Here is a 57671-nt window from a genome sequence, read left to right on the forward strand (position 1 = left end):
TCTCGTCATTACAAGAAGCAGGCAAACAGGACAGGCAGCAGAAAGTAACCTTAGCAGTGTCTATGGTTTCACAGATTACCATAAGATTCCAAGAGACAAGGGCGGCATGATTCTGTTCTTTGATGCGAAAGAAGATCTGCTCTTTGTAGGAAAGGCCCGAAAATTAAGACAGCGGGTTAAAAAGCATTTTGAAGACAATGTTTCTCCTATAAAAAATCATCGTGATGATGTCCATAAAATTGCGGTCATATACGTGGAAGACAGCATGGAGCGCGAAATTTATGAGACTTATATCATCAATGCCCTTCAGGCAAAATATAATATCGAGAAAGTATTTTACAAATAAAAAAAGGCCATCGCGGCCTTTTTTTATTTAATCAATTTCTTTTTTGTTTTTGCCTTTTATGAATCGGTATGTCAAATACGCAATGTAAAGCGGTATTGCAATATAAATCAAATCGGGAAACGGCCCGTAGGAGCCCTTGTAAATGACGTATAGGACACTTCCTAGAAAAATGGTAACAATCGTTCCGTATTTCGGCAGGGGAACTTCTTTAAAGCTGGGAATCCGGATTCTGCTTACCATAAGAAAGCAGAGTGCAGTGAACACAACTGTTGTAATGATATTGGGAATATGGTCACCAAAAAGGGTTAGTATGGCCATGATCCCGCCCGCTGCTGTTATCGGAACTCCAATAAAATAGTTTAAAGAGGATTTTGGAGGACTTATATTAAATCGGGCAAGCCGATATGCCCCAAATAAAGGAAAAAGACCTGAAACAGCTAATCCAAGGATTCCAAATTGAAAAAAGTATGTATAAAAGACCAAAAACGATGGTGCTACACCAAATGTAACAATATCTGCCAGAGAATCAAGTTCTTTTCCAAGTGTACTATCGGCTTTCAGCATTCTGGCCAGCCTGCCGTCCATACTGTCAAGCATCATGCCTATTAAAATTAAAATGGCTGCATTCTTAAATTCTCCATTGGCAGCCATGCCGATTGAAAGAAATCCGCAATATAAATTACCCAAAGTGACCATATTGGGGATTGTTTTAATAAAACGCACTAGTGACCATCACACTCCAAAAATTAAAAAAGGATTATTTAAATATATATTCCCTTTCATTATACCATTTAATCTCAACTGCATCCCTCCCTTTCGAAAATTCCAAGGCAAAAATCCATTGTGTTAGGTACTTGTCCTATACCAATTTTAAAACTCATCATTAAATATAGTAGGAGGTGATTCATTTGTTATCTTTTTATTCCCATGACCACTACTGCTCGGGTAAAGAAGAATATTCAAAAGCTCCGGGTAAGATTTATGTCACCAATGACTTCATTCCCCAATTTTTTGACCAGAACACATCCATTCCATCCACAGTCAATCTAAACAGCGCTAAAGGGAAATCCCATTTTCACTTTGACCCGGTGAACAATACGATTACAGTTAAGGAAAAAGGCTTTTATTTTCTTCAGTTCAGCGTACAAGTATTTGCTGCTGCAGGACAGGCGAATTTGCCGTTGAAATTTGAGCTTCAGCGGAATGGCGGAACTCTCATCAACTCCCAAACCTCTTTTAATAACAATAATTTTGACGTTGACTATGCAACATCCACTTTATTGCTGGAGGAGCTGGAGAAGGGAGATAAGATCCGTCTTGTACTATCCGGCCCTTCGCCTTTCCCTCAAGGAAGAGTGACTCGCCTGGATTTCGCCAGTGTCGCCATTTTTGAGGCATAAAAAATGAAGAGTCCCTAATCATCCTCATGATTAGGGATTCATTAATCATACGGTCATATTTTAATATTTCTCTTTGCAATATTGCTTAGAAATTCCTCATTGTGTTCTCCTAATTTTGGAGGCCCCCCCATTGCTGATTCTATTCCGCCATGCATTTTTACCAAAGGGTAATTTTGGGTAGTATTTAAAATCCCATTAAATAGCGGAAAGTCTTGCAATTCGCAGGTCTCCAATACAGGAGTCAGACAGCAATCTGCTCTTTGGCCAAATTCAGTCCACTCTTTTAATGACCTGCTTTTAAAGAATTCGGTTATCTCCAAAAAGACAGGATTATCAGCAGAGGCAGTGGAAAGATGATAATCAATCCAATCCTCTCTTCCCGCACTCTTACAGAAGTTTATCCAGAACTTCGGCTCGAGAGCAGCAAGTGCAGCAAACCGGCTATCCTTTGTTTCGTAAATAGAATAGGCAACGACTTCACCGTTCAATACCGAAAGTCCTTTAGGATATCCTGTCTTATTCTCAATCAGTAAATGGTTCCCCATGGTGGAAGCCATCACTTCCGCAATGGAAATGCAGTGATGCCCGCCTTGGCCGGACATTTTGCTGGAAAGCAGGGCAGCCAGTATTCTTTCACTGGCTGCCATTCCTCCCATGAAGTCCGCTATTGTGTTGGATGGGTGAACAGGACGGCCGCTGCGGTCCTTCAGCTGGGCAAGGACGCCGCTTACGGCCATATAATTCAGATCATGGCTTCCTAAATATTGATAGCCTTCATTCTCACCGTAGCCTGTAAGAGAGCAATAAACGATATTTGGTTTGTGCTTTTTCACAGCCTCATAATCCAGGCCCAGCTTTTTCATCACACCCGGCCGAAAACTTTCAAGCACCGCATCACTTTCTGATATCAGCATGAGGGCAGTATTTCTTCCTTCTTCGCTCTTCAGGTTAAGTGTAATGCTTTTTTTCCCGCGGTTATTGGCGGCAAACACTGCCCCTGTACCCTCTATTTTGATATCAAGATGCCTTCCGGGATCACCGGATTCCGGTTCCACTTTTATCACTTCTGCTCCAAGCTCTGCAAGCCTCTGGGAAGCAAACGGACCAGGGAGATAGTTGGAAAAATCAATTACTCTTATGCCTTTTAACATCTTGCATTCCCTTCTTCCGGCTATATTTTCCCATCAGCGAACAGATCCTCCAGCTGCTTTCTGAGCATGAACTTTTGAATCTTGCCGCTCGCATTTCTTGGCAGAGCTTCACAGAATACATATTTTCTCGGCCGCTTATAATTGGCGAGTTCATCACTATTCCTGCACAATTCATCGAGTTCTTCTTCAGATAGTGACGGATCTTTTTTGACAACGAAAGCTGTGACGGTTTCACCCCAGCGGTCATCAGGCTGGCCGATCACTGCCACATCCAGTACGCCATTATGTGTATATAAAAGATCTTCCACTTCACGGGGATAAATATTTTCTCCGCCGCTAATGATCATATCATCGACTCTGTCTTTGACATACAAATAGCCTTCATCATCCAGATATCCGATGTCCCCGGAGTGGTACCAGCCTCCATGCATGGCATGATCGGTTGCCTCATCCCGATTAAAATAACCACTCATCATGCACGGACCTTTTACGATGATTTCACCCGTTTCTCCCCGGGGCATCACATCATCTGGATCTGATGGACCATTCTCATTCGGCCTTACAATCCTGATCTCATGGTTTAAACAGGCCTGTCCTGCAGATCCTGCTTTCCGGATTTGATCGTCTTCCGATAAAAACGTAATCGCCGGCCCCATCTCGGTCATTCCATATGCCTGTACCAGGGAGATGCCTAATTTTTCACGGCATGCATAAACAAGAGCAGGAGCCATCGGTGCCGCTCCATACAGTCCCAGCTTCAGGCTTTCCAGACTATAATGGCTTAAGTTTTCCTGCAGCAGCATATTCCACATAGTAGGAGCTGCAAAAAATTTTGTGATTTTCTCTTCTGAGATTAACCGCAATACTTCCTTTGCATCAAAGTGATGGAGGATTGTATTGGCAGCACCCACATGCACTCTTGGCAAAAAGGCACAGTGAAGCTCTGCACAGTGGAACATAGGTGCAGTCACGAGTCCGTTGTCACTGCTTTCAAGCTTTGTCGCTCCAATAACAATCAGACTTTGTTCAGCCATATCCCTGTGTCTGTGGACTACACCTTTTGGCCTTCCCGTGGTGCAGCTAGTGTACATGATTGCGTACAGATCATTTTCATGTATCTCAATGTCTATTTCATCATGTGATGCTGAATCCACCTTTTCCCGGTAGGATGAAGCGAATGGAGGTGCATTGTCATCAATGTACCAGAATTCTGTATGCGGAAAACGCTTAGCAATGGGGGTAATGCCGGATTCCAGCATTTGTTCAAATAACACTACTTTTGGCTCTGCATCCCGCAGAATATAAGCAATTTCTTCTGACATCAGCCTAAAGTTGATCGGATTAAATACGGCGCCGATTTTTGCACAGGCAAAGAATGCTGTAGCAAGTTCCTCGGTGTTAAAAAGGCAGGTTGAAACCCTGTCACCCTTCCTGACGCCTGCATTTATTAACGCATTGGCCAATTTATTGATCTCAAAACTCCATTCTTTATAGGTAAAACGCAGATTTTTTCTGACATCATACAGAGCTACCTTATCCGGAAACTTTCCGGCCGTGAGATCAAAAATTCTTCCGATAGTAGTAGTCATTTTCATTCCTCCCCATTTTTCAATCTAATCGTTCAATAATAGTCGCATTCGCCATTCCAAGACCTTCACACATGGTCTGCAGTCCATAGCGCCCCCCTGTTCTTTCGAGTTCATGCATCATGGTGACCATCAGCCGTGCGCCGCTTCCGCCTAAAGGATGGCCGAGTGCAATGGCACCCCCATTTGGATTAAGCTTTGCCGGATCTGCTCCTGTTTCTTTCAGCCAGGCAAGCGGTACAGGAGCGAATGCTTCGTTCACTTCGAACACATCGATGTCCTCAATAGCCAATCCAGCTTTCTTTAACACTTTCTCTGTTGCCGGTATCGGTCCAGTGAGCATTAAAGCAGGATCCGAGCCCACTACTGTACGCGCCAGTATTCTGAACCTCGGTTTCAATCCAAGCTCCTCTGCCTTTTCACGTGACATAATTAGCAGTGCTGCTGCTCCATCACTAATTTGACTGGAATTTCCTGCATGAATCAATCCATTCTCTTTAAAAACAGTTTTTAAGCTTGCCAATGCTTCCAGAGAGGTTTCCTTTCTCGGTCCAGCGTCTTCTGTTACCGTCAAAAGCTGTCCATCAGACATTGTCACATCCAATGGTTCAATCTCTCTCTCAAATCGGCCTTCAGCCTGGGCATTTAAAGCCTTCTGATGGCTCTCAAATGAATAGCGGTCCAGTTCTTCTCTTGTAAAGCCATATTTTTCAGCAATGCGTTCAGCTGACAAGCCCTGGTGGATGATTTCATGTCTGTCTGTCAGTTTTTCACTGAACCCAGCCCCCTGATAGCTTGATCCGATAGGGACACGGGACATGCTTTCGACTCCGCCTGCGATCACAATCTCCATATCTCCGGCTAGAATCGCCTGAGCTGCAAAATGGACTGCCTGCTGGCTGGACCCGCATTGGCGATCAATGGTTGTTCCCGGTACTTCAATAGGAAACCCTGCTATCAATGCAGCGACCCTTGCAATATCCCCTGTTTGTTCTCCTATTTGCGAGACACAGCCAAGAATGACATCATCAATCATTTCAGGATTCAGTCCTGCTCGTTTCACAAGTGCCTTTAACGCTTCTGCAGCCAAATCATCCGCCCTGATGTCCTTTAGTAAGCCGTTTTTTCTTCCTACTGGTGTTCTGACCCCTTCGACAATGACAGCCTCACGCATGCTTTCTCCTCCTTATAAACCAATGTTCTTCGCAATAATGGTTTTCATGATTTCATTTGTACCTGCATAAATGCTGGCAACTGGTATATCCCTGTATCTCCTTGCAATCTCGTATTCTTCCATATAGCCATACCCGCCATGAAGCTGCATGCATTCAGCTGCAATCTTACGGGCATTTTCTGTCAGCTTCCATTTCGCCATGGAGACCTTTGTAACCACATCTATTCCTGCCATATGCTCTGTGATCAATTGATCAAGGAACACCCTTCCCATCTCAATATCTGTTGCCATTTCTGCTATTTTAAATTGAGTGTTCTGAAACTGGCTGACCGGTTTTCCGAATGCCTCGCGATTCTTTACATAATTTATTGTTAAATTAAGCATTTCCTCTGCAGCCACCTGGGCAGCAATTGCCACGACAAGCCTTTCCTGCTGCAGCTTTTCCATTAAATATAGAAAACCTTTTCCTTCTTCGCCGATCAGGTTTTCTTTCGGAATTCTGCAATCTTCAAAAATTAACTCTGCCGTATCCTGACAATGAAGACCGACCTTGTTTAATTTCCTCCCTCTTGAAAACCCCTCTGTTCCCCTCTCGACCGCAAGCAGGCTTACGCCTTTATGCCCTGGGACGGCATGGGGATCTGTTTTACAGGCTATGATGATTAAATCGGAATGAATTCCGTTGGTAATAAAGGTCTTTTCTCCATTCACTATGTAATGGCCCCCATCAAGCCTTGCTGTCGTTCTGATGCCTGCTAAGTCAGATCCGGCTCCAGGTTCAGTCATGGCTATCGCCGTAATGATTTCACCCGCTGCACACTTTGGCAGCCACTTTTCCTTTTGTTCATCGGTTCCATAAGCAGTAATGTATGGGACGACGATATCATTGTGGAGCCCAATTCCCACCATGCCGGACCCAACCCGTTCAAGTTCTTCATTAATTATGACTGAGAAGCCCCAATCCACATTACTTCCGCCATATTTTTCGTCTATATCAGGGCATAAAAAACCATGCTCCCCCATCTTGCGCCAAAATTCACGGGGAATGATTCTATCCTCTTCCCATTTTTCATAGTTCGGATAGGCTTCTTTCTCTATGAACTTACGCAGAGATTCTCTAAAAATTTCATGCTCTTCCTGCAGATATGACGCTGACATATTATGAACCTCCGAAACTAAATTTTTTTTCATAACACAAAGTAATAACCACCGCCTATGTAAAGGCTTACAATTATATTGTATAATAATTATCTATATTTTTTGAACATTTAAAATTCATTTTCTTAAAAAACCTTTCTTTTAAGGTCCAATTAGCTATTTCGGCTGCATGCGGATGCCTCCATCCAGCCTGATTGTTTCTCCATTTAGCATCGGATTTACTAAAATACTTTCAGCCAGCCTGGCATACTCCTCTGGATATCCCAGTCTTGAAGGAAAAGGCACCATTTTTCCCAATGAATCCCTTGCATCCTGAGGCAGTGATTCAAACATTGGAGTGTTAAACAGCCCGGGGGCAATTGTCATCACACGAATCCCATAACCCGCCAGCTCTCTGGCGATCGGCAGGGTCATGCCAACCACTCCGCCTTTGGATGCACTATATGCTGCCTGGCCAATTTGTCCTTCAAAAGCTGCGACTGAAGCCGTATTAATAATCACACCTCTTTCACCTTGATCATTCGGATCATTCTTTGCCATTTGTTCAGCAGCCAGACGAATGACATTAAAAGTCCCGACCAGATTTATGATTATGACCTTTTGGAACATGTCCAGAGAATGGACGCCTTTTCGGCCCAGCAGCTTTGCGGCAATTCCGATGCCGGCGCAGTTAACTGCAGTATTGATGCTGCCAAATTGTTCAGAAGCAAATGCCACTGCCTTCTGTACGTCTTCTTCTTTTGTTACATCCGTTTTCAAAAAAAGAACATTTTCTCCCAGTTCCGTGATAAGATGAGCGGCTCGGTCTTCCGCCAAATCGGCAATGAGGACTTTTCCGCCATATCCGGCTATTTTTCTCACTGTCGCCTCTCCAAGCCCCGAGGCACCGCCCGTGATTATGGCTTTGCATTCTTTCACTTCCATAATAGACCTCCTTTTATTAATCTGGTATTCTATAAAGTCATTTCCATTTAGAATGGTGGTTTTCCTGCTAGCTGGCTGATTATTTATCAATTCCTTGTAATTGCACAAAAAAAACAGCTCCTTTTCAGAAGCTGTCTTTCTATGCCAAATTTCGATCAGCAAGAATTTCTCTCAGATGCTGCCTGACCCGATATAATTTTGTTTTGACAGTGTTTTGGTTGAGATGGAGAATCTCCGCAATTTCTCTTTCCTTCAGGCCATGCTTTGTTTTAAGAAGGAAAACCCTTTTCTGTTCTTGGGAAAGGGTATCCACATAAGCGTATATCTGCTCCTGAAGCATATTGATCTCTGCTTCCTGCCCGGTATCGCTGTACCTGCTTTCCATGCAGTTCTCAAAATCAATGGAATCCTGTATCCTCTCATTAGTCCTTCTTTCTTTTCGCACAAAATCTATTGCAGTTCTGGTGGCAATTGATGATAACCATGATCCCAGCTTATCCTGATTTTCTATGCTGTCCATTTTTTTATACGCCTTGATCAGTGTTTCCTGTACAACATCCTGTGCAAGATAATGATCCCGGGTAATGCTATAAGCAATATGATAAAGCCGCTTATTGTAGAGTCTGCAGATTTCCCTCATATCCATTGAAGGTTTTATCACTGTAATCCCCCTCTCCTGTAAATTTCCCCTGTATTATTGAAGCCGCTCTTTTATAAAGTCCGGTACTGTTTTTTCAGTGTAGCTCTTAATATCCATTGTTCTTTGTTCATCAAAATAGAATGCAATTATATAGTCCCCTTCAATGTATCCATTTGAATTTCTCAAACTGCTTTCTATTTGTTCTTTATCTGTAATTTTGATTGAAGATTTACTGTCAGACATCTTTTCAAAAACTTCCTCATATGAGTACCCTGCCGCAAAGTTGATATCGATATCCTTCGCTTTTGCAGCCACCGCATATGAAATATCATTGCTATTCACTTTTGCATCATTCAGCAATGACTTTTTTTCCAGCCATTCCTCAAATCTTATATAAGAAGGATTCCAAGTCATATAAGCTTTTTGGCTGTCATTATAATAAATCTCAATATGCGCATATGGCTCGTCGATTCCCTGAAGCTCCTCATAGGAAGCAGTATCCACTTCCTCAGTCAATATCTCAACAGCTTCTTTTAGGTCTCCTTTGTCTGTAATGACTGCCCGCTTTGTAACTGGTCCTGATGGAGTAATCGTGATTTTCGAAGTTTCATCTGCTGATACCTGATAGATTTCATTTGTTGCCATTTTATATTCATCCGATTCATAAATGAGCTTAAGAAATGGCTTGTATTCCTTTTTATTAATCCTGTAATCGCGGACTAGCTTTTCGCCATTTTTCAGTTCATACACGATAAAAACTGAATCACGGCCAGGAATCTGCGCCAGTCTGTTTTCACCTTTGATAATCGTCTCATGAAATCTTCTGACCAAATCAATATTCTCGTATTCTTTCAGATATAATGGTTCCTCATGATCGTTATCACTATAAAGGTAATAACTCTCGCTGAAATGAACCCGTTCAATTTCATTGCTATGCGGTATCCTTTTTTCATACTGAGTCAAGTCGAATTGGAATAAGATCAATAAAGCCGCCATTATGGCTGTATATACCATTAATCCTTTTACATGAATGGTCACTCGCCATGATTTCTGGAGAACCATTTCGGCCGCCGCATATCCAATCAATGCTCCAAACACATATCCCGCCGTAATCCAGGTCATGCCGCCCTGCATCTCACCGAAATAACCGCCCCCAAGAAGCATCGTGCAAAACGTCACACAAAATTTAAATATGGGCTTTGTTATCGGAAAAACTAGCGCGTGGGAGACAGCCTCCATTCTTCTCCTTTTATATATCTGCAATCCAAGAAAATATAGAGACACAATAAGTATGAGATAAATGGCAGCCTCCACAATTGACGGTGTACGCATATTCATCTGAGTAAATGCAATCAAGGGAGAGAACTTTTCGAATTTGCTTTCCATATAATATTGGCCTGGATAGCCGAATAAATAGAATGGCAAATTAATAGAAACTAAAACGATCAGGCCAACAGGGAGCAAGAGAAAAATATACGTTAAGACACCCTGTACCGCTGATAATCCCGTCAGCATTCCCACAGAAACACCTGCAAGGTAAATCACAATATTAAATAAAAGCGTGATGCCCACCCAATTAATGATCTCCCACACTGAATAAAAATCCTGCAAATTCAATGGCTGGTAAAGAACTAGAACAATCAAAGCAATGAGTAAAACCGGCAAAATTAAGAGTATGATTCCTGTTAATGCATATTGATGGAAAATGGATTCCCTTTTAACCGGTAGACTGTGCATTAAATCGCTATATTGTTTTACCTGTGTATACCTGAATAAGAACACAGATAAGGCCACCGGTACTGATATACTAAAAATAAATTGGAGCTGGAAGTTGTATTGAAACAGATTGTCAATGTCTAGGAATTTCTGCTGTTCCTCTGAAGAATTCATTATGATATCAAGAGGAATGGCAAAGAACAGACCGAGAAAATACACAATGGAAACCCAGCCGACACTTCTGAAGATCGTTTTTAAAATTTCCCTTTTAATCAAGGATGTTTTGGACTGCATATCCAATATCCCCCATTTCGTAAATGAAAATCTCCTCTAATGTTAGGGGAAGCATATCGAAAATCACTGGTTTAAATTGTTCAACGTATGACGATATTTCCTTTGCATCTCCCTTTACAATGCAGATCATAATGCTGCCTCTTTTTTCTTTATGGAGTATTTTCAGCGGATCGAAAAGGGCTGGTACAGGCCCTTTAAAGGCAACTTGGATTTTATGTGTATCTGTTTTAAGGTCATCGAGATCTTTTTCCAGAATCATACGCCCATTATGCATAATGCCTATAAAATCACATAGATCTTCAACTTCGCGCAAATTATGAGAAGAAATAAGAATTGTCATTTCTCTTTCAGCAACCTCATCGATCAGCAGGCTTTTCACTTTTTTTCTCATGACAGGGTCAAGCCCGTCCATAGGCTCATCCAAAATTAACACTTCCGGCCTGGCAGACAAAGCAAGGATAAATGCAGCCTGCCTCTGAATGCCTTTTGAGAATCTATGGATCTTTTTATGTATATCGATTTCAAAAATGGCAGCCAGTTCTTCAAAGCGTTCTTCATCCCACCTGCTGTAAATATTTTTATAAAATTGCGCCATCTGTTTAACTGTATATTGAGGCAGAAAATAGGGATGATCCTGAATAAAAAAGATCTTATCTTTCATTTGCGGGTTTTCAAACACCGGCTGGCCGTCAATAGCAATGGACCCTTCGTCCTCTGCATAAATGCCTGCCAAAAGCTTTAAAAGTGTTGTTTTTCCGGCTCCATTGGAACCAAGCAAGCCGTATATGGACCCTTTATTCACTTCGATGCAGATATTTTCGACAGCATCCATCTCCTCTAAAGATTTTCGCACATTACGGATTTTGATCATCTTCTATCCCTCCCCCTATAGCTGCTTCTATTTCCTGTATGAGCTTGAATAATTCATTTTTTGTGATTCCAAGGTATATAGCTTCTGATAAAAGCTTTGAAAGTTCATTTTTCACTTTTTCTATTTTTTCGCTGTTCAGATTGGGTGTCGCTGCACTTACAAAACTGCCCTTCCCTTTTATTGAATAAATATAGCCCTGGGACTCAAGCTCCCTATATGCTTTCTGAATGGTATTAGGATTGATCGTCAGCTGCTGGGCCAGAGTTCGAACGGAAGGCAGCTGTTCATCTGCTGTTAAAACCTCTGTGATGATCAGCTCTTTAAGCCGCTCAACCAGCTGTTCATATATAGGTTTTCGGCTCCTTACATCCAATTCAAACATGCTTACCCTCCCACCTGTATGTAGTGTACTATGATTCCTAGTACAGTTAACACAGTTAGATTATATTACAAGTAATTGGAAAAGAGAAGGGGAAAATTAAAATTTTTATAAAAAGAAAAACTGGTTTAGCCAAAGGGCCAAACCAGTTAAAAGAATCCTTATTTAGCAGATTTCACATTCACCGGAGGCGGAGGCAAAATCATGTTGGAACGCCTGTTATTTGTTGCAATTATATAAACAGCTGCGACTGCGATGGCAACAGCAATGAAGGAGCCGATATTGAAAATCCCTTTTTGCGAATACCAGACAATCGAGTAACCGACAGACCCTGCCAAAAGAGCATAGTAGAAGAATGGGAATAACGTTTTGCGGATGACAGCGCCTTCTTTTCCGACAAGACCCACAACAGCTGATGCAGCAACGACGTTATGGACACAAATCATGTTTCCAGCTGCTCCTCCGACTGCCTGAAGGGCTACAATCCAGGTTGCATCCACCCCAATTTGTGAGCCGACATCATATTGGAATAAAGCAAACATCATATTACTGACTGTATTACTTCCTGCAATAAAAGCTCCAAGACCCCCGATGAAGGTGGCAAAGAACGGCCAGAATTCCCCCGCAAGAGCTGCTGCACCGTTCGCGAGTTCGATCGGCATCTGATTATAGCCTGCCTCTCCCCCGCCGGTATTGATGAAAACCTGTACCATCGGAACAGTAAAAATCAAAGCTGTTGAAGCAGCTACAGTGGTCTTTCCCGAATCTGCCCAGGCTTTTTTGTATGAGCTGGAATTCATTCCATGGATAAAATAAGTGATAACTGATACAAGAATAAAAATCGTACCCGGTAAATACAGCGGCTGGAAGCTAGAAGTAATGCCGGAATCAAAAATGTTTTCAAATTTGACCGTCCATGCCTGAAGCCACCCTAAAAATGGAAGCGATTTCAATCTCGACAATACTAAAAACAGACCGACTAATACATAAGGAGTCCAGGCACGCATCATTGTCATGCTGCCGCTTTTGTGAGCAACTGCTTTGATTTCAAGTTTCCCGGTCCACTCAGGATCCCACTTGGATTTCTCTTCGAAATCCCAAACCTGATCCTTTGGCGGCATAAGAAAGCCTTTTTTAGCTGCAAAAACAACAATTGCTAGGCCAGCTAATCCCCCGATCATTGATGGGAATTCAGGTCCAAGGACATTCGCGACAATAACATAAGGGATTGTCATGGCAAAAGCAGCAAAAAGTGCAAACTTCCAGATTTTTATCCCTTCCGTAAATGATTTATTTTTGCCGAAAAACCTTGTCATTAAAGCTACTACAAATAAAGGAATCAATGTGCCAGCAATCATGTGGAGAATAGCTACTTGTCCTGCGATTTGAGTTACCAATCCAAGCAGGTTATCGGTAAGGCTCGCATTACCCGATAAACCGGTCTGAACGCCGACAAGCATCGGTGTCCCTACAGCACCGAATGACACCGGTGTACTTTGAATGACCATCCCGGCAATAACTGCGGCCATAGCCGGAAAGCCAAGGCCCACTAATAGCGGGACTGCTACAGCGGCCGGAGTACCAAACCCGGACGCGCCTTCAATGAAGGAACCAAACAGCCAGGCTATGATAATTACTTGTATTCGGCGGTCAGGCGATATATCTGTGAATCCCTGACGAATGGTTTTTAAACCGCCGCTTTCCTGAAGGGTATTTAGAAGCAGAATAGCGCCGAAAATAATATAAAGAAGTGTTCCGGCAACAACCAGGCCATTGATGGAAGCAGCGGCAACTTTTGCACCCGACACCTTCCAGACAAATAACGCCAGGACAACTGCTACCAGGTATGAGATTGGCATCGCCTTACTTGCAGGCCATCTCAATCCGACAAGAAATACTGCAACTGCAATAATTGGCAATAAAGATAGTAAAGCTAACATTCCAGTACTCAAATTACATTTCCCCCTTTGTTTTGTAATAACGAACAATGATTGCACTTTGTTGCGGATAGCAAAACATGTTATATAACTATAATGGTTTTGTTATACAACATAGCATTAGGCTTATTTACATTATACAAAGATTTTTCATAATTTCAATAATATTTGGAAAATTAAATCTATGTATTTACACAAAAAAAATTGTATGTATATACAAAAAAATTAGCTCAATATATCTTTTTTTCAAGATATATCGAGCTAATTACTAATTGATTCGGCTTACATGCCCAAGACGTGCTGAAATTCCTTGCCCTGTCCTTACCATTATGGATTTTAATGCATTAAGCCGATCATCTGTCATCCTCATGGTAGGGCCTGAAATACTGACTGCAGCAATAACCTTGCCTAGGTGGTCAAAAATAGGAACGGCAACACAAGTAATTCCGTATTCATTTTCTTCCAGATCAAGAGCATATCCTTTTTGCCTTACCTGCCCCAATTCTTTCATGAATTCTTCTTTATCAGTTATGGTTTTATCTGTATGGACCGGCATCCCTTTTCTTTCAAGAATATCGGACACAATACTTGAAGGCAGGTGTGCCAGAATAGCCTTGCCGACAGATGTGCAATGCATGGGAGCGCGTTTCCCGACTTTCGAATGCATTCTTAATGTCTCATTGCCCTCAAGCTTCTCGATGTACACAACCTCTCCCTGATCGTAAACGACTAAATGAATGACTTCATTTGTTTCATTTTCAAGCTCCTGCAGAAAAGGCCTTGCTTCTGCACGCAAATCGATTGATTCAAGCAGCTTTGAACTGATCTCGAGGAACTTATACCCTAATTTATACTTGCCGGTTTCGATGTCCTGCTCTATATATCCGTATTGAACAAGGGTAGATAGAATACGATAAACAGAGCTTTTATTAATGTCTATCTGATTGGCAATTTCCGTAACGCCAAGACCGGTTTTTTTCAGGCTGATCAATGTAATAATATCCAATGCCCTGCTGACGGACTTGACCATATTTTCTCTTTCCAAAATTCTCACCTCAGGTGCAAAAACATAATTCAATCTCCTTGAATTATACCGTTTTTGCTCTTTCACGTGCCACTGCAAATGTATTTCGCAGTGTTCCAATCTCTTTGATTTCACATTCGATAACATCGCCTGATTTGACCATCTCAGCTCCAACCGGACTTCCTGTAAGGATTACGTCACCCGGCTTCAGTGTCATGACATTAGACAGGTATGAAATCATTTTCCGGATTGGGATAATCATGAGATCTGTGCTGCTGTTTTGCTTTTCTGAGCCGTTTAATTTTGCTTCAACTTTCACCTGAAACGGATCCAGTTCAGTCTCGATTACGGGCCCCAGCGGAGTAAAACTGTCAAAGGATTTGCCAATTGTCCAATGTCCATCATTATGGAAAAATTGCGGAGCAGTAACATCATTCCCCACTGTGTAGCCGAAAACATAATCGAGCACATCTGACTCTGCTACATTTTTTGCTTCTCTGCCAATGACTACAGCCAGTTCTGATTCAAATTTCACCTCTTCAATGCCTTCAGGAATGATAATATCCTCATCAGGCCCGATAACAGAAGATACTGGCTTGAAGAAGAATACTGGAATTTCAGGGAGTGTCTCAGGCAAATCCGATTTCTCGGACACATAGTTGGCCCCGATTCCAATGATCTGATTTGGAACCAGCGGAGCAAGCTGTTTAGCTTCATCCCGGGAAAAGCTCTGGCCGGTATATTCCCAATCGCCGAAAATATCACCTTTTATTTCTTTAAAAATTCCACCTTCTAATACTCCTGCATGTACTGATCCATTAACTTCAAATCTTGTAAATTTCATTTTTATTCCTCTCCCCTCAAATACTTTAAGTCTGCAGATCTTTAGAAAAACAGGGCACCTGCATGCCCTGTTCTGAAATTATTACTGTTTAACAGCATATTTGGACTTCGCTTCAAGACGGCGGCGGTGCAAAATTGGTTCTGTATATCCGTTTGGCTGATCATAGCCTTCGAAAACAAGGTCACATGCTGCCTGGAATGCAACCGATTGATCGAAATCAGCTGCCATTTGGCGGTATGCCGTATCCCCACTGTTTTGTTCATCTACCACCTTAGCCATTTTCTTAAGTGTCTCAAGCACTTGCTCCTTCGTACAGATGCCATGGTGAAGCCAATTTGCAACATGCTGGCTGGAAATCCTTAATGTCGCACGGTCTTCCATTAAACCAATATTATTGATATCAGGAACTTTGGAACAGCCGATGCCCTGTTCAACCCAGCGGACCACATATCCGAGAATTCCCTGTGCGTTGTTTTCCAGTTCTTCTTGAATCTCCTCTTGAGTCCATTGCGGATTTTCTGCAACCGGTATCTGCAGAATTTCATCACGAAGGTCTGAAACTTCCTCCAGCAGCTTGTTTTGCACCTTCTGAACTTCTACCTGATGGTAATGCAATGCATGAAGGGCAGCAGCAGTTGGAGACGGTACCCAGGCTGTATTGGCTCCAGCGTTAAGATGGCCGATCTTCTGCTCCATCATATCTGCCATCATATCAGGCATTGCCCACATGCCTTTTCCAATTTGGGCACGGCCCTGAAAGCCTGTTTCAAGGCCTGTATTGACATTTGATTTTTCATAGCCTTTTAGCCAGGCTGTTGCTTTCATATCATTCTTGCGGATCATCGGGCCAGCTTCCATGGAAGTGTGCATCTCATCCCCGGTACGGTCAAGGAATCCAGTGTTTATGAACACAATGCGCTCCTTTACTTCACGGATGCAGGCTGCAAGATTCAAGGATGTACGGCGCTCCTCATCCATTACACCAATTTTCAGTGTGTTCCGCTCCAGCCCAAGCAGATCTTCCGTCCGGTCAAACAGCTCGTTTGCAAAAGCAACCTCCTTGGAACCGTGCATTTTTGGCTTAACAATATAAATGGATCCTTCTGATGAGTTTTGGTATGGGCCGTTTCCAAGCAATGTATGCTTGCCAATCAGGGAGGTAATTACCGTATCGAGGATCCCTTCCTGCACTTCATTTCCGTCTGCATCCAAAATAGCGTTAATGGACATTAAATGTCCAACATTCCTTACAAACATCAACGAGCGTCCAGGTAATGAAAACTCCTTCCCTTCAGCAGATACATATGAACGGTCGGGATTTAATGTACGTGTCATTGATTTAGAGCCCTTAGTGAAGGCTGCTGAAAGATCACCCTTCATTAAACCGAGCCAGTTGCGGTATACAAGGACCTTGTCTTCAGCATCAACTGCTGTTACTGAATCCTCACAGTCCATAATTGTGGTAACTGCTGCTTCAAGTAAAACATCCTTCACTCCGGCATCATCCGTTTTTCCAATTGGGTGGCTTCTGTCAATTTGAATTTCAAAATAAAGGCCATTATTCTTTAAGAGCACCGCAGAAGGCTGATCCTGCTCTCCCTGGTATCCGGCAAACTTTGCTTCTTCTTTTAGGTTTGCTGTTTCGCCATTGCTCAGAACAACTGCCAGCTTCCCCTCTTCAACTTTGTACTGTACAGCGTCTTTATGCGAACCGCTTGAAAGAGGAACGGTTTGGTCAAGGAAATCCCTGGCAAACGCAATAACCTTTTCTCCCCTTACAGGATTATATCCGCCATCCCTATTTGCCCCATTTTCTTCACTGATTGCATCTGTGCCGTAAAGTGCATCGTACAAGCTTCCCCACCGGGCATTTGCAGCATTGATCGCATATCTCCCGTTATTAACTGGAACAACCAATTGCGGTCCGGCCTTCACAGCTACTTCTTCATCCACATTTTCTGTAGTAATTTTAAAATCCTCGGCTTTTGGCTCAAGATAGCCGATCTCTTCCAAAAATGACTTATAGCTATTAAAATCAAAATCCTTGTTTTCCCTGTGCCATGTATTCAGCTTATGCTGAATTTCATCACGCTTTGCAAGCAATGCTTTATTCTTAGGGGTCAGATCATTTATAAGCGCTTCCAAACCTGACCAGAATTGCTCCTGATCAACTAAGCTTCCCGGCAAAGCCTCGGAATTGATAAATTCATAGAGCTCACTTGCAACCTGCAGGCTTCCTCTTTTAATATAATTCTCCATTAATCATTTCCTCCTTCGATTGCTGCTTTTGATTTCCGCTGTTTCTTATTACGAAACAGCGTTTCTAACTTTCTCTTAAAAAAATAATAGCATGTTTTCAAAAGTAGTTTCAATAATTTTCACACAATTTTATTCTTCTCTGATTTAATGCCAGCCTTTCACAAGGTAAGGCTGGCAATTTTTTATGAAATTGCCTGTGCCTTCATCTCTTTTTTAACTTCGGCACACCTGCCCGGCGATGGGAACAGCTTTCCTGCATTCAGCAAATTATGAGGATTAAAGACTTCCCGGATATCTGTCTGGGCAGCTATTTCTTCTTCTGTGAAAACAAATCGCATCTCTTCCCGCTTTTCTATGCCGACACCATGTTCTCCAGTTATGGTACCTCCAACATCGGCACAGACTTTTAGGCACTGGCTCCCAGCTTCAAGAGCTTTCTCTGATTCTCCTGGTATCCGTGCGTCAAAAAGGACAAGAGGATGCAGGTTTCCATCTCCCGCATGAAAAATATTAGCAATTCTCAACCCCGATTCACTGCTAATCTGGTTGATCCTGCTCAAAACATCAGGCAGCTTGCTTCGAGGGATGACCCCATCCTGAACCAGATAATCAGGAGAAATGGCTCCCATGGCACCAAAGCCTGTCTTACGGTTCGCCCACCATCTTGCTCTTTCCTCTTCACTTCCGGCCGCACGGACTTCACGGACATTCCTCTTTCTGCAAACCTCAAGGATTTGGTCGATCTGTTCCTCAATTCCCGCTGCAATTCCATCCACTTCTATTAAAAGAACTGCCTCTATATCTTTTGGATGGCCTACCGGAAAAGCAGCAGCTTCCACCCCTTCAATAGCAGTCTTATCCATCATTTCAAGGGCTGCTGGCACAATACCCGCAGATATTATATCTGATACTGCCTGGCTTCCATCTTCAACCCGATCAAAGTAGGCAAGGACAGTCTGCTTTCCTTCAGGGTTTTTTAGTACCCTTACAGTTATTTTTGTCACAATTCCAAGGGTCCCTTCAGAACCTGTGATCAGACCCAGCAAATCATATCCGGGAGCATCGGGAATACCGTCTTTGCCAATTTCCACTATCTCGCCATTAGGCATGACCACTTCAAGTCCAAGAATATGGTTTGTAGTAACTCCGTATTTCAGACAATGGGCACCTCCGGCATTTTCTGCAACATTGCCGCCAATTGTACAGCAGTATTGGCTGGATGGATCTGGTGCGTAATAATAGCCTTTATCGGATATTGAGTTCGTGAGTTTCAGATTTACAAATCCAGGCTCCACTACAGCGCGGCGATTTTCAAGATCAACGCTAATAAGTTTTTTCATCCTTACCATACTGATTATTATTTCTCCATTAAGAGGTATGGCTCCGCCGCTCAGCCCCGTACCTGCCCCCCTGGCGAGAAAGGGGAGATTGTTTTCCGAGCAGTACTTGACAATTTCCGCCACTTCTTGTGTATTCTTTGGAAAAACGACTGCCTTGGGCAAGTGCTTATGGATCGTAAAGCCGTCACAGTCATAAGCAACAAGATCTTCCTTCTGGTAAAGAATGGAACGGGTACCGCCCACAATTTCAGCCAAATTTAAGATATGTTTGTCCTGTGATTTAATCCGATCTTTGGTTCTCACTCTTTTCCCTCCTTCACACCGTCTTCCTTTTGGTAAGCCCAGTCAAGAAGCTGGACAGTATGGACAATTTTCTGATTCCTGCCGTATTTTTGAACTCCCATTGCCATTTGCAGCATACAGCCGGGATTTCCCATTGAGATCATTTCCACATCATCTGGAACATTTTCCATTTTGCTTTCAAGTACCGCATTGGCCATTTCCGGATTGGTAATATTGTATATCCCTGCACTCCCGCAGCAACGGTCTGAATTTGGCATGTGGACCATGTCTACACCAGGAATATCAAGGAGAATATCGCGCGGCTGCTGGCGGATTCCCTGTCCATGCGCTAAATGGCAGGCATCATGGTAAGTTATTCTAGTGTTCATTTCAGCCTTTGGCTTTTCATAGCCTGTATCATGAAGAAATTTTGAAATATCCTCAACCTTTTCAGAGAACTCTTCCGCTTTTGCATGCAGTTCCGGGTCTTCCTTAAATAATTCTGCGTATTCCTTCATCATGCACCCGCACCCGGCTGCATTAACAATCACTTTATCAAAGTCTTTGAATGCTTCCATATTCTGCTTCGCCAGCTTCCTGCCCATATCACGGTCTCCCGCGTGAACATGCAGGGCACCGCAGCAAGTCTGGCTTTGGGGAATGACAACATCATTTCCATTTCGGGTCAGTACATTTATCGTCGATTCGTTAATATCACTGAACATAACATCCATAACACAGCCGGTCAGCATCGCAACTTCCTGCTTTGTCTCCCCTTTTGCTTTGATTACTTTTACGTCTTGATATTTCTTTTTTACAGGCTCTTTCACCTCAGGCATGATGGATTCCATATCGACAAGGTGCTTCGGCATGATATTGATTAATTTGGTTTTCCGGACCGCTTTTTGCATGCCGCTTTTTTGATAGAACTTCAGAAGGCCGCCTAGCGTATTTAAGCGATTCTGGTGAGGGAAAAGGTCATGAAGAAAAAACTTGCTGATGGCTCCTTTTACACCAGTCAATGGCATTGCTTGCCGAATCTGGCCGCGTGCTTCCTCAATCAAACCGCCAACATCGACATCAGCCGGGCATGCAGTTGTACAGGCGCGGCAATCCAGACATTGAAACACAGGGTCCATGAATTGCTCATTTACTTGAAGCTTCCCTTCAGCCACAGATTTAATTAAGTGAACACGCCCTCTTGGGGAATGCTGTTCCTGGCCAGTCTGTTCATATGTCGGGCAAGATTCCAGACACATGCCGCAATGGACACAGTCAGCCCATTTCTTTTCGTCGGGCGGATCGCTCCATAAATAATTTCCCAATCCTGATGTACATGGCGGTTCTTGCTTTAAATCGAGTTCCCGCACACTCATTTAAATCCCTCCTATAAATCTGTTTGGATTTAATGTTTTATTTGGATCCACCTTTGTTTTAATGCCTTGAAGCAAAAAGAAATAAGAAGGTTTATTCCCCCACACCTCCACTTTTTTCCTCAGCTTTAAAGGCAGATGTTTGACAATTGCATAGCCGCCTGCTTTTTCAGCAATTTGCCGTACCTGTGCAGCGGCATTGGCTACATCAGACTCTGCACCTCTTATGGTTACTTGACTCAATCCGTGGCCAAGACCTCCATGTGATTCAATTTCTACATTGAATTGATCCTGGAGCAGTTCCGTTTCATTTAACACGTTCACAGCTTCAAGATTTACAGTTCCGATTTTAATGGAGGCTTCTGTTTGAATTGGCAATTCCCCGTCTAACCCATTTGGGATGTGCCTGTAAAACCGGTGCCAAAACAAATCTGCTTTTTCCTTTGGACTTATTAACAATTTCGCATCATCAGGCAGCATATTACTCACGAATTCTTCCTGATAGCGGACAGAGCTTTCCACATCTTCAAAACTCATCGCTATAGTGTAGGCGTTTATTCCGGCAAGCTTAACAGAGAGTGCCGGATTCAGCAGTTCAAGTGAAACAGGTTCAATCATAGAATCCAAAACCTTCACTGCAAATGCTTTAATTCCCTCCAAATTTCCTTTTGGGAAAGAAACAAGAACCAAACTCTCGCATTTAGGTATAGGGCGAAGCTTTAATGTAATTTCAGAAATGACACCAAGTGTGCCCATCGCCCCAATAAATAGTTTATTCATATCATAGCCGGCCACATTTTTTACGACTCTTCCACCGGACCTTATTACTTTTCCATCCGGGTATACAGTCCTTAAACCAATGACTGCATCACGGGCTGAACCATATCCCAACCTTTTGGGTCCGCTTTCATTTACTGCAATGATGCCGCCTATTGTGGCATTTTCTTGCCAATATGGATCGAGAGATATTTTTTGATTATGCTGTGCCAGGTAATCCTGAAGGTCTTTAAAGCGAGTTCCGGCTTTTACTGTTAAAGTCATATCACCGGGCGTGTGTTCGACAATCCCTGTATATTTTTCAAGCGACAGAAGAATATCCGTTTTTTCGATTAAGCCACCGAACCCCCGTTTTGTGCCGCCCCCAATAATATTGATAGTTAAACCATTCGAATCAGCATGTTTAAGTACTGCTGCAATTTCCTCTTCTGTTTCCGGAAAAACAACCATATCTCCGGAATTGCCAAATGGGCTTGAATCTTCATTTTTACTAATCTGGTCTTCTCTTAAATTAGTTTTTAACTCATTTAACGATTCTGCTGCAATCAACCTATCCACCGCCCTTGTTTCGTAATAACAAACAATGTTTCTAGTAATAATCAAAAAAACATCATTGCTCCTGAAGGATACTCATCTGCAATAGCTTCTCAACCAATTCCAAATGGTCAACCATGTTTTGATGTGCCTGATCCGGCTGCTTATTTTTAATAGACAAATAGATTTCCAAATGCTGCTCCTCAATTTTTCTCGCAATATCAGCCCGTGTTTCAAGATAATGGTGAAAATCAATCATGGACTTTTTCAATGTTTCAGAAATGAACTGTACAAATTGGATAAGGATATCATTACCTGCTGCACGCGCAATCGCCATATGAAACTGGTAGTCCTCCTCCCATCCATGGATGGATTCATCGGAAATCAGCCTCTTCATCATTCCTAAATCCTCTTCCGACCTATTTGCTGCTGCCATTTCAGCAAGCCCTGTTTCCACCATTTTTCTTGCCTGGAACAACTCCTGGATGTCTTTAATGTCCGGATGCAAATGCGGATTGTTAAACAGCTTGGAAGAGTCAAACCGGGTTATATAAGTGCCTTCCCCCTGCTTAACATGTACAATTCCTTTTCCCTGCAAAGAGGTTAGGGCGTCCCTGACAGCTGACCGTCCGACACCAAATAACTCACACAACTCTCTTACTGAAGGGAGCTTATCCCCAGGTTTAAAGGATCCTTTGGCAATCATTTCTTCAATTTGCTCAGAAGCAATCTCAGAAATCTTGCGCGTTGAAATCTTTTTCACAATCATCCTCACGCCCCCTTCCTTTGCAGACATCACATATCTGATAAGTTATTTACTATTTAATCATGCTTAATTGTAATAATCAATAAAATATTTTGAATTTATTAAAAATTTGTTTGTTTTAATGGATGAGGTTGAATTTGAGCGCTGGAGGAACTTTGGAATCTGGTGGTGGAAATCTAGGCGAGTGTATCTGAACTTGAGTTAACTTCTGACTCAGGCAGGGGAAATCTGGAAGATTGAGTCAGAACTGGTGACCGCTTCGAACTCAGGATGGGCCTACTTCTGACTCAGATAGAGCAAATTACATAATTTGAGTCAGAACTTTGGCCCACTTCGAACACAGGAAGTGCATATCTCATAATTTGTGTCAGAACCTAGAGCAACTTCGGACACAGGAAGTGCATATCTCATAATTTATGTCAGAACCTAGAGCAACTTCGGACCCAGGAAGAGATAATCTAGTAAACTGAGTCCAAACTTGAGTCTACTTCAGACTCACGCTGTACAAATCCCATAATTTCTTTCCGAACCCGGTTCGTATTGCAAACAGCAAGACAAAATCCACTATATTAAGTTGAAACATCTTCAGTACTCATTCCGCTATAATCAAGAAAGAAATCAAAACAAAAAAACCTGACTTCCACGTCTTCACATGTAAGTCAGGATTCTTTCACTATTCTATAACGCGTACAACACGGCCGTTAAACTTAGTTTTCCAATAGCCGCTGGACATATTTGCAATCGCAACACCCGTAGAGCTTTGAGAACCAATAAATTTACCGCCGCCGAGATAAATGCCTACATGACCGTCCCTTTTGTAGGTATCAAAGAAAACAAGATCTCCCACTCTCATCTCGCTTGATGAAACCTGGCGTCCGGCAAATTTAAGAGAATCTGTGCTTGCCCCGACACTGATCCCTGCCTGGGAGAATGCCCAGTGAACAAAGCCTGAGCAATCGAATCTTCCATTGGCGATATCATAAGCATTTCTTCCGCCGCCAAACACATAAACAGAATTACCGATATATTTATTACCTGCTGTTGTAACAATGCTAATTGCGCTTCCGCCATTGACGCTTGGCTTTGGAGCAGAAGTGCTGGAGCCTTTTGTTTTCTGGGCAGCAGGCTTTTGCGTATTGGCAGCAGCTGTGCCTGATGGTGCTGATGTTACTGACTGGGCTGCCGGTGCTGCCGGTGCTGTCTGTGCCGCAATGCTTTGTTCGATTTGAGCAATCAAAGATGCATATTTGACATCTTCACTCTGCAGCTTTGCCTTTTTATCAGCAATAGAATTTTCCTTTTCTTTTAACTGCTTGATTAATGAGCTATTTTGCTGTTTTTGCTCTCCCATAGAAGCCTGCATGCCTTTTAATTCAGTCATCATGCTTGTTAATCCTGCTAGCTCTTCTTCCACTGCAGCCTTCTTTTCTTCAAAAGCTTTTTTATCCTGTTCCTGTTCTTCCAATAATTGTTTGTCCGCCTGAACAAATGTAGTTACTGCTCCGACACGGTCAACGAAATCACTGAAACTGGAAGCCCCAAGAAGAACATCCAGGTATGCAACTGTTCCGCCGCTTTCCTGAAAAGATTGTGCACGCTGTTTCAGGATAGCACTTCTCTTTTCAATTCTTTCCTCGATGACCGCCATTTCCGCCTTCAATTGATCTACTTCGGCTTTGGTGCTGGCAATATTAGTTTCCGTTTCTGCTATTAATTTATTATTATCTTCAATTGCTTTTTCAACTTTAGCAATTTTAGCATTTAACTCAGCAATTTCTTTTAGTACACTTACCAGTTCCTTATCAGCTTCGGCCAGTGTAGCCTGCAAGTTGGAACGCTGCTGCTGGATTTGGCTTTTCTGATTTTCGAGCTTATTAATTGATTCAGCATTTACACCCGGGATTGAAAAAGCACTTCCAAGCCCAAGAATAATTGTCGTATTTAAAACGAGGAGTCTTTTTTTCAAAGTCATTACCCTGCTTTCTAATATGTACTCGGTCTATTAAAATGCCGTATATAAAACTATTTATCTATGTATATTTTTTCAGGTTTAGTCTCTAGTAAATTTGTCTTTCCATGGAGGATTATACCATTCTAATTTGACAGACTTGTTAGAGTAATATTACAAAAATATTTCAAACGTGACATTAAACCCCTTTTTTCGCCATTCTTTTATGACATAATTCCCTATTTTACACAGTGAAGATATCCAACGAGAGTTGTGTGCAGGATACCAGAAAAATAAAAAAGACCGGAATCCAGAATTTATCTTCCAGATTTCAGTCTTTTTATTCCATAAACTTGCTTTGAATATCCTGATCGAATACAAATACTGACATTCCAAAATCCCGTTCTATGTCAATATCCACAAAAAGGTCTATAAGCCGCGCCTGCAAAAAATCCTCCATCTCTGCCGGCCGGTTTTTTTTGTACATTTCCTTGACCATCTCTGTTCTGGCAGCGCGAAGCATTTGCTTCCCTTCGTCTGCACTCGCTATAAACTTTTCCACAGGAGATAAATTACCTTCCATTTCACATATAGCCCAATTTTTGCAGAAAGTAGTCCTGACCTTGCTTGGTCCTTTGCCCATATGTTTTTTTCGGAAGGAACGCACTAAGTTACTGAATTCAGCTTCATATTTGTTCATATTCCAGCCCTCATATACACTTATTTCATGTATAATACAAATCTGTATACACTTTAATAAGTTAATCAATTAATACAATTATTGTCAAACTAAACAATCTAATTATCTTGTTTAACTGAAATTATATGCTAATATTTTGTTAGTCGAATGGTTTTAGGGGGAAAAATAATGGATATTCAAAGCAGCAGAAAAATTGTCAGATTTCAGAATGGAGTTCTGCAGGAAGCAGAAGATTCAATTGTTTCCGAACACCCTCTCACGATTCACTTAAATGGAGAAGAGTTCGCAACAATGGTCTGCAGCCCAGAGAATATTCGGGAATTAACAATCGGCTTTTTGGCTTCTGAAGGCTTTATCAGGAGATTAGAAGAAATCAAGGATATTCAAATAGATGAAAGCAAAGGATTTGCATATGTGGAGCTGCATACCCAAACTTCTACTGCAAGCCATGAATTCCACTCCAAGCGGTTTATTGGTTCATGCTGCGGGAAGAGCAGGCAATTTTATTTTCACAATGATGCCAGGACAGCCAGAACTTCTACATCAAAGCAGACATTGTCTCCCTGCCAGTGCATCTCTTTTATGAAAGAGCTTCAGGATGGCAGTCTGACATTCCAGAAAACCGGAGGAGTACATAATGCCGCCTTATTTTCTGCAGATGAAATGATTGTCAGCAGAACAGACATTGGCCGTCATAATGCTCTTGATAAAATTCTTGGGTATTGCATTGAAAACAGGATTCCTGTAAGGGATAAAGTCATTGCATTCAGCGGCAGAATCTCTTCGGAAGTCCTGCTAAAAGCCGCCAAAATTGGAGTTGGCATCATTCTATCAAAATCAGCACCGACTGATTTAGCCATCAAGCTGGCTGAAGACTTAAATATTACAGCAGTTGGCTTTATTCGCGGCGAGGGTTTCAATGTTTATTCTCATCCGGAAAGAATCGTTTCAGGGGCGGAAGATTAGAAAAGAGGGTGTCACAATAGCAGTGGACACCCTCTAATTATTCACTTAAGATTATTTAATTATACAATGGAACTGGAGGGTCAATTCCTAAAACAGGCTGCCCATCAACTGTTAACCAGATATAGTAATGATCTATTTCAGTTTTAAGAATCACTTCAATTTTTGCAATTAAATTTTCTTGCATTTCAAATGATAACCTAGCTGTTTCCTCTCCTAATGGGACATCTTTCAATCCCATAATATCAGCAATCTTTCTTGCATCTTCATATGAAACTTCGACATATTTATCATGCTCCGGTAAATATGCAGCTTCCGCGGTTTTAACCCCTAAAGCGGCAGTCAAAAATATTGCCATTAATATAAACCCTATCTTTTTCATTTTTTTCCCTCCATTAAAATTAAATTTGATCTATCAGCTCAAGGAAAACATCAAGTATTTCAGGATGATACATACTTCCTCGGTAATTCAATAATTCTTTTTTAGCTTCTTCCTTGCTCCTGCCCTTTTTATATACTCTATCAGACGTAATAGCATCATAAGAATCAATTATAGAAATTATTGAGGCTTCGATGGAAATTGCGCTGCCTTTCAACCCAAGAGGATATCCTTTTCCATCAAATCTTTCATGATGCTGCTCGACTACTTTGCCTGCATCGATCAAGATCGGGAGTCCAGTTTCCTCTAGTATTTGCCTTCCGAAAGTGGAATGTTTCTTCATTATCTCCCATTCCTCTGGAGTGAGTTTACTGGGTTTTTGCAATATTTCCAGTGGTATGCGCAACTTACCGACATCATGGAGAAAGGAAGCCAGATTTAAGTTTACTAGTTGCTTAGAATCTAACCCTAATGTTTTTCCAACGAGCATAGATAATTTATTAATTCTTTGACAGTGATCTCTCGTGTATCCATCTTTTTCTTCAATCGAGATTGATAACTCCATCATTTCCTTTGTTACCTTACTATAATGAAAAAACACTGGTCTTGAAGTGACATAAAGAAATTCTGTGGTATCTGCAGCTTCAAATACATGATGTTCTACTACTGGTGCCCTATAAAATGAATCACCCGTCTTTATTGTCTTGGTTTCATTTCCACTTCTAAGAATTAATTCTCCTGAAAGAACACATAAATACTCGAGCGCTTCCCATCCCTTTTGTGGCTCAATCCCCCACATTATATCTGGTTCAAGCCTATGATAAATAACCTCTGTCCCATCCCCCGAAGCAATCAGCGAGATTTGCAACCCTTTCATGTGGACTGTTTCAATGAAACTATTTTCATTTATGATGCCCACTTTATTACCCTCTTTCTAATACCTTCTCAAATGATGTATGTATTGGGTTTCACCTATTTATATATCTTATATTCCAATTCTAGTACATGATTTTCCATTTTTCCACAAAATTCTGCTATTTATTTGTTTTATATGATAATATTGGCAAAATTTAAGTCTATGTACCTATTTGTATTTTATTCCATAATAAAAGCCAGTGACCCAAATAGCGGTCACCGGCTTGCTATCATTCTCTTTTGTTGGGAGGAACATCTCTTTCGTTATTTTCCATTTTGTGCAGTTTCTGATCTTCGGGAAGCTGGGTGTTCCTTTCCATTTCGCTTGTATCTTCGCCCATTCCTTTTAAGAAGGTGATCAGGAGGGTAACTGCCCGATTGACTTCCGGATCTTTCAGTGCCCTGACAAGATCAAAGTAGCTTGTTTTTTCATCAGTATCTTTGTATTCCGCCACTCTTGCAATACCTGAATTCAATTTTAACAGCAAGGGTTCAAGCTGCTGGACATTAATGGTACCGAGGGTTCCAACCATAAGAAGCAGGTTTTTCATTGTATTTGTAGCTTCCGGTTTATCTAATGCTTTAACAAGGACATTCAAGACTTTATCTCCCTGTCCAAACAGGCCATTCAATAATGAGAGGACTCCCCGGTCATGCATATGTCCGACTGCTGTCAGAAGCTCAAGTATGGGTTCCTTATTTTCTATGAGGGCATTCTCCACTTCTTCCAGGTCTTTTTTTCGTTTATCCTCCGGTGTCAACTCAAAACGCTTGATGTTATTAATCGCTTTAGCCATGCTGCTTCCGCTCCTTTTTCACCAATTCTCCCGGGAAAATGTAATCTTTTCTTGCCCATTTTTTTTGGACATTTACACCTATTTGCGGCTGCGGATTGCCATAGCGGTGATTAATTCTAGGAAGTGGATTGATGCCTTCTTCACTCAGAATTTCAAGCTTTACCTTTGTTTCCTTATATGCCGGTGTATCAGTATCCTTGTCGGCATAGCTGCTTGTTAATAAATTTATGGCCGCTTCTCCTCTGTCATTCATAGGAAGATATACTTCCTTTCCTTTAACCCTGTCAGTAATATGGCATTTAACTTTAACATTGCCATATGGTGATGTAAGACGAACAAGGGTGCCATCCTTCAAGCCCCGATCTTTGGCCAGTTCAGGTGAAACCTCGAGGAAAACTTCCGGTGTTTTTGAGCTGATTCCTTTTGACTTATATGTCATATTCCCTTCATGGAAATGCTCCAGGAGTCGGCCATTATTGACATGGATATCATATTCTGCCGGGAATTCAAGGGCAGGAGTCCAATCTACCGGAAAAAGTCTTGCCTTGCCATCCGGGAACGGGAAGCCTTCTGTATAGAGGAGCGGAGTGTCAGTTCCGTCCTCAGCGACAGGCCATTGGAGACTATTGTACCCTTCCAATCGATCATAGGTAACGCCGGCGTATAGAGGCATAAGCTTAGCTGCTTCAGCCATTATTTCGCTTGGATGTGTATACGTCCATCCTGCTCCAAGTCGATTCGCAACTTCAATAATAATTTGCCAATCCGGCTTTGAATCTCCAAGCGGTTCAAACGCCTGGTACAGACGCTGGATTCTTCTTTCTGTGTTCGTGAATGTTCCTTCCTTTTCCAGGCTTGGGCTTGCCGGGAGAACAACATCAGCAAACTCAGCTGTACGGGATAGGAAGATATCCTGCACGACAAAGAAATCAAGCTTCTCAAATGCTGCCTGCACGTAATTGATGTTTGAATCCACAAGCCCCATATCTTCGCCCTTCAGATACATTGCTTTCAGCTGCCCCTCATGAACTCCTTCTACCATCTCGTGATTATTCATTCCGGCTTTTTCAGGAAGTTTTACACCCCAGGCATTTTCGAATTTCTTTCTCACATCAGGATCTGACACCTTTTGATAACCAGGCAAATTATCAGGACTGCTACCGAAATCCCCTGCCCCCTGTACATTGTTATGGCCCCTTAATGGATATGCCCCTGCACCAGGCTTGGCGTAGTTGCCTGTTACTAGCAGCAGATTTGAAATGGCTGTACTTGTATCACTGCCTCCTAAATGCTGCGTGACACCCATTGCCCATAATGCAGATACACTATTGGCTTCATGAATCATTTCTGCCATTTTAATTAGATTGCCTCTGGATATTCCGGTTGTTTCTTCTGCAAATTCGAGCGTATATTTCTCCAGGTTTGATACAAATTCCTCCAGCCCATTCACTTTCTCCTGCAGAAACTTCTCATCCGCCCATCCCTGATCTATAATGTATTTCGTAATAGCAGAAAGCCATACCATATCAGTACCGGCTCTTGGACGCACAAACAGATCCGAACGCTCTGCCATTTCGTGTTCCCTTAAGTCAGCTACGATTACTTTCTGGCCGTTAAGCTTCTGGGATCGTTTCACCCTGGTGGAAAGAACCGGGTGGGATTCTGATGTATTGGACCCGATAATTAATACTAAACCGGCATTCTTTATATCTTCAATTGAACCGGCATCCCCGCCATATCCAACAGTTCTGAACAGTCCTACAGTCGCAGGAGTCTGACAATATCTTGAACAATTATCAATATTGTTTGTTCCTGCCACTGCCCTGCCAAGCTTCTGCATGAGATACGATTCTTCATTGGTGCATTTAGAAGAAGTAATAAAGCTTAGCGCATCCGGGCCATGCTTTTCTTTGATTTCTGTAAATTTCCGGGCAATCAGTTCCAGAGCTTCGTCCCATTCTGCTTCACGGAATGAATCGCCTTCCCTGATTAGCGGTTTGGTTAAACGTTCCTCACTATTTACAAAGTCCCAGCCAAATTTCCCTTTTACACATGTAGAAATGCCATTGGCTGGTGCTTCTGCCTGAGGCTCAACCTTTAATATTTCACGGCCTTTTGTCCAAACATCAAAGCTGCATCCGACACCGCAATATGTGCAGACCGTTTTGGTCTTTTTAATTTTCTCTTCCCTCATAGCAGCTTCCATATCTGATATCGCCAGGATGGAGCCATATCCTGTTTCAACATTTTTAGTGATTTCGATCATTGGACGAAGGGTATTTTTGGCTATGCCGGTCAGAAACCCAGCTTCGCCTTCCATCCCCTTTTCCATCATGGCATTACACGGACAAACAGTGGAGCAGTGTCCACAGGAAACACAGGAGGACTCGTTAATGGGCACATCTTTATCCCAGATAACTCTTGGTCTCTGTCTCTCCCAATCAATTGTTAAGGTTTCAGTAACCTGGACATCCTGACAGGCTTCCACACATCTGCCGCAAAGAATGCACTGATCCGGGTCATATCTGTAAAATGGATGAGATTCATCCTTTTCATATGGCTTGTGATCAAAAGGGATGCTTTGATGATTGATTTTCATCGCCTTAACCGTATTATGTATTTCACATCCCCCGTTGTTATAATCACATACCGTACAATACAGCTCATGATTAAAGAGAATCTTATCCATGGCAATGGTCTGCGCCTGTTTTACATCCGGTTCTACCGTATCGATTACGTCTCCCTCTTTAATTTTTGTAGAGCATGACCGCACAAGTTCTCCATTAACGGAAACAATGCAGGTATCACAGGTTTCTATTGCTCCAAGGCTTGGATGGAAGCAGACCTGTGGAATTTCGATCGAGCTGTCATTTAATAACTGCAAAACGGTTTGACCCTGTTCTGCCTTCATTTCTATACCATTTATCTTAATATTGAGTGATGGCGGCAAATCTATCATCCTTTCAATGAATCAGTTTCTTTGGTTTTCAGTACCCCTGCAGGAAAAAGTTAAACGTTTAGTTAATGATATTGGATGATTAGTCCCGTCATTCAATAAAAGACAATATAAAAAAAACAGCTGAAAAATTCAGCCGTTTTTTCGGATTCATTATTAGCATAATGATAACAAGTGAGTTCTGAGAATCCCTTTCATTTTACTTTCATTAAAAAGATCGGGCTTCATCACAGCATGGAGGGCCAGACCGTCAATCAGGGCATAGAGACGTTCCACCTCATCTCCTACATTCAAATCTGACCTGGATATACCCATTAACTTCAGGCCCTCAATGACTTTACGGATTCCTTCCTTCATTTCATCGTATACGCGGCTGCTAAATTCAGCAAGATTCGGGTCAACAAGAGCTTTAATATTAAATGCTATCCAAACTTCCATTTCCAATCTCCGTTCTTCATCTAACGGAAGCAGCTCGCCCAGCACCAGTATCATATTTTCAAAATGATCCTCTGTAAATGGTGCATTCTGAATTCTTGTTTTCACCCTTTCTGAAACTAAATTCATGGAATAAGCCAATAACTCACTTTGATTTGAAAAGTAGTGGCGCAGTGAGCCTGCTGATAAACCAGCTTCTTCGGCTATCTTCCTGACAGAAGCCCCTTCAATGCCCTCCTTTTTAATCACCCGCCATGCTGCTTTTGCTAATACTTTTTTTTGTTTTTCATGGTCAACTTTTTTTGGCATGAATATATTATAGCACCAATTGTTTTTTTAATACACTTGTGTTATATTAATCTTTATAACACAAGTGTATTAAAAAGGGATGTGGATTATATGATCGGCTGGCTGATAATCGCCTGTGAGATTGGATTCTGGGTTTTCGTTGCTGCAGGTTTAACAGCAAGATATATTTTGAGAAAAAAAACATTAGGCAGTCTGCTTTTGCTTTGCACACCTGTGATTGATTTGGTTCTAATCGCAGCAACCACAATTGATTTGCACAGAGGGGCCGAAGCCACCATTTTTCATGGGATCGCGGCAATTTATATCGGTATAACCGTCGCATATGGAAAACAGATGGTTCTCTGGGCAGATGAGAGATTTGCCTATAAGTTCGGAAATGGCTCTATGCCGGAAAAGCCTCCAAAGTACGGCAGTGAACATGCCAGGAGAGAAAGAAACGGATGGTACAGACATCTCCTGGCATGGATTATTGGTCTGGCATTATTATTTGCAATGATCCTCTTCATAGGAAATTCAGAGCAGACAGAAAACCTCCAGGGATTAATAAAAATGTGGACATTGGTTCTTGCGATCGATTTTGCCTTCAGCTTCAGCTATACAGTTTGGCCGCGAAAAGGGAAAGCTGAAAACTCAAAAATAACTATGTAATTGAGAATTGAATTGAAAGATCAATAGTTCATTATTTGTGTCCTTTATTTAACAGAAATAAAAAAACAGGAGCCTCTTTCAGAGACCTCCTGTTTTTTAGGTATTAGTGGCTGCCGTTCTTCTGCAGAACTTTAAGGCCTGACCCCATATCAGATGCAAGCACATAATTGCGATCTACGAATACACCCCAAATATTGGATTTACTTGGAATATAGACACCAATTTCCTCGGGATTAGATGGATCAGTAATGTCTACTGTCCTTACTCCGCCAGCATAATGAGAGAGGTACAATGTGTTCCCCTGGACCTTAGGATCGTGGACCGTGGCTCCACCAGGAATCTTCTCAGTGAAATCCGTTCTAAACGTGCTTAGCAGCTTTGGGTTAGTTTTATCTTTAATATCATAAATCATGGTGTATCCATAGGCACTCTCAAAGCCCTCTCTACTTGGTCCGAATACCTCCCTTGTTTCAATAAGGACATTCCCGCCTTTAGCTAAATCCATTGAATGGGCAGCTCCCTGAACATCGTTGGCAAAATCAGTTCTGCCAAGGTATACCGGATTTTTAGCATCACTGATATCAAGCATGATTGTTCCTAAATCCCAGTAGGAGAGGAAGGCTGTTTTCCCGGTTCCATCTGTTTTGACGCTATGTGCAAATGCTGCCCTTTTAACTCCTTCTTCATCAGTCCAATTATACCCGTCATAATTCTCATCACTTACTTCAGGAATATAATTGCGCGGATTAAATTCATAAATGGTTTCAGGTGCCGATGGTTTAGAAACGTCTACAATATTAACATCCATCTTCTCACCATGAGAGTATAGGTCGGCATAGCAATTTGCAGTCAGCACATAAACATTATTTCCCTGGACTGTCAGGTAAAGTTCATGTGTTCCTCTGGCACCCGATGTATCTTCCCAGAACCCGAGCTCTTTCGGTTCCCTTGGATTTGTTACGTCATATAATACAAATCCTCCCTTTGCATTTGGGTTGGTGCGATCGACCTTTTGAACGCTGACTGCGGCTAGGTCCCCTTTGAAATGCTTTGTATTAACTGTTTTCACAATCACTTTTTCCTGCCAAGTCCCTGGAAGGTGAGCAAATGACGACACTTCCACAGGATTTGAAGGATCTTTCATATCAAATACACGGACACCGCCTTCTCCTCCATTTTTTGTATGTGTGCCAACATAAGCAAAGCCTTTATGCGCATAAACATCACCTGATGAATTTTGCACCCCCTCTTTAACTTCTTTCAGGGGAACAGCAGCTACTTCTTGAAGATTTCCTGTATTCTTGCTGCCTTCAAGCAATGGAACAGCTAATTCAACACCGGCCAGACTATCTCCTTTTTCAATACCTCCACTGAATTCATCATGTGCAAATGCAGCTGTCCCTCCGGCAGAGAGTGCAAGCACCCCTGCCAATGCTGTTTTAATCAGGATTTTCTTTTTCAAATTGATTCCTCCTTATTTGTGGTGCTATGTAATCGGTACATTTTAGAATTTAAGCGTCCCGAAATACTGCAGTTTCTATATTAAAGAAAATTCAGAATTTTTAATATCGACAATTCTTCCTATTATTTCTACATAATAAGACATATTCTGCCCCCTTCTATATAACTAGATTACAAGGGATTTTTATTCCTTTTGTCCCCCCCAAAAAAAACACCTTCCGATGGAAGATGCCTGCATCAATTTATCTCCTGCTTTTCAGCTTTCTTTTTACTGCCGGAACAACATACTTTTTCACTAAAGTTGCACCTTTCTTTACTATAAAAGCTTTTATTAATCTTTTTACAACCATGAACGAATCCCTCATTTCGGTTTGAACATCACTATGATATTCTATACCTTTTCAGTGTACCCGCTAAACTTCAAATTAAAAAGCCCTTCAAGGAAGGGCTTGCTGACAAATTATAAATGCTTATCCTTAAAAGGATTCTTCCACTCCATCAAGGCGCCGTAATTAAGTGACTCTTCATCTTCTAAATAATTTTCTGCAACACAAAGAGGTGTCCTGCCGCACCTCAGCAAAAAGGTGATGACCGGATCCTTCTTTTTCCCATCGATCAATTGCTCAAGATAGTCTTCAGCTGACATTACATGGGCGCATTTATGGTAGCCGGGCATCCGCCCTCCACCGAGCATTCGATCAAGTCCTAAATTTATGACTGTCTGATACATAGACTGCATCAAAAGTTTGCCAAGCCCAAGCTTGCGGAACCCTGGCCGGACACTGATATCGACAATATATAACGTATTGCCTCCAGGACTATGATTGCGTATATAGCCGCTGTCGGTTATTTCTTCCCATGTATGCTTTGGGTGAGAAGGATCAAAGTCAACAATCAGCCCTGTTAAAGACCCTGCTAATACTCCTTCAACCTCTATGCATAGTGCACCCTCCGGAAAGAGTTCCACATGATTTGTTAATTGCTCCTTATTCCACCATAAATCTGAAGGAAAAGGCGGCGGAAAGCATTCTGCCTGAATGTCAATTAACTGATCAAAATCCCCTCTGGTATAATTCCTGATTACAGCTTTTACCGGCTTATTCCCGTCAAACACATAAAATTCGCTTCTATATGCCATTTTTCATCCTTCGATATTTTCTTTTTCCCAGTCTACATACAAATCAGTTCTGCGGTCGCGCCAAGTCGTAACAGAACCGCGTTCGCGAACTTGATATAAAAGGCTGAGATCAATATCAGCAGTCACAATCATATCGTCATTCAGCTCGCCTTCCACCATAATCCCCTTTGGCGGAAATGGGATATCATTCGGTGTAATGACGGCTGCCTGCCCGAAATTGGCACGCATAAAGTCGACAGTAGGCAGGGAACCAATTGTTCCTGTGACCACAACATAAACCTGATTCTCAATCGCTCTTGCATGGCTTGTATAGCGTACACGATGGAAACCATGCCGGTCGTCTGTGCAGGAAGGACAGAAAATAACATCTGCTCCTTTTGCTTTAGCCATACGGACGATTTCCGGAAACTCAATGTCATAGCATGTCAGAATAGCTATTCTGCCTTTATCTGTATCGAATACACGGAGGCCGTCTCCAGGTGACATATTCCACTCATGGACCTCAGTAGGCGTGATATGCAGTTTAGCCTGCTCTTCAATTCGCCCATCCGGATAAAACAAATGTGCCACATTATAAAGCCGGCCATCTCTGTTAATAACGTGTGTACCGCCGATTAGATGCATGTTTGTATGTTTAGCAAAATTGGAAAACAGGTTTTTATACTGTTCAGTAAAACCAGGCAGTTCGTTAATAGTCAGGCTTGTTCCCTGCTCGCTTCCTATGGATAAAAGCTGTGTGGTGAAAAATTCAGGAAATAAGACAAACTCAGATCCAAACTCCTGGGCAGTTTTAATATAATGCTCACATTGGCTTGCAAACTCTTCAAATGAACGAATGGTGTGCAGATGATACTGCACAGCGGATACACGAATTTTCAATGTACTCCCCCTCATCAGAAAAATGTATAGATGAGTATCACTCTATCTTTAAAAGATTATCAATGATTTTCCTGCAGAGCACAATACTTTTTTATCGGAATACGAAATTTTTCAATTACCACTATTCCATTTTTCTGCAAATTAATTAAGCTTTCAACCCATAAAAATAAAGCATCACTTTTGACAGAAATGCTATATAAATCTATTTATTAAGCTTCCCGAAAGCTGAAATAATGTCTATGCTCTTTTTAAAATCTTTATTAGCAGCTTTTATCACTTTTAAATACATACCCAAAAGAGATTCATTCTGCTTTTGCAGGTCCGCCACTATTTTATTCATCTTATTAAGTTCGGATTTTAAAGCTTGTACTTCCCTTTTTATTCCTGCCAGCTCCTTTTCCGTATCGCCGCCAGTCTCTGCTGATCCTCCTTCTGTGGGAGCTTCGGGAATTCCCTCTGAATTTTTGCCTATCTCTTCAACCAGTCCAATAAATGACTCATCTCTTAATAATTGATTTGCAATCTTAAAGATTGAACTAAGGTCGTGGCTTTTTTCTTCATTTAGCAAATCCTCCGCTATTTGCTTGACCGCCTGGACATTATCTTTATTCATATCATTCTCTAGCAATTCTCATCAAGTCCTTTCATTGCCAATAATTTACCTTCTATGAAATTAACATAGGATGGAAATGACAATCATCTATGGATTAGGAAAAAATCCTGGAACCCTCCAGGATTTTTAACTGTTTTTAAGCATCTGCAACTGAGCATCTTAGAACACTGCAAATTAATGAACGCAGTCCTGGCTGTGCAGAAGGAGCCAGTAATCCTGCAAGCAGATATACTACAAGTAAAAGCACTGCAAGTAAAATTTCTCCAAGTCCTAACATTCCATTTGTCCCCCCTTACAAAGTACAATTATAAGGATAACCTTACGCTGTTATCGTATGTTCCAAACTTGGACATGCATAAACAAATATCCCGGCCATTCAAAAATTGGCACTTGTCCACCCAATGCCGTCCAATAAAAAATCCGGCCCTTTAACAGAGCCAGATTGCCAATTTTATAGTTTCTTTTTCATTTCATTTGAAAGGAATTCTACATCCGTTCCCACAATGACCTGCAGACTGTTTTTGCTGAGTTTTATGACTCCTTTTGCTCCCAGCTGTTTTAATTGCCCCTCATCGACAAGAGACATATCTTTAACCATTAAACGAAGGCGGGTTACACAATTATCGATTTCTTCAAGGTTTTCTTTACCTCCCAGAGCCTCGAGATAAGCAACTGCTGCTTCAGTATATTTACCCTTAAGAGAAGTATTCCCTTCAAATTCACCTTCAATTTCATCTTCCCTTCCAGGTGTTTTCAAATCCAGTTTCTTGATCAGGAAATAGAAAACCGCAAAATACAGAAGGGCATACAGGAGACCTATCCCGGCCAGAAGAACCGGCTTCTGGGCAATGCCAAAGTTTAGAATATAATCGAGGGCGCCTGCTGAGAACCCGAAACCATGATGAATATCCAGGACATAGGTAATGGACATAGCCAGACCTGTCAAAGCAGCATGAATTAAATATAGAACCGGTGATAAGAACATAAACAGGAATTCAATCGGCTCTGTAATACCTGTCAGGAAGGAAGTAAATGCGAGTCCAGCCATCGCCCCTGCCACTGCTTTCCTTCTTTCCTTCTTTGCAGCCGCAACCATGGCCAGAGCTGCACCAGGCAGCCCAAACATCATAATAGGAAAGAATCCTGTCATAAAGATTCCAGCAGACGGATCTTTTGCAAGAAAGCGCCATAAATCTCCTTTGATGACATCCCCTGCTGCATTGGTAAACTCGCCGAACTCAAACCAGACAAGTGTGTTCAGTATATGATGGAGACCAACCGGAATTAATAGACGGTTCAGGAATCCGAAGACCCCGACACCTGCTGCACCTGCACCGATTATCCAATCGCCGACATTGTTAATGCCTGCCTGGACCGGCGGCCATACATACCCGAACAAAAATGCAATGACAATCATAACGAGTGAAGTGATAATCGGCACAAACCGTTTTCCCCCAAAGAAACCAAGCCATTCCGGCAGCTTAATATCATGATATTTATTGTATAATAGCCCTGCAATAATACCGGAAATGATCCCTCCAAAAACACCCATATTGACCGTTTCGTTTATCGCCGCGGCACCTTCAGTCAGTACAAAATAACCCACTGCACCAGCAAGGGCAGCTGCACCGCTGCCATCCTTAGAAAAACCGATGGCAATTCCGATGGCAAACAAGAGAGCCAAATGTCCAAATACAGCATTCCCGGCTGCAGATATAAATGGAATTCCCAAAAGGTCATCCTGTCCCAGCCTCAGCAACAGTGCAGCAGCAGGCATAACTGCAATCGGCAGCATTAAAGACTTGCCAATCTTCTGTAAAAACCCCAACATTTTTACACACCTCTTTCTCCATGGATTATTACATAATATGAACAGGCTTTATAATTCAGTACCAAGTACCATCAGTGTTATGCTGACCCGCCATGTATTAAAAAAAGAACCTGGCGCATAATGCCGCCAGGTTCTTTCCTGCGAATTTAATAGATTAGATATTCTTCGCGTGTCTTTTTGAATTGTTTTAATTCGTTTTCCCATTTAGAGGAGATTTCTTCAACAGTTTTTCCTTCCACAATGGCTTCACGTACCCAGCCATTGCCCACCAGGTTGTCAAAGAATGAAATTCCAGCACTGTTCTCTGCACGGAATTCGAATTCTTCCGGATACATATCATGGATCGCCTTCACGATGTGAAGTCCTGTCTCGACAGGCTTGAATGCATCGCGATGTGTCACATGAATCTGAATCCCATGGGAAAGCTGTCCTGCATGCTTAGAGAAGCTTGGTGTAAACGAAGCAGCTCTGAAGGTTACCCCCGGAAGATTAAGACTGTTTAAATGTCCAGCCAAGTCATCAGCGTTGATAAATGGAGCACCAATTAATTCAAACGGCTTTGTTGTTCCGCGCCCCTCAGAAACATTCGTCCCTTCAATCAAAGCGGCACCCGGATATACTAAAGCTGTATCCAGCGTTGGCATATTAGGAGACGGCATGACAAACGGAAGGCGGGTGTCATCGTAATACATATTGCGCTTCCATGCATTCATCTTGACAACAGTTAAGTCTGCACCAATTTCAAACTCTTCATTAAACAATTCGGCCAGTTCACCTACAGTCATGCCATGGCGAAGCGGAATCGGGTAATTCCCCACAAAGGAGGAATACTTCATATCAAGCACTGGCCCTTCAACCTTTGTTCCACCTTGAGGATTTGGCCTGTCCAGCACGATAAAAGGGATATTGTTTTCTTTTGCTGCTTCCATGGCATAAGCCATTGTGTAAATATACGTGTAAAAACGTGTCCCGACATCCTGGATATCAAACAGAAGCACGTCAATATTTTCAAGCATTTCAGGTGTAGGCTTTTTGGTTTTTCCATATAAGCTGTAAACGGGAAGCCCTGTCTTTTCATCGATATAATAATCAACATATTCTCCCGCCTGCGCACTTCCACGGACTCCATGCTCCGGGCCATATAAAGCTGTTAACTCCACGTCCGGATCATTGTGCAGAGTATCAACAATGCTGTTTAATTTCTGGTCGACCCCAGTCGGGTTTGTAATTAGGCCAACCCGTTTTCCTTCAATAAGGTCTTTTTTATCATCCAAAAGGACTTCAACGCCAAGCTCAAACTTCTTTTTCTTGCCTTTTCCTTTGCCATTGCCGTTATCTGCTAGCACAACAGTTAAAGAAGAGAGTACGAGAATCATTGTCAAAAAACCCATAAACCATTTCTTCATCATTTTTCCCCTCCCAGGTTAAGGATGAGGTACATGCAAGAACTAGTTGTGCATGTACCCATACTTTTTAATGCCTTTTTAATAACTCAATCCATGCCCAAATTCATATAAAACACTGCCATCTGTACCCGGAATAGTTACAGGCAGTTTGCCTGATGGTTTAATCTGGCCAAAGATAACACCTGCTGCGGCATCAAAGCTCGCCGTTCTGAAGCCATATTGTGCAATATATGCATCAACTTCCGGATAAGCCATGATGTCATATGGGTTACGGATGCCAGCCGCAATGACCGGAACTTCTGATTCAGCAATGATGGAATTAACCATTTTCATCTGGGCGCTGTCAGGTGAGCGGCCTGATACATTATACGTATAGGAGCCCACAATAACCGCACTGGCATTCCTGATTTGCTGCTTCTGCTCTTCCGTTAATGCATAGCTTGAGGTCTGGATGACTGTTGTGTTTTCATGAAACTTCCCCACTGCGTTCTTTAAGTTTGTAATATACGTATTTCCTACAACAACAATATTTTCTTCAGGAGATAGTTGTAATGGCAATGCATATCCGTCATTTTTCACCAATGTAATTGAACGTTCTGCTGCTTCTTTTTCTATTTGTTTATGTTCTTCTGATCCAACTACTTCAAGAGCGTTTACAATTTTTTCCTCAATCGGCTGTGGTCTCTCTTCTTTAATAATTCCCCGCTTTATTTTCAGAGTTAAAATTCGTTCAACTGATGATTCAATGCGTTTTTCTGATATTTCTCCAGTCTCCACAGCATTCAATAGCCCTTCCGCAACTTCTTGAAGACCAACAGGCATTAGCACAATATCTGTTCCAGCTTTTACTGCTCGAATGGCCGCATCAACAGGTCCAAAATGTTCGGCAATGGCATTCATATTCATTGCATCTGTTGTAATTACACCATCATAGCCCATTTCTTTCCTCATCAGTTCTGTCAGCACTTTATGGGAAAGAGTGGCCGGAACTGCAATTTCTTCACCCGTTTTTTTCGAGATTGCTTTTGTATCATCAATCTTAGGGAAGGTAACATGTGCTGTCATGATCGCATCAATTCCTGCTTCCATTCCCTTTTGGAAAGGATACAATTCAACTTCTTTTAGACGTTCTTTGTCATGTGGTACTTCAGGCAATCCAAGATGGGAGTCTACTGCTGTATCTCCATGACCGGGAAAATGCTTTGCAGTTGCGGCAACACCTGCTGATTGCAATCCTTCGGTATAAGCAACACCCATGTCAGCGACAAGCTGCGGGTCCTCACCGAATGAACGAACGCCAATTACCGGATTGTCGGGATTATTATTTACATCCATGACAGGTGCAAAGTTCATATTTATGCCGAGTGATGCCAGTTCCTCTCCAATCGCCTTGCCGACCTTTCGGGATATTTCTTCAGAACGGGCAGCGCCTAATGCCATATTGCCTGGCATGTCCGTTCCTGATTGAAGACGTGTAACAATACCGCCTTCCTGGTCAATTGTCATCAATAAGCCGAATTTATCGGCAGCTTTCTGATACTCTGAAACCAGTGTGGCTGTCTGTTCGGTTGTGACCACATTTTCACGGAATAATATTACTCCGCCAAGATGATAATCTTTTACCAGCTTCTCAATTCCCGGCAGCATTTCAGTGACATTTTGTCCCTTCCATGTGCGGAAATCCGGCATCAGCATCTGGCCTACCTTCTCTTCAATGGACATATTCTTCACTGCCTGGCTAATGAGGTCATACCGTTTTCCATGCTCTTTAATGATTTTCACTTTAAAAACAGGCTTGCCTTTGCTGCCCTTTTTGCGGTCAGGTTTTATTTGAAGTGCGATACGATCCTTATTTACTCCGTCCGTTACACTGATAAATGTTTTTCCAGGCTTCCCTCTTAAAGTGATATTCCCTGACTGGTCCACTGCTGCAACAGTTTTATTGCTGGTCTTCCATTTCAGCCCTTCAGAAACTCCCATGAAATGTCCTTCTTTATATACATGAACCGCTTTTAATTGAAATGCATCTCCACTTATTTCCGTGCTGACCTGGGGTACATTCTGCAGGAGTATTAAATCCTTTACTGTACTTTCTGCCAATGCGTTTTTCAAGGTTCCTCCCATCCATAATTGCGAAACGGCAAGTGTAATTGTGAGAAGGAAAATAAACATTACTTTGCTGACTTTACCCATTTCTTCCACCGTCCTTCCTGCTTTTTCATATTACTTTTTACTAAAGGCTCTTTTCGTATAAATTATTTTTTTTTCGCCTATCAATGTTGTCCGTTGATTTCCGCTCCAGGCTGCTCGCTTTCCGCGGGGCGGGCGGTGAGCCTCCTCAACGCTGCGCGTCTGCGCGGTCTCACCTGTCCCGCTACTCCCGCAGGACGTTGAATAAGCGTCCTTGAGTAAACACCGCACGAAGAAAATGCGAATGCATTTTCGAGGATCTCGCACCTTCCGCTCCAATCAACTCAGTAAAAAATATATAATATGCAACAAACCTTGCGAAAACAGCCTTACTAAATACTCGAAATACTAGTAATTTCTTTTTTCCCAACCGTTTCCTGAAAGGGCAGGCGTCACTTTTTGTCCATCTGAAAGCTGGAGTTTTACATTATCAACATACCAGCCTCTGCCGTTTACTGTACTATCTGTCACGTAACGGAATCGGATGTGGGAAATTCCTGCCGGAATCGTCAGCTCTTCCTTTTTCCAGTCGATGCTGCTGCCTGTATATGGCTGTGCAGCCTGTGACCAATTGACGCCATCTTCTGAGACCTCAACATAGGCCATATCCGCATTGGTTTCAGTTCTGTACCAAGTATCAAACGACAGTACTGCCTCTTCTTTGAGATTCACTTTAGCGGTTAACTCATGCTGGACTTTATCTCCATAACCTGAGAACCACGCATCTCCTTTCCCTGAAATGGCTACAGGAATTGAATCCGCCACCTGTCTTGCAAATGCACGCCTTGCAATATTCGTTGTAACAGTATTTCTTGAAGGATGCACACGATTCGTTAACAGAATCGCAATCGTGCCATTATTTCGGTTTATGACGATGGATGTTCCAGTGTACCCTGTATGTCCAAGCGAAGTTCCCTCTGATAAAGCATCCATGAACCATCCCTGACCAAGCTCCCAGCCCAGGCCATGATCATCACCTGGAAACTGAGGAATCTGATTTTGAATCAGCATTTTCACCGTCTTTTCTTTTAGTATCCGCTTGCCGCCATATCGCCCGTCATTTACATACATATGGGCAAGCTTGGCAAGATCGGATGCAGTGGAAAAGACACCTGCATGTCCGGCAACTCCATTAAGCGACCAGGCATTCTCATCATGAACTTCTCCCCAGACAAGCCCCCTGTTGATAGCAGGCTGATATTCCGTGGCTGCAATCCGATGCTTCAAAGATTCAGGCGGATTATACATTGTATCCTTCATACCCAGGGGGTTGGTTATACGTTTTTCCACAAACTCATCCAGGCTTTGTCCTGAAAGGCGTTCTATTATTGCACCGAGCGTAATCATATTCAAATCGCTGTATGTATACGCATCGCCCGGCTCATTGGCCAATGGATGTTTAAAAACGATTTGCATGCGGTCCTCTCTGCTGCTTCCTTGTGAATATAATGGAATCCATGCAGTAAAGCCTGAAGTATGTGTCATCAGCTGGCGTATCGTTACATTTTCCTTGCCGTTTTCGGCGAACTCGGGAATATATTCCGCAACAGGATCATCCAGCTGAAAGCGGCCTTCATCATACAATATCATTGCGGCAGTTGTGGTGAAGATTTTACTGATTGAAGCCAAGTCAAAGATGGTATTTTCGGTCATTTCGATCGGGTTCCGGGCTTCAGTAAACTTATCATCCGTGTAGCGGTAGGAATATCCGTATGCATCATGCTTGACGATATGGCCGCGCCTTGCCACAAAAGTGACAGCACCCGGCATGACGCCATCTGAAATCATCTTCTCCATTAATGGATCGATTTCATCCAGCGGCTGCTGAACCATCCCCGCTCCCACTGCAGATCCAGGATGAAGAATAGGAGAAATCGGTCCAGGACGGTCCCACGAAAAAATAGGATGAATTTTGTGTTTCACATCTTTATTGTTTTTCATTTCCATCGTTGGCTTAACTCCTTCAGCGCTTTGCGCAGATGCAGTATATGGTGCCGGAATAAAGAGTGATGTGCTAAGTGCGGCAGATAGCGCAACAAGCTTGGTTTTATTTGTCATAATGCCTCCTTTATTTTTATGAATCTTCATCAGCCTTTAACCTCCTCTTATTATTGAAAGGGTTTACATATTGTAAGATTAATAGAGTTAGAGTATAGTTGTCTATACCACATAAGTCCTGTTCTAGCTAAAACTTTCCATATAAAGCAGAAAAACCAATAGTACTTTTAGACTGTTCTGAAAATTAAATTATATGATTTCCAAATTTCTAAGCAATCTAAAGAAAGCAGAATCCATATTGGATTCTGCTTATCTTTGAAACTGTACATTATGAAGACCTGCAAAGATTCCGTTCTTTTCGATCAGTTCATCGTGTGTACCTTCTTCAGCAATGCCGTCTTCTGTGACAACGACCACCCTGTCCGCATTGCGGATGGTTGCCAGCCTGTGGGCAATGACCAGAGTGGTGCGGTTTACTGCAAGCTCGTTCAATGCCGTTTGAATAATCTGTTCGGTTTCTGTGTCCAATGCCGAAGTTGCTTCATCCAGGATTAAAATCGGCGGGTTTTTCAGGAACATTCTCGCAATGGCGATCCGTTGTTTTTGTCCGCCTGACAACTTTAATCCCCGTTCCCCAATTTGTGTTTCCCAGCCATCCGGAAGAGATGCAATGAAGTCCTGCAGGTGAGCTTTTTTAGCTGCGTCCGCAACCTGCTCATCTGTTGCCCCAAGCATTCCGTAAGCTATATTCTCTTTCAGGGTACCTGTAAACAGGAAGACATCCTGCTGAACAATGCCAATTTGTGACCTCAGAGATTTCTTCGTCATGTCCCTGATATCCATGCCATCAATCTTAATACTTCCGCTATTCACATCATAAAAGCGTGGAATCAAAGAACAAATCGTTGTCTTTCCGGCTCCTGAAGGTCCAACAAAAGCTACTGTTTCACCAGCTTTTATTTGAAGGTCAATTCCCTCAAGAACCGATTTATGCTCGTCATAACTGAACGATACATCCTGAAAACGGATATCACCCTTTAAGGATTCAACCTCAATGGCATCTTCCGTATCCTCAATTTCCGGTTCAGTATCAATGATTTCTATAAACCGTTTGAAACCAGCCATTCCCTTTGGATACAGTTCCATAAGGGCGCTGATTTTATCAATCGGCTTTAATAGCACATTTACATAAAGCACAAATCCGACCAATTCACCGTATGAAAGCTGCCCGCTGAAGCTCAGCCAGGAACCGTATACAAGAACAATCAGCGTAACTAATCTGGTCAGCATGTATACTCCGGAAGCACTGAAACTCATAATTTTGTATGCTGCAAGCTTGGCAAGACGGAATCTCCCATTGTTTTCTTTAAATCTTTTAATTTCGTAGCTTTCATTTGTAAAAGACTGAACCACACGCACTCCAGATACACTATCCTCAACCTGGGCGTTCACATCGGCAATTTCACCGTACATCCTTTTCCATGCATTGTTCATTTTAATATTGCAGAATGTAATCAGCCATACAAGAAACGGAAGAACAAATATCGTTACAAGGGCGAGCTTTACATTGATCGTAAGCATAATCCAGAATGCGCCCACAAACGTCATGACCGCAATAAATAAATCCTCCGGCCCATGATGGGCGAGCTCCCCGATATCCATAAGGTCATTTGTCACCCGGCTCATGATGTGCCCTGTTTTGGTATTATCGAAGAAGCGGAAAGACTGCCTTTGCACATGCTGAAAAAGCTGCTGCCGCATATCTGTTTCGATGTTGATGCCCAGCTTGTGGCCCCAATAGTTAACAACAAACTGAAGAAGCGTGCTGGTCACATAAAGAGCAAGCAGTCCGGCACTTACAGAAACAATCATGGACCAATTCCCGCTAGGAAGCAGGCTGTCGATAAACCACTGAACCGCAAGCGGAAAGCCCAATTCAAGAATTGCCACGAATACCGCCGAACTGAAATCAAGAATGAATAGGCGCTTATGCGGCTTATAGTAGCCAAAAAACCGTTGGATCATCATATTCTCCTTTTTCTGAAAAAATCAAACATAATAGGATTATAAATTCACCAGGAATATATTACAAGAAAAACCCATCCCAATTTATTTCTGGAACGAGTCTGATAGTTAGAGGATATAATACGGCTTAATTCTTATAAAAGGCCGATGTAATCGTCCTTCGCCGCTAATCAGATTCTTGATTTGAACTGAACTTTACGGATCATTTGATTGATTACTTCTGAAATGACAAGTCCGACTGCGATTGCCCCGGATATCATGAATGCTTTTGCAGCCAGCTGGATTGCCATATTATAATCATTTTCAACAAAATTTCTCATTGCATCATAAGCGATCCCTCCTGGGACCAATGGAATGATGCCGGCAACACTGAATATAATAATAGGTGTTTTATACATTTTGGCAAAAATCTGGCTGATCACAGCGATGGTAAAAGCAGCAATTAATGACGAAATAACAGCATCATATTGCCTATTGACCAGCCATATATAAACAAACCAGCCAACCATCCCGACAAACCCGCATTTCAGAAGCGATTTTTTCGGAGCATTGAAAAGCACTCCGAACCCTGCTGAAGCAATAAAGCTTGTAATCATATGTGTCAACATAAACATACGCATATTCCTCCGCTAAAGCATTTAGAAAGTGAATACTAGAGCAATCCCGGCTCCAATGGCAAATGCTGTCAAAAAAGCTTCAGCCCCTTTTGACAGACCGGAAACAAGGTGTCCGGCCATTAAATCCCTGACTGCATTTGTAATCAGCAGCCCCGGAACGAGCGGCATGACTGAACCGATGATAATCTTATCTAGTTCTGTTCCCGCCCCCGTGTACACAAAGAAATAGGCGATCAGGCCAATTAATAACGAAGCAATAAATTCAGAGAAAAATTTAATCTGGACCATTCTATGTACGTATATAAAAGATACAAACCCAAGCCCGCCAGCAATCATGGCTGGAACAAAATCCGTCCAGCTTCCAAGGAACATAATTAAAAAGCAGCCGCTTGCAACGGAAGCTGCAAGAATCTGCTGATAAACAGGGAAAGTATAGTCGGCACGTTCAATTTCCCTCAGTCTTGCCAAGGCTTCCCTTCCATCCAGTTCACCGCTGCTGATCCTGCGTGAAACTCCATTTACTAACGTCACCTTATACAGGTCCGTTGAACGTTCTGAAATCCGAATCAGCTTTGCCGGTTCAGTTCCATCTGTTGAAAATATGATTCCAGTTGGCGTCACATAGCTATGCGAGTGCGGTATACCCAGGGAGGCTGCTATCCTGGTCATTGTGTCCTCTACCCGATATGTTTCTGCACCGCCCTGAAGCATGATTTTCCCGGCAAGCAAGCAGATCTCTATTACTTCTATTGTTGGAGGGAATTCTTTCCCCATTCTTTCACCTGCTTTACAGATCAAAATTTAAAACCTTCATATATAGGGTTACATCTTAACGGAAATGGTAAACGAAAGAAAGACCTTTTGTCTATAATTTATATAAAAATATTCCGTAAACTCCGGAAACATATGCTAAAAAGGCAGAATAGCGCTGAATAAAAAAGCGATTATCCCTCGCAGAATAATCACTTCCCCACTATTTCTTCCGGATTCCAAACTGCGCATTTAGCTGACCCTGAATCATTTTTGAACGTGATGCCTGATCGTCTTTTTTCTTTTTTCTCTTTAATTCCGAGCGGATTTCTTCCGTTCTGACTCCCTCTTCCCTTTTGTTGGCTATATCGATGAGCGTCTCTACATCGCTAAAAGAGTATTTCCTGCTTCCGCGTTCTGATCTTTCAGGGAAAATCAATTTCCTCTCTTCGTAATACCGAATCTGCCGTTCACTAAGTCCTGTCAGTTCGCTGACTGTCCCAATCGAAATGACTTTTCTGGTTTTGTAGGATGATTCTCTTTCCAATCATGTCACCTCAATCTAACCATTTTCTTTCATTATACTAATCTTTCAATCATTTTCATTAAACCTGTCAGAAAATCTTACAATACAGCAAAAACAATGTAAGAAAACTTAACATAATAAATGATTTAGACCTAAATTTCTTTTAGAATAAACAAAAACATTAATGGAATGAGGAGATAATAAATGCAATATTTACGGAAGGCCATTGAAAAGAAGCGGCAATATCTAATCGGCCTGCTGGTCAAATCAGGAAGCGAATATCAGCATTCTGAACCGGCTCTGCAAAAGCTGACCTTAACAGAACTTGAGGTAATATTTAAAAAACACAGCAATCGAAGCCGTTATTAATCAGGGGGGCACTTATGGAAACAATAAATACAATTGATCTGGCTAGAAGGATTATCGAACTCGATTTACTGCGTGATCAGCTATGGGAAAGTTTAACGGCTGCAGCTGGTGATCATGCTTATGAAATTTTAAGAAATGAACAAAATAGTTAATAATGGAACGCTTAAAAGAGCGTTCTTTTTTATGTTTATGTGAAAGTTTTGTAAATTTATAATTCCTTCTTTTTTTGTCATCATTATTTTGATATCATCTTATTATCGAATTGCGATATCGATATTCGAAATTATTAAGGAGGCATCGGCTTGGAAGATAAAATATTGCGCAAGCTGTTCCTGGGGTTTATCCAAATCCATATACTTCACCATGCAAAGGAGCAGCCTGTTTTCGGCGCTTGGATGGTGGAAGAGCTGAAAGAGCATGGATATAGCATCAGTTCCGGAACATTGTATCCTATCCTGCATTCGATGGAATCAGACGGGCTGCTTCATCAGGAGAAGAAAAATGTAGATGGCCGAATCCGAAAATATTATACTGCAACAGAAAAAGGAATTTCGGTGCTGGAGGAAGCCAGAAAAAAAGCATATGAGCTTTTTAAAGAGATTAAAGATTAAAGGAGATGCATATGAACAAAAACAGAACTGGCTTAAAATCTTTACTGGAAATATTAATGGTTTCAACAAGGCTTGGACTTACCTCTTTCGGGGGACCTGTAGCTCATCTCGGCTATTTTCACGATGAGTATGTCCGCAGAAGAAAATGGATGGATGAGAAAAGCTATGCAGACTTAGTTGCACTTTGTCAGTTCCTGCCCGGACCGGCAAGCAGCCAGGTTGGCATTGGCATTGGTGTCATGAGGGCTGGAGTAGCCGGAGGCATTATGGCTTTCCTTGGTTTTACATTGCCATCTGTTATTGCCCTGGTTATTTTCGCCATTCTTCTTCAAGGCATTAATCCCGCTGAAGCAGGGTGGATCCATGGACTCAAAATTGTCGCGGTGGCTGTAGTGGCTCATGCGGTTTTGGGAATGGCACAAAAACTTGTACCTGACCTGCCGCGAAAAACGCTGGCACTGTTCGCGATTATCGTCACACTTTTATGGCAGACAGCCATTACTCAGGTTGCGGTCATTCTTATCTCTGGTTTTATTGGATTTTTAATCTATAAAAAGCATGCAGATAATGATGAAGCTCGGATCGATTTCCCCATTTCAAAAAGATTTGCCATTGGCTGTTTAGTGTTATTTTTCGCCCTTTTAATAGTTCTTCCCATTTTAAGGGAGTTAACCGCAATGGATTGGGTTGCTCTTTTTGACAGCTTTTATCGCTCCGGATCTCTGGTTTTCGGGGGAGGCCATGTTGTCCTTCCTTTGCTGGAACGTGAATTTGTCCCGACAGGCTGGCTAAGTGAAGAAGCTTTTCTTGCTGGCTACGGGGCAGCTCAGGCAGTGCCTGGGCCGTTATTTACTTTTGCTGCCTATCTTGGAGCAGTGATGAATGGCTGGCAAGGCGGTTTGCTTGCAACTGCCGCGATCTTCCTGCCTGCCTTTCTGCTGATATTAGGCACGCTCCCATTTTGGGACACACTACGCAGCAATCCTAACATAAAGGGTGCATTAATGGGTGTAAATGCTGCAGTTGTCGGCATTTTAATCGCTGCCTTCTATCACCCAATTTGGACGAGCAGCATCCTGGATCCTGCTGATTTTGCTTTTGCAGCAGTCCTATTCAGCATGCTTGTTTATTGGAAGCTTCCACCCTGGATTATTGTTGTGACAGGAGCCGTTGGCGGTACTTTATTAGGAATTATATTTTAGATACGAAAAGCTGCCATATTTGTTTGGCAGCTTTTTTCTATATTGGAATTTCAAGTATAATTTTTGTCCCTTTGCTTTCTTCTGAATAAACATTTATGCTACCGCCCGCAGCTCTTGCCCGCTCTTCCATGCTAAATAGGCCGACTCCTCTTGAAACTGCATTAACATTGAAACCTTTGCCTTTATCTTCAATGACAATACGGATTTCTTCTTCCATTTGCCTGATTGTAACTGCTGCTTCATCTGTTTCAGCATATTTCCTTATATTCGTCAGTGCCTCCTGAATGATTCTATAGATGGTGATTTCTATATTTGAACCAAGGCGGGAAGCCAGGTAACAATCAAAATGGACGTTGATATTATGATGTTCTGAAAAACGGACCAGGTAGGATCGGATTGCTGGTATCAGACCGAGATCATCAAGCACGGAGGGACGAAGCTCCCATGAAAGGTCCCGCAGTTCTTCAATGATCTCAGCAGCCTCATCCTGCATTTGGTCAAGCAGCGGGTGGCTTATTTCTGCCTGAAGCCTATTAATGGTAATCAGATGGCTGTACAAATTCTGTCCTATTCCGTCATGAAGTTCCCGGGACAGCCTTTTCCGTTCATCCTCTTGAACATCTATTATTCTTGTCATCATTTTTTGCAGCTCTTCTTCTGCATTTTTTCGCTGCGTGACTTCATGTCGAATCGCGAGGTGCTGATAGGGTTTCCCTTTTTCATTAAGGAAAGGGACGATCGTGGTATCCACCCAATAATACGTTCCATCCTTAGCTCTGTTCTTGATCTCGCCTTTCCATACCCTCCCGGATGAAATGGTCCTCCATAAATCTCTGAAGAAATCTTTGGAATGGTACCCTGAGTTTATAATTCTATGATCCTTGCCCAGCAATTCTTCCCGTGAATATTTTGAGATGCTGCAGAATTGATCATTCACATACGTAATCGTGCCTTTCTGATCGGTAATGGCCACAATGGATGAAGAATCCAGGGCAAACTTTAAATCAATCAGCTCGTTTACGGAATTTTTCAGCTCCTCGACAACACGCTTATATTCAGTTATTTCCTTCCGGATTGCCAGGTATTTATACGGCTTCCCTTTTTCATCAATAAAAGGAACGATCGTAGTATCTACCCAATAATAAGTTCCGTCTTTTGCTTTGTTTTTAATTTCTCCGCGCCAGACTTCCCCGTTCGAAATGGTGGTCCAAAGACTTTCCATAAAATCCTTGGAATGGTTTGAAGAGTTGATAATTCTATGGTCTTTGCCAATCAGCTCTTCCGCAGAATATTTCGATACCTCACAGAACTTTTCATTCACATAGGTGATTTTTCCTTTTCTGTCTGTAAAGGCGACAATTGTAGATTCATCAAGGGCAAATTGAAGGTCAACCAATTCCTTTAACGGATATGACTGCTGCTTTTTTAAGCGGGAACTGTCTTTGACTGAGTGAAAGACGATTAAATAATAGCTTTCATCTGCGAGCTTGAAAGAATTAATTCTATAAAAAATTGAAAATATTCCACCACTGCGATGCTCTCCATACTGGTGAACCACTTTACCCTCTTCTGTTTCAAGCAGAGTGATCTCCGGAAGCAGTTCCTTAAGACTCTTCCCCTCCAGCTCCTGTCCGCTATATCCAAATTGCTCCTGTGCCTGCTCGTTCGTATAAGAGATGTTCCCAAATCTATTTACAAGTATCGTTGCATCACTGGAATCAGGATCAATCTCTCTCTTTTTTGCCAGCTGATTATTCCTGTCCATTCACGTTCCTCCAGTTGCATTTTTTTAACCATTCAGCTTTTTTTCAAGTGTCCTGGCTGCATCCCTTGCTGTACTTTGCCTGCTTTCACTTATAGGCTGCTCCGACCGGTTCCCGATCAAGAGGACCCCCTTGGGGACCCCGTTAAAATGAATGGGCACAGCATATGCATGCTTAAGTCCTTCAGCAAGCATAATCGGGTATTCCAATGCTTTGCCGGCAATATTTTCAGGGAAGTTGTCCACATACATCGGCCTTCCGGTTGAAATCACTTTCCCTGCAATGCCTTTGCCGTACCTCACTGTAATCCGCTTATATTTTTCATTGCTGTTTCCTGCGGCATAATGCCATTTTACATCCGGGCCATCAGTATTCTGCAGTGCCAATCCAACAAAATCACATTCAAGCTCTGTCAGCACCTTTTCACAAGCCTGATCCACTAGTACGCTTTCGCCGGGACTGCACCCCTTATATTCCATAGCCAAGCAGCCCTTTCTTTAAGGCATAAGCAACAAGCTCCGGCCTGGTTTTCATCTGAAGTTTTTCCATTAAATTACCTTTATGTGTTTCAACTGTCTTTACACTAATCACAAGCTGTTCCGCAATTTCCTTATTGGAAAACCCTTTGGCTATTAATGTAAGAACTTCTTTCTCCCTGTCGGAAAGAAGGTTGAATGTATCGGTGTTCCCCTGCTTCACACTTCCGATATATTCTTCCATCAGCCTTTTGGTTGCAGATGGATGTAAATACGCATTCCCGCTTGCAACAGACCGGATTGCTGCGAGCAGTTCATCATGAGGTGCACTCTTTAAAATACACCCGGAAGCGCCTGCTTGAATCGCCCTGAATAAATACTCTTCATCATCATGCATGGTCAAAATAAGGATTGCTATTTCAGGCATTAATTTTTTTAATTCTGAGGTTGCCGACATGCCATCTTTCCCATGGGGCATGCTTAAATCCATGACAACCACATCAGGCTTTAATTCCAGGGCCTGCTGAATCCCCTCATTGCCTTCAGAAGCTTCACCAACCACTTGCATGTCATCATGGTTATTTAAAAGCATTTTCAAACCCATCCTGACCACCGCGTGGTCATCGCAAAGTAAAATATTGATCAAGCCCGCTCCCCCTTTGCATTTGTCCGTCTATAAAGTGAAACTTCAATCAGTGGGGGGCTTTATCCCCCACTGATTGTTAGTCGCGTTCTAGTGTCGCCAAGATCTCCGCTAGCGCTTCGATCAATCGACACTACGAACCCGATTGGTTCAACTAAGCCTCTGCCTGCGCCTCGGCAAGTTTCACTGTATCTACCAATCGGGCCTTTACGGGCAGTTTGAACCCCACTTATCCTCCTTTGATTCCTCTGAGTCTTGAAGTGGGGGTCTTACTGCCCGTTAGACTGCGATAAAAATCTGTAATAGGCAACAAGGGAGCCGCTGTATGCAGATCCCTTGTTGAGTATAATCTTAGTATAAAGGAAGGGTAATATCTATTGAAGTCCCTTCCCCGATTTTTGAGCTGATGATGCATTTGCCGTTGATTAACAGCATTCTCTCCATCATGGCAGCAATGCCGGCTGAGTTTTTCATTGCGGCATCTACATCAAAGCCCTTCCCCTTATCTTTAATAGTGATTGAAAGCTTTCCCGGTTTCCACCGAAGAATAATGCCTGCACTCATTGTGTCAGCATATCTTGCAATGTTAGCCAGGGCTTCCTGGCAAACACGGAAAAGTGTAATCCTTTCCTGTTCCCTGATTTGCACTTCCTTTCCCTCATTCTGAAGATCAACAATGATTCCATAGGTCGAAGTGTATAATTTCAGATAACTTTTCAGAGCAGGCAAGAGACCGAGCGTTCCTAAAGCAGGGGGATGCAATTCCACAGCCAGAAGCCTGATTTCCTGAATTGTTTTCTCCATCATTTGTGCCATATCCCCTATATAGCCCTTCATCTCCGGCTGATCGACAGCTGTCTGAATGAACTGCATGCCTGTGTATAGACTGTAAAGCGTCTGCCCTACCCCTTCGTGAAGCTCCTGGGCAATGCGCTTGATCTCATCTTCCTGAGATTGAATAATATATGAACTGATATTTTTCTTTGCCGGCTGGGTTTCCATTTCATCCCTCCTCCTTTTAAATTTATTTTTTTCTTTTATTTTGCTTTTTTAACCCGATGGCTGGAAATATCGCTGAACATGCCTGCATATTGGACTACATCTCCGGCGTCATTTTTAATCGCGCTAATGGTCAGCCACTGGAGATATTCTTCCCCATCCTTGCGGGAATTCCATATTTCCCCTTGCCAGAATCCATTGTTTTCAATTGAAGTCCACAAGTCCTGGTAAAAGCCTTTAGACTGCTTTCCTGATTTAAGGATACTCGGATTTTTGCCGACTACTTCCTCTTGCTTATAACCGGTAATTTCTGTGAAAGCAGGGTTTACAGAAATAATCTTTCCGTTCTTATCTGTAACCAGAATGCCTTCGATTGTATGATCGATCACCTGACTCGCAATTTCCATCCTTCCCTGGAAATACATCCAAACAACCAGAATCAGGCTGGCGAGGGCAACCTGAGATAATGCCATAAAACCAATTGCATAATGCCCTGTAATGTTAAATAGAAGAGTCAAAAGCAGCGGAGGGAAAAATCCGCCAAGGCCGCCCATCGCAGACACAATTCCGTTTACGATACCTGCCTGCTTTTGGAAGTACATAGGCACGAGCTTAAAGATAACTCCGTTTCCAATTCCTGCTGATAGAGCAATGCTTAAGCATCCGAATGTATACCATGTAATAGACGGAGATAGAGATAGGATCACCGCAGAAATGGTGTAAACTCCAAAAACAAACATCAGCAAAATTAAAGAGTGAAAACGATCAGCAAGCCAGCCGCCTATTGGTCTCATGGCAGTTGCAAGAACAATGAAACCTGCTGTTCTTAATCCTGCATCAACTTTATCAAGTTCAAAGTGAGCTACAAGGAAGTTTGGCAAATAAATGGTGAATGCCACAAATGATCCAAAGGTAATAAAATAGAATAAGCTCAATAGCCATAGTTTTTCATTTTTATAGACCCCTTTTATTTGCTCAAGCAGCGGAGTCTGTACTTTAACTTCTTTTTTATCCCCGAGGAAGAAGTTGGCCGCAATGAAAATCCCCAGCAGAACAAGGTAAATCTGTACGGTTAGTGACCATCCAAATTTTGTGGCAACAACTGGTGCTGCAAAGGCAGTGATGGCTGTTCCAAGATTCCCTGCCCCGTAAATGCCATTTACAAACCCGTGACGCTCCTTTGGGTAATACTTCGGAAGAGAAGTAACACCAACAGAGAATACCGCTCCTCCAAGGCCGAGGAATAAGCCCCCGATAAGCAAATCAGTAATAGAATCTGCTATGCTTATATAATAGACTGGAAATAATAGAAGAATAAAGCTCAGCATAAAGATTACTCTGGCGCCAAACTGATTAGCATAATATCCCAGAGGTATGCGGAGCAGCGATCCGAGGATGACCGGAACAGCTGTTACAAGGGCAAGCTTATCGGCTGGGATATTGATATCTTCCTTTATAAATGGCATTAGAGAGGATATCAGCACCCAAACCATAAACCCGGCAACTAAGTTTAACGTCTGCAATGGAAGCTGTATTTTTCTTATCATTTTATTCACGCTCTCTTCTTAATTACATATTTTAATCCGGCTTCCTGATCACTTGCAGCCCACTGGGTCTCGGATGCTTCTACAGAGGAGGTCAGCGGAACCGCAAAAAAGTTCATTTTATCAAAATAAATCCGCAAGTGTGTTCCATCAGGACAAAGTCCTGTTTTTTCAATTATCTTAGGAACGAATGGTGCTTTATCACTTCCATCTTCATCTAAAATTGCCACCTGAACCTTCTCCCGGACAAATCTATCCAGATCCTCTTTTTTAATGTGCTCCACAGCTGCCGCACCCTCTTTTGGCAGGGTAAACATACATCTGGTATCCCTGAAGATATTTCCAGAAGGATTCTCCTGCATTTTCTTCTATAAATTCAATAGTTTCCTCTTCGGATTTCCATTTGCTCATGCCTTTTACCTCTGCTACAACAATGTCCATCCCGTCATGTGACTTTTCATCCAAGTACCAGTTGAGGCGGACTCCCTTAAAGAGTTCAGAGAGGATCTGATTAACTTCCGGAGCAAAATCCCCGGATTGTTCTCTTACAAAGCAAAAATCAAGATATGTTTCACTGTTCATTAATATCACGCCCTCATGTTAATCGTCTTTTTATAAGCGAATACAGCCAAGGGAAAAAGAACAATATTCAGCCCGCCGAAAATCAGTACATTTTCATAGTTTTCGTAATAATATTGGTGGACCATATATTGAGTAAAGACAATATTCATCATTAAAATTGCGGCCAAAATAAGGACTCCAAGGTATCTACGCTTCATAACGCTTCACCCTCACAGCATAGATTGATCCATTCTCCACTTTAACCTGAATTTCCGGCAGCGGTCTTCTTGGCGGTCCTGCAGTTGGCGCACCAGTTTCCACATCGAACTTGCCGTGATGGCAAGGGCAAATCATTTCACCCTGCTCCTTCACCCAAAATACAGGGCAGCGCAAATGTGTACACGCATTCTGATAGGCAACATATTTGTTCTCAGATAAGCGGATTAAAATGGCATCATCATGATCTCCAGGAAACTTGAACTCCACTGCATCGCCAATTGGCAGGTTGCTTACGTCGGTTATTTTCTTATGAGGATATTCCTTTTCTCCTAGGCCCATTAATTCTTTGGCAGCTACCGCCCCCCAGGGAAGGGAGGAAACCGCAAAAACACCGGCCGCTCCAACCAAAGTTTTCATGAATCCCCGTCTATCCAGTTTTCTTTCGTTATTCCGTTCGATATTGTGCGTATAATTATCTTCATTAAAGGGAATCTTGTTATTCTTATCAGACATCCCTAATCCCTCCTAAAACAGCTTTGTAATCCCCTGCAGGATTCCCGGCAGATTGACCTTTACGTTTGTTTCGCCTTCAAGATACGGCATGCTTGTAACCCATTTGCCGTTATCAAGGTTAAATTGCTTCTTCTTGTTATCAATTTCTTCATCTGTCAGCCACTGCAATGTATTGGATGGACACACACTCGCACACATAGGAGAAATTCCATCTTTTGTACGATCAATGCATAGATCGCATTTGTACATTAGGTTCTGCTCGTGATCAAATTTCGGTATGCCGTATGGGCAGGCAATTGTACAGTTCTGGCAGCCAATACACTTTTCGACGAGTGCAGATAACACTGCGCCTGTCTCATGAATTTGAATAGCCTGGGCAGGACAACTACGTGCACATGCCGGATTTTCACAGTGAAGGCACATGAGAGGCATTGTCTGCCGGTTCACAAGAGGATTTACATCATACACATAGTTTCTGTTGCGCTCCTCATGCCCCCCGCATTGTGTACATG

56 protein-coding genes (2 of these 56 running past the window's edge) are annotated in these 57671 nt (G+C 42.3%); 8 read left to right on the forward strand and 48 right to left on the reverse strand.

The genetic code is table 11. From position 1 onward, the window contains the following. Positions 1 to 346: the 3' portion of a nucleotide excision repair endonuclease gene (locus tag PBF_RS09910; RefSeq protein WP_035329553.1), read on the forward strand. 29 nt of this gene lie to the left of the window's left edge; 346 of the gene's 375 nt are visible here — the last part of the coding sequence; its start codon lies off the left edge, out of view; the stop codon is at positions 344 to 346. 27 nt (positions 347 to 373) lie between these two features. Here the strand turns inward: PBF_RS09910 and pssA are convergent, their stop codons facing one another. Continuing rightward, positions 374 to 1069 carry a CDP-diacylglycerol--serine O-phosphatidyltransferase gene (gene pssA, locus PBF_RS09915; RefSeq protein WP_035329554.1) on the reverse strand — a complete coding sequence of 232 codons (696 nt, stop codon included), beginning with the start codon at positions 1067 to 1069 and terminating at the stop codon, positions 374 to 376. 185 nt (positions 1070 to 1254) lie between these two features. On the opposite strand from pssA, the gene PBF_RS09920 reads away from it, so the two are divergent. Continuing rightward, complete coding sequence (locus PBF_RS09920; RefSeq protein ID WP_051488854.1) at positions 1255 to 1746, forward strand: hypothetical protein; 492 nt, start codon at positions 1255 to 1257, stop codon at positions 1744 to 1746. A 53-nt stretch (positions 1747 to 1799) separates the two neighbouring features. On the opposite strand, the gene PBF_RS09925 is transcribed toward PBF_RS09920, so the two are convergent. From PBF_RS09925 to PBF_RS10015, 19 genes are all read right to left on the reverse strand, one after another. Continuing rightward, entirely contained in the window at positions 1800 to 2897 is a 1098-nt protein-coding gene (locus PBF_RS09925; protein WP_035329555.1) for a CaiB/BaiF CoA transferase family protein, read from the reverse strand. Positions 2898 to 2917: 20 nt separating this feature from the next. Next, complete coding sequence (locus PBF_RS09930; protein ID WP_035329556.1) at positions 2918 to 4486, reverse strand: fatty acid--CoA ligase; 1569 nt, start codon at positions 4484 to 4486, stop codon at positions 2918 to 2920. Between the two features lie 19 nt (positions 4487 to 4505). Beyond that, positions 4506 to 5657: a thiolase family protein gene (locus tag PBF_RS09935; RefSeq protein WP_035329557.1), complete on the reverse strand. Its 1152-nt coding sequence runs from the start codon at positions 5655 to 5657 to the stop codon at positions 4506 to 4508. A 12-nt stretch (positions 5658 to 5669) separates the two neighbouring features. Further along, positions 5670 to 6815 (reverse strand): acyl-CoA dehydrogenase family protein, encoded by a 1146-nt coding sequence (locus tag PBF_RS09940; RefSeq protein ID WP_035329558.1) that lies wholly within the window; start codon positions 6813 to 6815, stop codon positions 5670 to 5672. Between the two features lie 156 nt (positions 6816 to 6971). Next, positions 6972 to 7739 (reverse strand): 3-hydroxyacyl-CoA dehydrogenase, encoded by a 768-nt coding sequence (locus PBF_RS09945; protein ID WP_035329560.1) that lies wholly within the window; start codon positions 7737 to 7739, stop codon positions 6972 to 6974. A 139-nt stretch (positions 7740 to 7878) separates the two neighbouring features. Continuing rightward, the gene (locus tag PBF_RS09950; RefSeq protein WP_235192233.1) at positions 7879 to 8400 is read right to left on the reverse strand and encodes an RNA polymerase sigma factor; all 522 of its coding nucleotides are present in this window, start codon (positions 8398 to 8400) and stop codon (positions 7879 to 7881) included. A 33-nt stretch (positions 8401 to 8433) separates the two neighbouring features. Next, the gene (locus PBF_RS09955) at positions 8434 to 10389 is read right to left on the reverse strand and encodes a DUF6449 domain-containing protein (RefSeq protein ID WP_035329561.1); all 1956 of its coding nucleotides are present in this window, start codon (positions 10387 to 10389) and stop codon (positions 8434 to 8436) included. Further along, positions 10364 to 11260, reverse strand: coding sequence for an ABC transporter ATP-binding protein (locus PBF_RS09960; protein WP_035329562.1), 897 nt, complete (start codon positions 11258 to 11260; stop codon positions 10364 to 10366). Before PBF_RS09960 ends, PBF_RS09955 begins: the two co-directional genes overlap by 26 nt. Next, complete coding sequence (locus PBF_RS09965) at positions 11244 to 11642, reverse strand: GntR family transcriptional regulator (protein WP_035329563.1); 399 nt, start codon at positions 11640 to 11642, stop codon at positions 11244 to 11246. Before PBF_RS09965 ends, PBF_RS09960 begins: the two co-directional genes overlap by 17 nt. Positions 11643 to 11800: 158 nt before the next feature. Then, positions 11801 to 13591 carry an L-lactate permease gene (locus tag PBF_RS09970; RefSeq protein WP_035329564.1) on the reverse strand — a complete coding sequence of 597 codons (1791 nt, stop codon included), beginning with the start codon at positions 13589 to 13591 and terminating at the stop codon, positions 11801 to 11803. Between the two features lie 253 nt (positions 13592 to 13844). Continuing rightward, entirely contained in the window at positions 13845 to 14621 is a 777-nt protein-coding gene (locus PBF_RS09975; RefSeq protein ID WP_035329668.1) for an IclR family transcriptional regulator, read from the reverse strand. A 43-nt stretch (positions 14622 to 14664) separates the two neighbouring features. Continuing rightward, complete coding sequence (locus PBF_RS09980) at positions 14665 to 15444, reverse strand: fumarylacetoacetate hydrolase family protein (protein WP_035329565.1); 780 nt, start codon at positions 15442 to 15444, stop codon at positions 14665 to 14667. Positions 15445 to 15525: 81 nt separating this feature from the next. Next, on the reverse strand, positions 15526 to 17703 hold the full coding sequence (locus tag PBF_RS09985) for a malate synthase G (protein WP_035329566.1): 2178 nt from the start codon (positions 17701 to 17703) through the stop codon (positions 15526 to 15528). A 182-nt stretch (positions 17704 to 17885) separates the two neighbouring features. Next, on the reverse strand, positions 17886 to 19346 hold the full coding sequence (locus PBF_RS09990; protein ID WP_035329567.1) for an FAD-linked oxidase C-terminal domain-containing protein: 1461 nt from the start codon (positions 19344 to 19346) through the stop codon (positions 17886 to 17888). Further along, positions 19343 to 20701, reverse strand: a complete 1359-nt coding sequence (locus PBF_RS09995) for a (Fe-S)-binding protein (RefSeq protein WP_035329568.1) — start codon at positions 20699 to 20701, stop codon at positions 19343 to 19345. Before PBF_RS09995 ends, PBF_RS09990 begins: the two co-directional genes overlap by 4 nt. Beyond that, positions 20702 to 22024 carry an FAD-binding oxidoreductase gene (locus PBF_RS10000; RefSeq protein ID WP_035329569.1) on the reverse strand — a complete coding sequence of 441 codons (1323 nt, stop codon included), beginning with the start codon at positions 22022 to 22024 and terminating at the stop codon, positions 20702 to 20704. It lies immediately after the preceding gene. 61 nt (positions 22025 to 22085) lie between these two features. Continuing rightward, a complete protein-coding gene (locus PBF_RS10005; protein ID WP_035329570.1) occupies positions 22086 to 22778 on the reverse strand; it encodes a FadR/GntR family transcriptional regulator in 693 nt (230 codons plus the stop codon). A 670-nt stretch (positions 22779 to 23448) separates the two neighbouring features. Continuing rightward, on the reverse strand, positions 23449 to 24741 hold the full coding sequence (locus tag PBF_RS10010) for a C40 family peptidase (protein ID WP_035329571.1): 1293 nt from the start codon (positions 24739 to 24741) through the stop codon (positions 23449 to 23451). Positions 24742 to 25063: 322 nt separating this feature from the next. Beyond that, on the reverse strand, positions 25064 to 25423 hold the full coding sequence (locus PBF_RS10015; protein WP_035329572.1) for a DUF2294 domain-containing protein: 360 nt from the start codon (positions 25421 to 25423) through the stop codon (positions 25064 to 25066). Between the two features lie 168 nt (positions 25424 to 25591). On the opposite strand from PBF_RS10015, the gene fdhD reads away from it, so the two are divergent. Next, positions 25592 to 26389, forward strand: coding sequence for a formate dehydrogenase accessory sulfurtransferase FdhD (gene fdhD, locus PBF_RS10020; protein WP_035329573.1), 798 nt, complete (start codon positions 25592 to 25594; stop codon positions 26387 to 26389). A 55-nt stretch (positions 26390 to 26444) separates the two neighbouring features. Here the strand turns inward: fdhD and PBF_RS10025 are convergent, their stop codons facing one another. The 5 genes from PBF_RS10025 to PBF_RS10045 form a co-directional block, all read right to left on the reverse strand. Further along, on the reverse strand, positions 26445 to 26768 hold the full coding sequence (locus tag PBF_RS10025) for a hypothetical protein (protein WP_035329574.1): 324 nt from the start codon (positions 26766 to 26768) through the stop codon (positions 26445 to 26447). Positions 26769 to 26787: 19 nt separating this feature from the next. Then, entirely contained in the window at positions 26788 to 27684 is an 897-nt protein-coding gene (locus PBF_RS10030; protein WP_035329575.1) for an HD domain-containing phosphohydrolase, read from the reverse strand. 226 nt (positions 27685 to 27910) lie between these two features. Continuing rightward, positions 27911 to 28477, reverse strand: coding sequence for a DUF1641 domain-containing protein (locus PBF_RS10035; protein ID WP_035329576.1), 567 nt, complete (start codon positions 28475 to 28477; stop codon positions 27911 to 27913). Beyond that, positions 28470 to 31436: a formate dehydrogenase subunit alpha gene (gene fdhF / locus PBF_RS10040; protein ID WP_035329577.1), complete on the reverse strand. Its 2967-nt coding sequence runs from the start codon at positions 31434 to 31436 to the stop codon at positions 28470 to 28472. The genes PBF_RS10035 and fdhF overlap by 8 nt, the downstream gene beginning before the upstream one ends. Before the next feature lie 153 nt (positions 31437 to 31589). After that, positions 31590 to 32177 carry a TetR/AcrR family transcriptional regulator gene (locus PBF_RS10045; protein WP_035329579.1) on the reverse strand — a complete coding sequence of 196 codons (588 nt, stop codon included), beginning with the start codon at positions 32175 to 32177 and terminating at the stop codon, positions 31590 to 31592. A gap of 90 nt (positions 32178 to 32267) precedes the next feature. Between PBF_RS10045 and PBF_RS10050 the strand changes: the two genes are divergently transcribed. Next, positions 32268 to 32825 carry a hypothetical protein gene (locus tag PBF_RS10050; RefSeq protein WP_035329580.1) on the forward strand — a complete coding sequence of 186 codons (558 nt, stop codon included), beginning with the start codon at positions 32268 to 32270 and terminating at the stop codon, positions 32823 to 32825. Positions 32826 to 32928: 103 nt separating this feature from the next. On the opposite strand, the gene PBF_RS10055 is transcribed toward PBF_RS10050, so the two are convergent. From PBF_RS10055 to PBF_RS10110, 13 genes are all read right to left on the reverse strand, one after another. Continuing rightward, positions 32929 to 34287 (reverse strand): LVIVD repeat-containing protein, encoded by a 1359-nt coding sequence (locus PBF_RS10055; protein WP_035329581.1) that lies wholly within the window; start codon positions 34285 to 34287, stop codon positions 32929 to 32931. Between the two features lie 459 nt (positions 34288 to 34746). Then, on the reverse strand, positions 34747 to 35424 hold the full coding sequence (locus PBF_RS10060; protein ID WP_035329582.1) for a GNAT family N-acetyltransferase: 678 nt from the start codon (positions 35422 to 35424) through the stop codon (positions 34747 to 34749). 3 nt (positions 35425 to 35427) lie between these two features. After that, entirely contained in the window at positions 35428 to 36303 is an 876-nt protein-coding gene (locus PBF_RS10065; protein ID WP_035329583.1) for a carbon-nitrogen hydrolase family protein, read from the reverse strand. A gap of 202 nt (positions 36304 to 36505) precedes the next feature. Next, positions 36506 to 36916 (reverse strand): hypothetical protein, encoded by a 411-nt coding sequence (locus PBF_RS10070; protein ID WP_051488856.1) that lies wholly within the window; start codon positions 36914 to 36916, stop codon positions 36506 to 36508. A 136-nt stretch (positions 36917 to 37052) separates the two neighbouring features. Then, on the reverse strand, positions 37053 to 37193 hold the full coding sequence (locus tag PBF_RS26130; protein WP_160169256.1) for a hypothetical protein: 141 nt from the start codon (positions 37191 to 37193) through the stop codon (positions 37053 to 37055). Between the two features lie 174 nt (positions 37194 to 37367). Beyond that, entirely contained in the window at positions 37368 to 38747 is a 1380-nt protein-coding gene (gene nagE / locus PBF_RS10075) for an N-acetylglucosamine-specific PTS transporter subunit IIBC (RefSeq protein ID WP_035329584.1), read from the reverse strand. A 146-nt stretch (positions 38748 to 38893) separates the two neighbouring features. Beyond that, on the reverse strand, positions 38894 to 40153 hold the full coding sequence (locus tag PBF_RS10080) for an exo-beta-N-acetylmuramidase NamZ family protein (RefSeq protein WP_051488862.1): 1260 nt from the start codon (positions 40151 to 40153) through the stop codon (positions 38894 to 38896). Positions 40154 to 40231: 78 nt separating this feature from the next. Further along, on the reverse strand, positions 40232 to 42346 hold the full coding sequence (locus PBF_RS10085; RefSeq protein ID WP_035329670.1) for a glycoside hydrolase family 3 protein: 2115 nt from the start codon (positions 42344 to 42346) through the stop codon (positions 40232 to 40234). Between the two features lie 345 nt (positions 42347 to 42691). After that, on the reverse strand, positions 42692 to 44431 hold the full coding sequence (locus PBF_RS10090; protein WP_152539674.1) for a serine hydrolase domain-containing protein: 1740 nt from the start codon (positions 44429 to 44431) through the stop codon (positions 42692 to 42694). A 219-nt stretch (positions 44432 to 44650) separates the two neighbouring features. Further along, a complete protein-coding gene (locus PBF_RS10095; protein WP_035329587.1) occupies positions 44651 to 46366 on the reverse strand; it encodes an ABC transporter ATP-binding protein in 1716 nt (571 codons plus the stop codon). A 170-nt stretch (positions 46367 to 46536) separates the two neighbouring features. After that, positions 46537 to 46980, reverse strand: a complete 444-nt coding sequence (locus PBF_RS10100; protein WP_035329588.1) for a threonine/serine exporter family protein — start codon at positions 46978 to 46980, stop codon at positions 46537 to 46539. A 24-nt stretch (positions 46981 to 47004) separates the two neighbouring features. After that, the gene (locus PBF_RS10105) at positions 47005 to 47757 is read right to left on the reverse strand and encodes a threonine/serine exporter family protein (RefSeq protein ID WP_035329589.1); all 753 of its coding nucleotides are present in this window, start codon (positions 47755 to 47757) and stop codon (positions 47005 to 47007) included. Between the two features lie 199 nt (positions 47758 to 47956). Then, entirely contained in the window at positions 47957 to 48280 is a 324-nt protein-coding gene (locus tag PBF_RS10110; protein WP_035329590.1) for a MerR family transcriptional regulator, read from the reverse strand. Between the two features lie 183 nt (positions 48281 to 48463). On the opposite strand from PBF_RS10110, the gene fbpA reads away from it, so the two are divergent. The 4 genes from fbpA to PBF_RS10120 all read left to right on the forward strand — a co-directional run bounded on the left by fbpA (position 48464) and on the right by PBF_RS10120 (position 50441). Further along, the gene (gene fbpA, locus PBF_RS25420) at positions 48464 to 48628 is read left to right on the forward strand and encodes a Fur-regulated basic protein FbpA (RefSeq protein ID WP_081757260.1); all 165 of its coding nucleotides are present in this window, start codon (positions 48464 to 48466) and stop codon (positions 48626 to 48628) included. Positions 48629 to 48642: 14 nt separating this feature from the next. Next, positions 48643 to 48780 (forward strand): hypothetical protein, encoded by a 138-nt coding sequence (locus PBF_RS26445; protein WP_200870026.1) that lies wholly within the window; start codon positions 48643 to 48645, stop codon positions 48778 to 48780. Between the two features lie 150 nt (positions 48781 to 48930). Next, positions 48931 to 49239, forward strand: a complete 309-nt coding sequence (locus tag PBF_RS10115) for a PadR family transcriptional regulator (RefSeq protein WP_035329592.1) — start codon at positions 48931 to 48933, stop codon at positions 49237 to 49239. A 5-nt stretch (positions 49240 to 49244) separates the two neighbouring features. Continuing rightward, on the forward strand, positions 49245 to 50441 hold the full coding sequence (locus PBF_RS10120) for a chromate transporter (protein ID WP_035329593.1): 1197 nt from the start codon (positions 49245 to 49247) through the stop codon (positions 50439 to 50441). A 37-nt stretch (positions 50442 to 50478) separates the two neighbouring features. On the opposite strand, the gene PBF_RS10125 is transcribed toward PBF_RS10120, so the two are convergent. The 10 genes from PBF_RS10125 to PBF_RS10170 all read right to left on the reverse strand — a co-directional run. Next, positions 50479 to 52206, reverse strand: a complete 1728-nt coding sequence (locus PBF_RS10125) for a PAS domain-containing sensor histidine kinase (protein WP_035329594.1) — start codon at positions 52204 to 52206, stop codon at positions 50479 to 50481. 24 nt (positions 52207 to 52230) lie between these two features. Next, the gene (locus PBF_RS10130) at positions 52231 to 52683 is read right to left on the reverse strand and encodes a GAF domain-containing protein (protein ID WP_035329595.1); all 453 of its coding nucleotides are present in this window, start codon (positions 52681 to 52683) and stop codon (positions 52231 to 52233) included. After that, on the reverse strand, positions 52673 to 53326 hold the full coding sequence (locus tag PBF_RS10135) for a response regulator (RefSeq protein WP_035329596.1): 654 nt from the start codon (positions 53324 to 53326) through the stop codon (positions 52673 to 52675). The genes PBF_RS10130 and PBF_RS10135 overlap by 11 nt, the downstream gene beginning before the upstream one ends. 348 nt (positions 53327 to 53674) lie before the next feature. Next, on the reverse strand, positions 53675 to 54325 hold the full coding sequence (locus tag PBF_RS10140) for a sensor histidine kinase (RefSeq protein WP_035329597.1): 651 nt from the start codon (positions 54323 to 54325) through the stop codon (positions 53675 to 53677). A gap of 35 nt (positions 54326 to 54360) precedes the next feature. Continuing rightward, positions 54361 to 55869 carry an MFS transporter gene (locus tag PBF_RS10145; protein WP_035329598.1) on the reverse strand — a complete coding sequence of 503 codons (1509 nt, stop codon included), beginning with the start codon at positions 55867 to 55869 and terminating at the stop codon, positions 54361 to 54363. Positions 55870 to 55874: 5 nt separating this feature from the next. Then, positions 55875 to 56150 (reverse strand): hypothetical protein, encoded by a 276-nt coding sequence (locus PBF_RS10150; RefSeq protein WP_035329599.1) that lies wholly within the window; start codon positions 56148 to 56150, stop codon positions 55875 to 55877. Beyond that, complete coding sequence (locus PBF_RS10155) at positions 56137 to 56448, reverse strand: hypothetical protein (protein WP_035329600.1); 312 nt, start codon at positions 56446 to 56448, stop codon at positions 56137 to 56139. Before PBF_RS10155 ends, PBF_RS10150 begins: the two co-directional genes overlap by 14 nt. Before the next feature lie 5 nt (positions 56449 to 56453). Beyond that, on the reverse strand, positions 56454 to 56645 hold the full coding sequence (locus PBF_RS10160) for a hypothetical protein (protein WP_035329601.1): 192 nt from the start codon (positions 56643 to 56645) through the stop codon (positions 56454 to 56456). After that, entirely contained in the window at positions 56635 to 57159 is a 525-nt protein-coding gene (locus PBF_RS10165) for a Rieske (2Fe-2S) protein (protein ID WP_035329602.1), read from the reverse strand. Before PBF_RS10165 ends, PBF_RS10160 begins: the two co-directional genes overlap by 11 nt. A 12-nt stretch (positions 57160 to 57171) precedes the next feature. Next, positions 57172 to 57671: the 3' portion of a 4Fe-4S dicluster domain-containing protein gene (locus PBF_RS10170; RefSeq protein ID WP_035329603.1), read on the reverse strand. 61 nt of this gene lie beyond the right edge of the window; 500 of the gene's 561 nt are visible here — the last part of the coding sequence; its start codon lies beyond the right edge, outside the window; it ends in the stop codon at positions 57172 to 57174.

The sequence above is a fragment of the Cytobacillus firmus DS1 genome, from assembly GCF_000565285.1.
In the GTDB taxonomy this organism is placed as follows: Bacteria; Bacillota; Bacilli; order Bacillales; family Cytobacillaceae; genus Cytobacillus; species Cytobacillus firmus_A.

Excerpts from the sequence above, each read along its gene's own strand:
- PBF_RS09995 (WP_035329568.1), bottom strand. The coding sequence starts at position 20,701 with ATGAGTGTGCGGGAACTCGATTTAAAGCAAGAACCGCCATGTACATCA.
- PBF_RS10125 (WP_035329594.1), bottom strand. The coding sequence starts at position 52,206 with ATGGACAGGAATAATCAGCTGGCAAAAAAGAGAGAGATTGATCCTGAT.
- PBF_RS09965 (WP_035329563.1), bottom strand. The coding sequence starts at position 11,642 with ATGTTTGAATTGGATGTAAGGAGCCGAAAACCTATATATGAACAGCTG.
- PBF_RS10100 (WP_035329588.1), bottom strand. The coding sequence starts at position 46,980 with ATGTTTATGTTGACACATATGATTACAAGCTTTATTGCTTCAGCAGGG.
- PBF_RS09930 (WP_035329556.1), bottom strand. The coding sequence starts at position 4,486 with ATGACTACTACTATCGGAAGAATTTTTGATCTCACGGCCGGAAAGTTT.
- PBF_RS10130 (WP_035329595.1), bottom strand. The coding sequence starts at position 52,683 with ATGGAATATAAGGGGTGCAGTCCCGGCGAAAGCGTACTAGTGGATCAG.
- PBF_RS26130 (WP_160169256.1), bottom strand. The coding sequence starts at position 37,193 with ATGTTAGGACTTGGAGAAATTTTACTTGCAGTGCTTTTACTTGTAGTA.
- PBF_RS09940 (WP_035329558.1), bottom strand. The coding sequence starts at position 6,815 with ATGTCAGCGTCATATCTGCAGGAAGAGCATGAAATTTTTAGAGAATCT.
- PBF_RS10085 (WP_035329670.1), bottom strand. The coding sequence starts at position 42,346 with ATGGGTAAAGTCAGCAAAGTAATGTTTATTTTCCTTCTCACAATTACA.
- PBF_RS09945 (WP_035329560.1), bottom strand. The coding sequence starts at position 7,739 with ATGGAAGTGAAAGAATGCAAAGCCATAATCACGGGCGGTGCCTCGGGG.
- PBF_RS10025 (WP_035329574.1), bottom strand. The coding sequence starts at position 26,768 with ATGAAAAAGATAGGGTTTATATTAATGGCAATATTTTTGACTGCCGCT.
- PBF_RS10045 (WP_035329579.1), bottom strand. The coding sequence starts at position 32,177 with ATGCCAAAAAAAGTTGACCATGAAAAACAAAAAAAAGTATTAGCAAAA.
- PBF_RS10140 (WP_035329597.1), bottom strand. The coding sequence starts at position 54,325 with ATGGAAACCCAGCCGGCAAAGAAAAATATCAGTTCATATATTATTCAA.
- PBF_RS09935 (WP_035329557.1), bottom strand. The coding sequence starts at position 5,657 with ATGCGTGAGGCTGTCATTGTCGAAGGGGTCAGAACACCAGTAGGAAGA.
- PBF_RS10070 (WP_051488856.1), bottom strand. The coding sequence starts at position 36,916 with ATGAATAAAGATAATGTCCAGGCGGTCAAGCAAATAGCGGAGGATTTG.
- PBF_RS10105 (WP_035329589.1), bottom strand. The coding sequence starts at position 47,757 with ATGGGGAAAGAATTCCCTCCAACAATAGAAGTAATAGAGATCTGCTTG.
- PBF_RS10160 (WP_035329601.1), bottom strand. The coding sequence starts at position 56,645 with ATGAAGCGTAGATACCTTGGAGTCCTTATTTTGGCCGCAATTTTAATG.
- PBF_RS10005 (WP_035329570.1), bottom strand. The coding sequence starts at position 22,778 with ATGATTGTGAAAAAGATTTCAACGCGCAAGATTTCTGAGATTGCTTCT.
- PBF_RS10145 (WP_035329598.1), bottom strand. The coding sequence starts at position 55,869 with ATGATAAGAAAAATACAGCTTCCATTGCAGACGTTAAACTTAGTTGCC.
- PBF_RS09955 (WP_035329561.1), bottom strand. The coding sequence starts at position 10,389 with ATGCAGTCCAAAACATCCTTGATTAAAAGGGAAATTTTAAAAACGATC.
- nagE (WP_035329584.1), bottom strand. The coding sequence starts at position 38,747 with ATGTTGGGGTTTTTACAGAAGATTGGCAAGTCTTTAATGCTGCCGATT.
- PBF_RS10035 (WP_035329576.1), bottom strand. The coding sequence starts at position 28,477 with ATGGCTAAAGCGATTAATAACATCAAGCGTTTTGAGTTGACACCGGAG.
- PBF_RS09980 (WP_035329565.1), bottom strand. The coding sequence starts at position 15,444 with ATGAAATTTACAAGATTTGAAGTTAATGGATCAGTACATGCAGGAGTA.
- fbpA (WP_081757260.1), top strand. The coding sequence starts at position 48,464 with ATGCAATATTTACGGAAGGCCATTGAAAAGAAGCGGCAATATCTAATC.
- PBF_RS10165 (WP_035329602.1), bottom strand. The coding sequence starts at position 57,159 with ATGTCTGATAAGAATAACAAGATTCCCTTTAATGAAGATAATTATACG.
- PBF_RS10080 (WP_051488862.1), bottom strand. The coding sequence starts at position 40,153 with ATGAAGAAATGGTTTATGGGTTTTTTGACAATGATTCTCGTACTCTCT.
- PBF_RS10060 (WP_035329582.1), bottom strand. The coding sequence starts at position 35,424 with ATGGCATATAGAAGCGAATTTTATGTGTTTGACGGGAATAAGCCGGTA.
- PBF_RS09985 (WP_035329566.1), bottom strand. The coding sequence starts at position 17,703 with ATGGAGAATTATATTAAAAGAGGAAGCCTGCAGGTTGCAAGTGAGCTC.
- PBF_RS10120 (WP_035329593.1), top strand. The coding sequence starts at position 49,245 with ATGCATATGAACAAAAACAGAACTGGCTTAAAATCTTTACTGGAAATA.
- PBF_RS26445 (WP_200870026.1), top strand. The coding sequence starts at position 48,643 with ATGGAAACAATAAATACAATTGATCTGGCTAGAAGGATTATCGAACTC.
- fdhD (WP_035329573.1), top strand. The coding sequence starts at position 25,592 with ATGGATATTCAAAGCAGCAGAAAAATTGTCAGATTTCAGAATGGAGTT.
- PBF_RS10090 (WP_152539674.1), bottom strand. The coding sequence starts at position 44,431 with ATGAAGATTCATAAAAATAAAGGAGGCATTATGACAAATAAAACCAAG.
- PBF_RS10095 (WP_035329587.1), bottom strand. The coding sequence starts at position 46,366 with ATGATCCAACGGTTTTTTGGCTACTATAAGCCGCATAAGCGCCTATTC.
- PBF_RS09925 (WP_035329555.1), bottom strand. The coding sequence starts at position 2,897 with ATGTTAAAAGGCATAAGAGTAATTGATTTTTCCAACTATCTCCCTGGT.
- PBF_RS09960 (WP_035329562.1), bottom strand. The coding sequence starts at position 11,260 with ATGATCAAAATCCGTAATGTGCGAAAATCTTTAGAGGAGATGGATGCT.
- fdhF (WP_035329577.1), bottom strand. The coding sequence starts at position 31,436 with ATGATAGATTTGCCGCCATCACTCAATATTAAGATAAATGGTATAGAA.
- PBF_RS10050 (WP_035329580.1), top strand. The coding sequence starts at position 32,268 with ATGATCGGCTGGCTGATAATCGCCTGTGAGATTGGATTCTGGGTTTTC.
- PBF_RS10015 (WP_035329572.1), bottom strand. The coding sequence starts at position 25,423 with ATGAACAAATATGAAGCTGAATTCAGTAACTTAGTGCGTTCCTTCCGA.
- PBF_RS10155 (WP_035329600.1), bottom strand. The coding sequence starts at position 56,448 with ATGAACAGTGAAACATATCTTGATTTTTGCTTTGTAAGAGAACAATCC.